The sequence below is a fragment of the Echinicola sediminis genome (assembly GCF_054777495.1).
On sequence record NZ_BAAHAP010000007.1, the window covers coordinates 1 to 57671 of the forward strand.

The following is a 57671-nucleotide window of genomic DNA, read 5'->3' on the forward strand; positions in this document are numbered from 1 at the left end:
GTTGTTTTCTGTTCTTTTCCATTGATGAAAAGAACCAAAAATCTAGGCCATGGAGCCTTCTTCAAATTGAGTGAATTGGTTTTCGATTACAAACAGTTTATCTCAATTTGATTTTGTGCCATTTGCTGTAGGCTAAAAATGAGTGGATCTCGCTCGTCCACTTCGCGAGCTAACTCATTTTCCTAACGCCTCCATCAACTGTCCCAAAACCGAATGCTCCAAAGCCCTTCAGAAGGATTTCTTTTAAGTATTTGGTTCTCCTAATGATACGTGCAAAATCCCGGATAGTCAGAAAGAATTAATTCGTGTAAACTTGGCCGTGGCGGATTCGTAGACACCATCTTTATATTTTCATTTGGTGGCATAATTGGGGGTATTTATAAAAAAGTAAAAGCAATCTCTACTGCCCCTCCAGGTGGTCGATTTTTTGGCCTTTGGTACTCAGGTAGTTGCCCATACAGTCGGCCGTCATGCAGCTATGCACTGGAAGAATGCCCAAAATATCCCCTATGTGGATTTGCCTCAATAGCTTGTCCGAAGCTTTGATGATGCCATGTTCCTGGGAAATGCTTTTGACATAGGATGTATCAGCAGGGATTTTCCAGCCTTGCGGATCAAAAAGGACTACCTCACCAAAATTCCTGGCCCCATCAGCATTGAGCAGCACATCTTTGGCCAGATGCACACCGCCTCCATGGACCAGTATTTCATGCTTTTCTTTGCGGATATCCACCACTGGGACGGCCAGCACCACGGCGATATCCTCTTTGGAACAGCTGCCTACCCGGGCTTGGGTAAGGTCATAAAAGATGAAGTTTCCCGGCCCGATTTCATCAATCCCCTCAAAATCATCCATGATAGAACAGCTTGGAGTATCTCCCGACCGCGTGACCAGGTCGGGGAATTCGGAAATGTACTTGTCCTTGAGCATGTGAAGGGCCGCCTTGGTCTGCTCATGGATGGTTTTTATTCCTTCGAGATCAGCCTGGTAAGTATGTCCCGCATGGATATAAAAGCCCTTAAAGGTGAGTTTATCGCTGGATTGGGCCTTTCGCATGATGGCTTCTATCAAACCAAAATCACTGACCTCAACCCCTGCACGTCCATAGCCCGCATCAATTTCAATAAAGTAGCCCACTTCATGTTCCAAGCTTTCTGACAAAAGGGCCGTAACTTCAGCATTGACCAATTGCACGGACACTTGTTGTCTTCCCGCAAGTTGGTTCAGCCGCTTTATGGCCAGAGGATTGAAAGGAAAAGCAATGTGGATGTTTTTCCAGGACTGAGCAGCAAAGTACTCGGCCATTTTAATGGAGGAAACCGAGATTTTATCGATTCCGTAAGACCTGCACCATTCCCCTATCGCATGTGACTGATGGGTTTTGAAGTGGGGCACAAGTTTCAGTTGCTGCCTTTCTGCTTTCTCGGCCATTCTTGAAAGGTTTTGTCGGCAAATGGCCTCATTTAAAATTAGGGTAGGAGAATCGATGGATAGATAGCTCATAAGATGGGTCAGGGGATAAGTTCTACCATTGCCTGCTCCCGAACAGGGATGCCGACGGTATTTTCCAAAAAGCGGATGCTGCTTTCCAGTACATCCTCCCATTGCCCGGAGGTGATGCTGGAACCGATTACATGGTCGCCTGCTTCCGGAAAGGCCTCTTTTACTTTGAACTTTTCCGGAGTACCGACGGATTCAAACATTTCCATCATGGCGGGAACGGAAACCACATGGTCTTGGTGTTCTTCGTCTTTATAATAGTAAGCCAAAAACAAAGGCTGATCCACTTTCTTATAGGTGCTGGAGTCCATTTTGCTGTAAATCAACTTGGCCAGGCTCCTGTAAGCATTGATATGATAGGCTTCTGACCAGTATTTGGCTTTTTCACCTTCCCTGGGGTTTTCTACGACATGTTGTTCATTGGTGCCGAACTTATCAAAAAGCCAGCCCTGCCAAGGACTGAAAAAGGCTTCCAACTGATGGCCATAGTCCCTAAAACAAGGGGAGTAGAGTAAAACCGACTTGATGTCCGGTCTTTCGGAGGCCAGCAAGGTAGTCAAGGCCCCGCCCATGGAAGTGCCCACCACAATCACACTGTCGCCCAGACTCTTGCCGATCATAAAGGCTTCCCTGGCACCGTCTGCTAGCTTTTCTTCCGTCAAATATTCAAAGGCATTGTCCCTTTTGATCCCATGCTCAGGAAGTCGGGCCAGGTAAAGGTTGGCGCCAAAGTGCGCTGCCAATTTGTAGTGCACAGGAGAACCTTCCTTCTGGCTGGCACCAAAACCATGAATATATACTATGGAATAAGGGGTTTTGGTTTTGTTCAGGCTGTCTGCCCAGATGATCCGGGCCTGGTTGTCAGGCTTTAGACCTTTCACCGTGTCTTCTTTTTGTTGTATAAACCTTTCCAGCTGGCCCAGCTCTTTGGGAACTTCAGGGTAATTTCCATCCACAGAACTGTAGGATTCTTTAGGACCGAACATATAGGCCAAGGCAAGGATGACGGCGATGGATATTAAAAACGGAAGTAGTTTTTTGAACATGAGGATGTGGTCTGATATATAAGGCTAAAACTAAACGGATTTTTAGGATTATCCTATAGGAAATTTGGAAGCGTCCGGTATGGATTGAAAAGGGATGAGGGAGTCCACGAATCCGCCACGGGCGGACAAGTTTACTCGGATTTACCTGGCGCATGACAAGTTTCTACGAACTTTTTTGATTCTAAAATTGAAGCTTCCAATAATTCTTTTTCTTCAGAAGAGGGGGTATAATCAGATTTAAAAATAACATTGGCGTAAGGTTTAGTTTGTCTAATTGATTAGTTTTGTGTGTTTGAAAATTAAAACAATTTTGATGAAAACGTTTTTTTGTTCGGTGGCTTTACTGCTGATTTTTTCTAGCAGTTATGCGCAATCTTCAAGCAATGTACCTACCCAAGCCGTTTTTGTGGAAGTGGGAGGAGCTGGCCTGGTTTATTCCTTTAATTACGATACCCGTTTTGATAAAAATAGGATTGATTCCTGGGGATTGAGGGCAGGGATTGGAGGGTATGCCCTCTCTGACGAGTCCTTTCTGTCCATTCCGGTCCAGCTGACCAGGATCTTTGGTAAGCAGCAACACTTTTTTGAGATCGGAGCTGGGGCCACCTTGGTAAATTACAAGGATACCTATTTTGATTATTATTCGGGTAGCGCCACGGAGGAAAGTGATAAATCCTATCATTTTATCCTGGATATGGGGGAAACCCCTTCGGTGATAGGAACCATGAATTTTGGTTATAGAAGGATTCCGGAGGATGAGGGCTTCACTTGGCGGGTAAACTTAACTCCTGTATTTAACAGCGATGGCTTCTGGCCGCTTTTTGCGGGGCTGGGCTTTGGTTATGCTTTTTAACACTAATCTATAGTATATATGAGCAAGTTGATTATTCTTCATGTAATAGGCCTGTTTTTGATCCTCAATACAGGCATGGCCCAGGAGCGTATGTCCCCACGTTCCGAAAACATCTATGTGGAACTGGGCGGCCCGGGTTTGTTTTCATTCAATTATGACACGCGTTTCGTAGGGAGAACAGATGGTATAGGGGGAAGGGCCGGAATAGGTTATATGGGCATTGATGGTTCAAATGTCCTTTCCATTCCCCTTGGGCTCAATTACCTGCTGGGCAAAGATGATAAGTTTTTCGAGTTGGGGATCAATGCCACCTATTTCTCTGCCAGCGTGGATCTGGACTGGGGGGATGACGGCAGTGATTCTGCTTCCAGTGTGATCGGCTCCCTGATCTTTGGTTACCGCAAACAGCCCGCTGATGGAGGATTTTTGTTCAAAGCAGGACTTTCACCTTATTTTAACTCCAATTTCTTCTATCCTTTCGTGCCCTATATTTCCTTCGGTTATGCCTTTTGATCCTCTTGGTTTTTGGGTAGGGAGAAGTGATATGGTTTTGATGGGCGTTTGAAGAGGGGCTTCCTGATAAGGTGGCACAGTCTCTCAGGCTAAGAAATTAATTTGAAATGAAATTAAAATTAGTTTTTACACTATCGGTATTTATTGTTTTGGTGAATACGGGTTTTTCCCAACGGGTAATATTGGGGAAAATACTTGATGAAAGAACAGGTGAGCCCATCAATGAAGTGACCATAGAAGCTGATAAATCCGGAGTGAAAACCAGCTCCAACTTTAGGGGCTATTTTCAAATACAAATAGATTCGTCCAGCTCCTTGCTCTTCAAAAAAGCGGGTTATTATGATGCGAATCTTGAAATACCGGAAGAAGATAAGTTTCAATTGTACTTAAAGCCATTAGTACTTGATAATGCTGGGGATTATTTCAAAGGAGGAGGAGAAGCTTACAGTCGTTTTTTAGCAGAAAACCTAAGGTACCCTGTAGAGGCTAGGAGGAGAGGATTTCAAGGTTTGTTTTTTACATCTTTTGAAATTGATTCCCTTGGAGAATTGAGCAATATTGAGATTTTAAATGCCAAGGGTGATCTTGGTGGTTTAGATTTAGAAATAGAAAGAGTTTTGGCATCCTCATCAGGATTTTGGAATCCATCTAATCCTAAGATAAATATCGTAATACCTATTCGATTTAAGCTAGAGGGAGGGGTTGAAAAAGGATATGAGATGAAATATTTAAATGGTAAAATTGTTTTGAATGAGTTAATCGTAACATCCAAGATGTTACCAAACTCATTTTCACCTTCTCAAAATAAGGGTTTGGAAGTTGCTAACAATCGAAACGAGGGGGGGACTTCTATTACTTTTATATCAAACGGTGGAGCCTCCTCAATTAGAGAAATTTATAAAGATCCCAATAAATCAAAATTGATTATAAGAAATAAAAGGTTGGATGGGTTTTCGGCTTTAAACCAACCTTTAAATCACGTTAAATATCTTGATATAGAAAACTGTAGCGCTTCAAGCTTACCCCAGCAGTTGGAATATCTGCCCATGCTGGAAGAGTTTTATGCTCCGTTTAATAGATTGAAAGCATTACCGACAGAGTTTTTAAAGCTAAAAAAACTGAAGGTAGTTGGCCTTGGGGATAATAAATTTGAACAGGTGCCTGAGGAGCTTTATCAGCTGGACAAATTGGAAATGTTGGATTTGGGGAAAAACAAAATTGCGTTTATAGATGAAGAAATCGCCAAACTCCAGCATTTAAAAGTATTGAATTTATCGCACAATAAATTAAGGTCGCTACCATCCTCCATAAAGGAATTGAAAAATCTGGAAAGGCTTTATCTAAAGGGAAACAGCATACCAAAAGAAGAAATCAAGCAGCTAAAAGAAGACATGCCCAAATTGATGATCAAGGATTAATTGGAGCCTATTAATTAAATAATCCTGTTCTACTCTTTGAACAACAGTTTGATTGTTTTCCACCGCTTAATATGCTTGTCGATGTGGATACTGACCACGAAAGCGGTATGGAATTTATCTCCATTGCAATTGAAGTCAGATCAAAAAAAATCCAGAAAAGACAATTGAGAACCTGAGGATGCTTTGGGATTTTAAATTAAATCGAGGGGCGAAAAAAAAACATAGGCTAAAGAAGGTAAATAATAAAGTTTACGTATTATTTATCTTTAAAAAATTGCTTGACTCAGCCAAATACCAATGCAATATTTAAGTGAATCGGAAATTTTAATTTACCTGGATAAGGGAAAAGAAATTGAGTAATTTCTTGGAGAGTTTTATTTGGAGGAATACAGGTGCTTTAGATATGTTTCCCTTGGAAAAATCAAGGAGGGCTATTTTGCATTGTTATTTGAAAAGTTTGATGATTCTGATGAGGGGCTGGGAAGTGTTTATGACTTCTCTAGTGTAGAGCCTGACGACTTATATGGAAAGGAAATAGGCCCTTTTGAAACACTGGAGAAACTGATACAGGCTATGAAAGAAGTGGTAATATTGGATCCTAAAAAGTACTTGTTGCCGGGACATCTTGATAGTGAAATTAAAAATGGATCTTAAAACTAAACGTAATCGACGCAGGAAAAGGCCCGTTTTCCTGAGCAAACCTATAATGAAGTATTTAAGGCATTGTCTGCATGGAGAAACACAAATTTATAGAAATTGAAGCGAAGGTAAAGAAAGCAATGTCAAAATATCAGTGGGAGCATGTGAATGCCCTCTTTGATGAACATAATTTTGGTAATTGGGTTATTGAGCTTCATAATTCAAGCTTCAAACTCAGGTTGGTCAATGACAGAGAAGATATCCGAATGGATGTTTATGATGGCACGGAATGGCATCTAGCCAGCAAATTCTTTGAAGCAGCGAACATAGAAACAGTCTCAAATTACCTAAATGAACACACTGAACAAGCAAATGAGGATATTTTTCAATTTCTATCTCAAATATTGTGGACTTGAATGCTATCAATTCGACCAATTTTGATGAGGAACTAAACAAAGGCCGAATACCACGTTTTTTTGAAAGAAAAAGAATAAATAGGGTAAGAAATACCATTTTAGCAACACTATTAATGACCCTGAATGGAATTTTGATCTATATAAATTTTTCGGAATGGCATATTGTGAAAATTCAAGGACGGGCAGCAGAATACCCGTTTGGTGGAGAAGGTCCAACGCCGTATTACTACAAGACAGCAGAACTCTATTCACACGTAAAACTAATTTGGGGATTTATTTTTTTAATAGTATTTCTTTTCTCGATTTGGGCAGTTCTCAAGCGTAAAAGGAAGCTGACCATGGTTTTATTTGGACTTACTCTGTACTTCATTCTTGTCCTGTTTATCCAAGGACGCATCGGAATAAACTGATTGAAGGAAGGGATTTTAGAAGTATCGGTGGATTATTTATTGTGAATCCTAAGTCCTATCAGGCTTTAATAATAAAAAACAGGTTTTTTGTTGGAGAGTAGGCTATAATTTGTTAATTATTAGTAGGATAGGAAAGTGGGGGACGGGGTACAAGAAAAACTGACATGGGAAATACTTTTGGATTCTTCAATTTCAGATTTGCCCTTACCAAGGTGGTTGTTTTGGTCACCTTTGTTTTCTTTTCCGATGCTTGTTCCCCAAAGGTGACCCAGATGGATCCGCCCTTAAAACCGGTGGGTGACTTTTCTGCCTCAGGCACTACGCTGATTCCCGACCACTGGTGGACCAGTTTCAACGATCCCCAGTTAAATGCCCTGATGGATACCGCATTGGCGGGAAATTTTGATTTGGCCGCTTCTTGGGAACAATACCTTGCTGCCCGCGCAGTGGCCAAGAGACAGTCCTCCTTTTTATTGCCCGACCTGGAAGCATCGGTTCAAAATGCCCTGAGGAGGCCTGAACCGGATTTTGCAGGGGGAGAAAATTTCCAGCAAGGCTTGTCTGCCTCCTATGAGGTGGATGTGTGGGGAAGAATCCGCTCCAGCGTACAGGCCGAGCAATTCAGGGCAGAGGCCAACCTGTGGGACTATCAGGCCATGGCCATGTCCCTTTCCGCAGAAATTGCCACGGTTTGGTACCGATGGATAGCAGCCAACAGGCAATTAACATTGATCCAAGAGCAGATCCAAACCAATGAAGACATCATCAAACTGATCAAAGCACGCTTTGGAAGTGGACAGATCAGGGCAGTGGATATTCTCCGCCAGACCCAATTGTTGGAAGCTACCAGAGACCAGAAAATACTGATAGAATCCAACTTGGCCACTTTGCAGAACCAATTGACCGTGTTGATAGGCCAGACTCCACAGGAACAATGGCCGTTCAGTGCCAGGAGCCTGCCGGAGCTGCCTGCACTTCCAGCCACAGGTTTGCCTCTGGAATTGGTAAGAAGGCGCCCTGATATTCAGCGGGCACATCATTTTCTTTTGGCGGCCGATCGGGAAATGGCTTCAGCGGTCAGCAGCAGATATCCCCGTTTGTCATTTTCTACGGCAGTGCAGTTCCGCTCCAATAATTTCGACGGACTGTTCCAGGATTGGGCCTATTCATTGGCGGGAAATTTGGTGGCCCCGCTTTTTTATGGAGGCCGTTTACAAGCAGAGGTGGACCGGACAGAAGCGGTAAAGCAGCAGCGGCTTTATGAATATGGCCAAACGGTCCTGGTGGCCTTTCGGGAAGTGGAGGATGCTTTGGTGCTGGAAAGAAAACAATTGGAAAGGCTGGAGATTATGAACAGGCAGGTGGATCTGGCAAAGAAAACTTACGAACAGTTGAAGGTTTCTTTTTTGAACGGGCTGAGCAATTACTTGGATGTGCTGCTGGCTTTGGATCAGGAGCAGCAGTTGCGCAGGGAACAGATAGATCTGGAATCGGAGCTCCTGGAAATCAGGATTGGCCTTTATCGGGCTTTGGCAGGAGGGCTTGAAACCCCAAAAATGATACAGCAATAACTACTTTGAAACATGGAAAGGACCCTGAGTAAGAGAAATGTACTTTTTGTTAGTTTGGGCATCCTGCTAATCGGGGCGCTGGGAACGGTGATGATTTTTATCACCGAGCCTACCGCAAAACATGAAGGGGCTTCCAAGGAAACGGCCATGTTGGTAGAAGTTATTCAAGTGGAGAGGGGTGATTTCTTCCCTACCATCAAGGCGACCGGAACAGTGCAGCCAGTGGAAGATATTTTTTTAAGTCCCCTGGTAAGCGGTCAGGTAATCAACCGGTCTGCAGCATTTACACCAGGGGGATTCGTGAAAAAAGGGCAGGTTTTGCTGCAGATAGATCCTTCTGACTATCGGAATGTCCTTGAGCTGAGAAAAAGTGAGTTAAAGCAGACGGAGGCTGATCTGAGAATGGAGATGGGAAGGCAAGAGGTGGCACAGCAGGATTATGAATTGGTAGGGGATTCCCTTCCCCCGGAGACCAAGGAGCTGGTACTGCGCCAGCCCCAGCTGGAGTCCGTAAAGGCTTCTGTGCAATCTGCCCGGGCATCGATGGACCAGGCCCAGCTGGATCTGGACCGCACCACCATCAGGGCACCTCTTGATGCCCATATTTTGAGCAGGAATGTCACGGTGGGATCGCAGGTTTCCCCCGGGGATAACCTGGGCAGACTGGTTGGAACGGAGAATTACTGGGTGGTGGTGAATGTACCGGTTTCACAGCTTCAGTGGCTGACCTTTCCTTCCAAGGAGAATGAGCAAGGTTCACGGGTGAAGATTGTCAACCGTTCTGCTTGGCAGAATGATCATTATAGAGAAGGGTTTCTATACAACAGGATTGGGTCCTTGGATGATCAAACCCGGCTGGCGCGGATCCTGGTAACCGTGCCCGATCCGCTGGCACAAGAGATTTCGACAGATACGCTGGTCAAACCCAAGTTGATGATAGGGGCATTTGTAGAGGCCCAGATCATTGGGGATAAAATAGAAAATGTCATCCGGCTTGACCGGGATTATGTGCGGAACAATCAGAGCGTGTGGGTGATGGAAAAAGGACAGCTTGTGATCAAACCGGTGGAAGTTCTCTTTAGCGATGAAAAGTATGCCTATATCAAAAAAGGCTTGAGCGATCAAGATAGGGTGGTCACCACCAATTTAAGTACCGTAGTGGATGGGGTGGGATTACGCCTCAAAGAGGACAGCCTTTCCACGTCGCCGCCAGATGAGGGTCAAAATAACCGACATTAAATGGACCATTCCAAGGAAAATAGCAATAAGCATAAAGGGGGTATTGCCTATATGGCCCATAATACCATCGCGGCCAATTTGCTGATGATCATTATTTTGGGCGGTGGGATCTGGACCATGTACCATATCCAAAAAGAAGTCTTTCCCCAGTTTCAGTTGGACTTTGTCAATGTCAGTGTGGTATATCCCGGCTCAGCTCCTGAGGAAGTGGAGCAAGGGATTCTGCAGCCGGTGGAAGAGGCGATACGAGGGGTGCAGGGGATCAAGGAAATAACTTCCACGGCGGGAGAAGGGTATGGGAGTGTGCAGATTGAACTTGTGGCCGGAACCAACCGCATGAAGGCTTTTCAGGACATCGACCAGGCCGTCAACCGGATCAGGACTTTTCCCGATGACATTGAACAGCCGGAAGTGAACCTACAGGACAGACAAATCGATGTGATGGAGCTGGGCCTTTATGGAGATGCCGATATTTGGACTTTGAGAAACCTGGCCGAGCGGCTGCGGAACCGCCTGTTGAGTGAGCCGGAAATCACCCAAGTGGAAATCGGCAATGTGCCCGATTTTGTCACGCATGTGGAAATTCCCGAGCACAACCTCCGGCAATATGGGCTTACCTTGGGCAGGGTCGCAGAAATCATCGCTGCCTCCAGTGAAGATGTTCCCGCAGGGGCATTGGAGACCCAATCGGGTGAAATCCTGCTGCGGATGCAGGAGAGGAAGCAATGGGCAGAAGAGTTCAGTAATATTACCATCCTTTCCACTCCCTCAGGGGCCAAGGTTACCTTGGGAGAGCTGGCAAAAATCACCGATGGATTTGAGGAAACCGGTTTCCATGGACAGTTTAACCAACAGCATTCCGTGGAACTGGAGATCTTTAGGATAGGAGAACAGTCCCCCATGGAAATCGAGTCCACGGTACAAGAAGTGCTGAAGGATTTTTCACTTCCCCCCGGGATCAACTTACGGATTGACAGCAATAGGGCAGAGGATTATCGGGAGCGCTTGTCCCTGTTGACCGAAAACGGTGCCCTGGCCATTGTCATTGTCTTGGTCATTTTAGCCTTGTTTTTGGAATACCGTCTGGCCTTTTGGGTGATGATGGGCATGGCCATTTCCTTTATCGGTGGGATAGCCTTACTCCCCCTCATCGGAGTGAGCATCAATATGATCTCCATGTTCGGGTTTTTGGTGGTACTGGGCATAGTGGTGGATGATGCCATTGTGGTGGGTGAAAATATTTATGAATACCGTCAAAAGGGCATGGGCTATTTGGAGGCAGCCATCGCCGGGACCAGGGACATTTCCAAGCCTGTGATTTTTAGTATACTGACCACGGTGATTGCCTTTGTGCCGCTATTGTTTATGCCTGGGGAAACCGGGAAGTTTTGGTGGCCTTTGCCTGCCGTGGTGATTGTGGTTCTGGTGGTGTCTTTGTTGGAAGCTTTATTTATCCTTCCGGCCCACTTGGGGCATAGCTCCAAAAAATCAATCATCAAACTAGGTACAAGGATAGAGGGATGGCAACAGGCTTTTGCCGCTAAATTCAATACCGCAATCGACCGGTATTATAGGCCCTTTTTGGAATTGTGTTTAAAGTATCGGTACATCACCTTGAGTTCCGCCTTGGCGCTTCTGTTGTTGGTAGGGGGATATGGCTATAGCGATCATATGGGAATGATCATGATGCCTGAAGTGGCGGCAGATGAGATAGAAGCGGGGGTAAGGTTACCTGTGGGGACCACTCCCGACCAGGCAGCGAAAGTAGCGGAGGAAGTGACCAATTCCACCCAGCGGATGTTTGACAAGCACAATCTGTACGAAGTGGCCGAAGGCATCAAGACCAATGTCCGTGGCCAGAACTTTATTGACGTGGAAATCGTCATGAAACCGCCGGACCAAAGGGACATGACGGCGGGAGAGGTGATTGCGCTATGGCGGGACGAAATCGGAGATATCGAAGGGGTGGATCAAATCACCTTTGAAGCGGAAAGGGGACCGGGAGGTTTCCAGCAGGATATCAGTGTGGACTTAAGCCACGTGGATATTGAAGTTTTGGAACGGGCAAGCAGGGCATTTTTCGAGCGGATGGATGCCTATGAAAATACCCGGGACATCAGTGATAACTACAATAAGGGAAAGACGCAGTTTGATTTTAAACTCCTGCCGGAAGGCAGGAATTTGGGGCTGACCTCCTCTGAGGTAGGAAGGCAGGTAAGGGATGCTTTTTTTGGGGCATTGGCCATGCGGCAGTTACGGGGGATGAATGAAATAGAAGTGCGGGTGAAGCTCCCCAAAGAGGAAAGAATGGATGTCCGCAACCTGGAGAATTTCCTCATCAGGACACCGGAAGGGGTGGAGGTGCCGCTGTTGGATGTGGTGGAAGTAAAGCAGCAGGAGGCCTTTACCTCCATCAACCGCCGGGACGGCCGCCGGGTGGTCAATGTCGGCATGGATGTGGAACCTTCCAATGCGGTTTCAAGGGTGCTGGCATCCGTTCAAAATGAAGAGCTTCCCCAGTTAAGGGCCGATTTCCCGGGTATCACCTGGAGCTTTCAGGGCAGCCAGGCAGATATGAGGGAGTCCACCCAATCCCTTTGGGGCGGATTTATGATGGCCATGTTGATCATTTATGCCTTGCTGGCGGTGGCGTTTGGAAGCTATTGGCAGCCCGCCATTATCATGGCAGCCATTCCCTTCGGGATCGTAGGGGCGGTCATCGGACATATCATTTTGGGCTATGACCTGTCCATCGTCAGCCTGATGGGGGTGATCGCCTTATCCGGGGTAGTGGTCAACGATTCCCTGATCATGGTGGATTATGCCAATAAAAACCGGGGGGGGCTTTCAGCCTTTGAGGCCATCCATGAGGCAGGTCTCAGGCGCTTCAGGCCTATTATGTTGACCACCTTGACTACTTTTGGAGGCTTGACCCCTATTATATTGGAGAGTTCAAGACAGGCGTATTACCTGATTCCCATGGCCATTTCCCTTGGTTTTGGGATCGTATTTGCTACTTCTATTATATTACTGATTGTTCCCTGTTTGTATTTGATTTTGGAGGATGTAAAGGGAAAGGTTCAGAGATGAGGTTTTATGATCATGCGTAATGGAGCGATTAATCAAAAACATCCAGAATGTGTCCACGAATCCGCCACGGCGGACAAGTTTACACGGATCTATCTGGCGCTAGACAGGTTATCACGAATTATTTTTGATGTTACGTACCAATTCTGAAATGTTCATAATCTTAAATGCGTTTGCACTGCCTTTTAACAGACATATATTTCTTTTATTTTTAACTCTCATTTTTGGTCTTAGGCATTCCTGTACTGATTGAGTTTCGTGAAAAAGCTCATTCCTAGAAGGACATTAATTTGTAAAATGGCTATAGAGACATTACCAAATTTCCTTCTTTCCTAATTTCCGTTATCTTAGTAGGGTCAGTGGGTTTACCGCCAGGAAATTCCACTGTATACGAAGGGGGAAATTAATAACTTAGAAGGTTTGAAAAGCAATATTAATCTGTTCGTCATCAGTCTGTTGGTATTTGCCCTTTTTGGAGGCTGCAAAAGAGATGATGAACCGGAATTTTTACTGAAAGCGAGTCATCTCGTCAATGAAAACCATACCTGGTACAAAGCTTTCGAGTATTTTGCGGAGATTATAGAAGAGCGCAGCGGGGGCAGGATAAGAGTGGAAAACTACCACTCCGAACAACTGGCCAAGGAAATAGAAGCCATTCGGCTGATACAGGCAGGAGCGATAGACATGACCACCACAGGCTCCATGCTCAGCAATTGGATAGACATCGTAGTGTTCAGTGAAATGCCTTTTTTATTTAGGGATTCTACCGATATGCAGCGCCTGATCCATGGTCCGATAGGCCAAAGAATGGAAAAGGAAATGCGCGAGAAGACGGGTATCAGACCCATGGGATATTTTCAAAGAGGGCCAAGGCACCTTACTTCCAATCGTCCCATCCGCCACCCTGATGACCTTAAAGGACTGATTATCCGGGTGCCAAATGTCCCTTCATTTGTCAGGGCATGGGAAGCCCTTGGAGCCAAGCCCACGCCGATGGCATTTTCAGAAGTGTTTACCTCTCTTCAGCAGGGTACTATCGAAGCTCAGGAGAACCCCTTTGCCATGATCAGCAGCGCGGGCTTTGCTGAAGTGCAGGATTACCTCAACCTTACCTCCCATGTGGTGAGCTGGACCTATCCAGTGATAGGTGAAAAGCAATACCAGGCATTTCCTGAGGACCTGAAAAAGGTATTTGATGATTGTGCTGCCGATATGCAGCATTACGAACATCAACTCTTCCTGGCCAACGAAAAGAACGTACAGGAGGAGTTGAAAAAGAAAGGCATGACATTTATCGAGGTGGATAAGGAGGCCTTTGGAGAAAAGTGCCGGGAGGCCATCTTCAAGAGCCTTTCGCCGGAAATGCAGGAAATTTATCGCCAGGTCCAGGAAATGAAAAAGCAAAGGAATGAAACAGTTGATTGAAAAAGTACTGAAACTGGGGACTTTGGCGAGTACCCTTGGGTTTATTGGTGCTGCTTTGATACAGATCTATGCTCGTTTTTTCCTGTCCAGTGCTCCTTCCTGGACTGAAGAAGCCTCCCGTTTCTTTTTTGTTTATGCCATGAGCTTTGCGGCCGGGCTTGCCATGAAAGACAACTACTATGTGCATTTGGATGTGCTATATGCTAAAATGAAACCCCAACATCAAAGGCGGATGGATCTGCTTATTTCCCTTTCTATTATTATTCTATTTTTGGTGATGGGAATCTTTGCCCTCCAATATGTGATCCTGGGGCTATCAGAACGATCGCCAAGCCTGGGCGTACCGATGGCGATTGCTTTTGCGAGTATCGTTGTCATGTCAGCTTCGGTCGGCCTATTTGCTTGGTATAAATTAAAATCCAACTTGAAAAATTCTTAATGGTAGCTGTTTTAATCATTGTTTTCCTGGCTTGCTTGGTTCTTAGGTTTCCGATCGCTTTTTCTTTAGGCTTATCATGCCTGGTTTATGTTCTGATAGAAGAGATACCGCTGATCATCCTTCCGGCCAAGATGTATTCCGGAATTGATGTATTTATCCTGCTGAGTATACCTGGCTTTATTTTGTCTGGAAATCTAATGAACCAGGGAGGACTTACGGAAAAGATCATTGCCTTTTGCAATCACCTGTTGGGGCACATCAGAGGGGGATTGGCGCTGGCCAATATCGGAGCCTCCATGCTTTTTGCGGGTATTTCCGGTACGGCGGTGTCCGATACGGCAAGTATAGGTGCAGTATTGATTCCCGCCATGAAAAAGGAGGGTTATGGCGCAGGCTTCTCCTGCGCAGTGACCGCCTCTTCTTCCACTGTTGGGCCTATTATACCACCAAGTGTCCCCATGATCATAGCGGCTACCCTGAGCGGACTCTCTGTTGGTAAATTATTTCTGGCCGGGGCCATTCCCGGGTTTTTACTGGGAATTGGCATGATGGCAGTGGCCTATTATATTTCCAGGAGAAACCAGTATCCTAAACACCCAAAAAGTACGCTTAAGCAGATCGCCCATGGTTTTCTGGATACTTTCTGGGCTCTTTTGATGACCTTTATTATCCTGTTTGGAATTATTGGAGGGATCTTTACGCCTACGGAAGCATCTATTATCGCGGTTTTTTATGCCTTGATCATTGGTGCTTTTGTTTATAAGAAACTAAACCTTAATAATATAAAGGAGGTGGTGTTGGATTCCATGAAAACCTCCGCATCCTTGATGGTGCTGGTAGGTTTTGCCAATCTCTTTGGATGGATACTGTTGACAGAGAGGCTGCCACAGCTAATATCTGAGGGAATACTTGATTTCTCCCATAATAAGTATGTCGTGCTGTTGCTCATCAACTTGCTGTTGATTTTTGTGGGCACGTTTATGGAAACTATTGCGGCGCTTCTTGTGCTGTTCCCGATACTTTTGAAGGTAGCCACTGTGGTAGAAGTGGATCCGGTCCACTTTGCTGTCATTGCGGTGCTCAACCTGATGATAGGGCTTACCACACCTCCAGTGGGCGTATGCCTTTTTGTTTCCTCCAGTATCGGAAAAGTGTCCATGACGGAAGTGAGTAAATCCAGTCTTCCTTTTTTGCTTGTTTCACTTCTTGTATTGGTATTGGTTACGCTCATTCCGGAAATATCACTGTATTTGCCAAGTTTGTTTATGGATTCATGATGTCCTGCTGAGATCGAAGCTTTTTTTAAAGTTTTTGATTAAAAGCTTTCTTACCTGTAAACCCATTATCAGTTGTTTTTTGAAACTACCGGACATGATTGTACGCAATTATGCCAGTAGCTTTAAAATTTATAAAGTGTTTCCCGCAGAGCTCGTAGTGCACGGCAGATTCTTTGTGATTGATTTTGCTGTATTTCAGTGTATTCCTCTAATAGTAGTCACTTGGATAAAGGCGTAAAATCAATTTAAAGTTTTTCGGAATGACTATTGGTTTGATTTTTAGTATCTTAATAGGGTAAACCCAAATCCCCTACCATCATGGACAGAAGAAAATTTATCCAATCTTCGGGCGTTTCCATGGGCTTGGCCCTGGGCTTGCCTGCCAGCTTTTCATCCTGTGCAAAAAAAGATCCTAATGAGACGGGGCCTATTCCTCTGGACATCCAAAGCTGGGAAGGGGTAAGGGCCCTTTTTCCTTTGGACCACAGCTATATCCAGATGGCCCAAATGCTTTTGGCCTCTCACCCCAAGCCCGTTGCAGATGCCATAGCCATGTACCAAAAGGCTTTTGATAAAAATCCCGCCATGTTTTGGGAGGAGCATTACCTGACGGCCGAAAAGTTGGTGTGTCAAGCAGCCGCCAACTATATGGGAGTAAAAATGGAGGAGATTGCGCTCACAGACAGTACCACCATGGGAACGGCCTTGCTTTTTAATGGAATGAAACTCCGACCGGGGGATGAGGTACTCACCACCACGCATGACCATTATGTGACAGAAAAGTCCATTGAATATGTCTGTCAAAAGTCTAGGGCAAGTTATCGAAGGATAGAGGAGTACCGGGACCCTAGGACGGTAAGCAAAACAGAAGTGAAGGAGAATATTGCCCAGGCCATTTCTGACAAAACCCGTGTATTGATGGTCACTTGGGTGCAGTCCTGTACCGGGGTAAAACTTCCCATCAGGGAGATTGCCGGGCTGGTCAGGCAGGCCAATGCCGGTAGGCCCGAGGAAAGAAGGATTTACCTGGCAGTGGACGGGGTTCACGGATTCGGGAACCAGGACGAGGACATTTCATCTATGGGCTGTGACTTTTTCTCAGCAGGTACCCACAAGTGGCTCTTCGGGCCACGGGGTACAGGGGTGCTGTATGCCCGAAAAGATGCCTGGGATTTTATCCAACCGACCATTCCCGCATTTTCCGAATATCCCTACCTGACTTATTTGGGGACTCCGCCGGAGCGGGAACCTACTTTCCACGAAATGATGACCCCTGGAGGTTTCCATTCCTTTGACTTTAGATGGGCCTTGGATACGGCCTTTGAACTGCAGATGGAAATGGGGCGGGGGCGAGTCCATCAAAGGACCACGGAACTGAGCAGCAGGTTAAAAGAAGGGATAAAAAGCATTTCAGGCGTGGACTTGATTACCCCAATAGATCCCGATCTGTCCGCTGGAATCAACTGTTTTATGATCGACGGATTTTCAGCCGTGGAGGCTGTGCAGCAGTTTTACAAAAATGGGGTCATCGCCAGTAGTTCCCCGTACCGTCAGTCCTATGCCCGTTTGACGCCCTTTGTGGGGAATACCCCTGAAGAGGTGGATAAAAGTCTGGAAGCTTTGGAAAAAATAGCCAGCGCCTAAATATTGAAGGATAAGGTCATTTTAGGGTTAGACTGATAGGAGAGGATTTTTTAGGTTATAAATGATTTGGGGTAAAGATCTCCATTGAAATTTATGGGGTTTGGCGGCAAGTTGTATGCGCTATTATTATTATTAATTCGGCCAAAATATGATCACCGTGGGGGTCTTTGTGCGGGGCTGCCACCCCTGTTTATCAAAAGTTAGCCCCGTCGGGGCGGGCCATTTTCCACTGCTTGACGTGACTACGGCGAAATCTTTTTTTGATTGGAGACGGAAATGGAAAACTAGCCTTGAGTAAAGCAGTTTAAAAGCAGAAGAATAACTATCTTTGGGCCGCAAAAAGTAGCGCACCAAAATAGAAATTAAAGTTTTTCATGAGAAGTGATGAAGTAAAAAAGGGGCATTCAAGGACCCCCCATAGATCATTGTTCAGAGCAACAGGGTTGAAGGATGATGATTTTGATAAGCCATTCATTGGAGTGGCCAACTCCTTTGTAGAGATTATTCCAGGCCACTTTTTCCTTAATAAAGTGGGCCAGATCATAAAAGATGAAATTAAGGCCAATGGTTGTGTTCCTTTTGAATTTAATACCATAGGAGTAGATGATGGAATCGCGATGGGCCACGATGGAATGCTTTTTTCCTTGCCGAGCCGGGAGCTTATCGCCAGTTCGGTGGAGACGGTGATGAATGCGCATAAGCTGGATGCCATGATCGCCATTCCAAATTGTGATAAAATCGTCCCAGGGATGATCATGGGAGCGCTTAGGGTGGATGTTCCCACCATATTTGTCAGTGGAGGTCCCATGACCAAAGGGCATACCAAAGATGGAACGCCCATTGATCTTGCTACAGCCTTTGAGGCCGTAGGGAAGCATGAGGCAGGAAAGATGACCGATGAGGAGCTGAAGGATATTGAATGTAACGCTTGTCCAAGCGGGGGAAGCTGTTCCGGAATGTTTACCGCTAATTCCATGAATACCTTGATGGAGGCCATGGGGATTGCCCTTCCTGGAAATGGAACCATATTGGCCCTGACCAAAGAGCGTGAGGAGCTTTATAGAAAAGCGGCGAGGAGAATCTGTGAAATTGCCAAAGATGAAGCGGCAAGGGAGAAATTCAAGCTTAGAAATATCCTGAATGAAAAAGCCGTCAGGAATGCTTTTGCAGTGGATATGGCCATGGGAGGAAGTACCAATACGGTGCTGCACATGTTGGCCATTGCCGAAGAAGCAGGGGTGGATTTTCAGTTGAAAGACATCAACCAAATTTCGCAGAGGGTTTCCCATATCGCCAAAATATCGCCCAGCCTTGGCACGGTACACATGGAAGATATCAACAGAGCTGGAGGTGTCAATGCGGTGATGAAGGAGATGACGAAAAGGGGAGACGATGTGCTTATTGATAATTTGACCATCAGTGGGGAGACCATTTTGGAAAAAATAGCCGATGCTTATATCAAGGATACCAAGATTATCCATACCATCGATAATCCTTACAGCAAAGTAGGCGGCCTTGCGATCCTTTACGGGAATCTGGCTGAGGAAGGTGCCGTCATCAAGACTGCGGGCATCACAGGAGAAAGGGTGTTTACCGGAAAGGCGGTATGTTTTGACGGACAGCCGGAAGCCATTGACGGTATCAGAGGAGGAAAAGTAAAAGCGGGTGATGTCGTGGTGATCCGATATGAAGGGCCAAAAGGCGGTCCGGGTATGCAGGAAATGCTAAGTCCGACCAGTTTGATCATGGGCATGGGACTTGGTAGCTCCGTTGCTTTGATCACTGATGGCAGGTTTAGCGGTGCCACCAGAGGTGCATCCATCGGGCACGTTTCTCCTGAGGCAGCAGAAGGAGGGATGATCGGCTTGCTGAAGGATGGAGATGAAATCCATATCGATGTGGACAATTATATTTTGTCCGTGAACTTGAGCGATGAAGAAATTGCGAAAAGAAGGGCAGAATTTGTTCCCATCAAGAAGCCATTGACATCAAGATGGCTAGGTCAGTACCGTGCCTTGGTTACCAATGCCAGTAATGGAGCCGTATTGAAAACCGATTTGTTTTAAAAGGGGCAAAAGCACCTTTTCTTGATAAATTACAAAGCCCGGCTCTTTTTTTAGGACCGGGCTTTATCATTCATCAGGAAGTTTTAAGGGGAAACTACTTCTCAATTTTCTCATAGGAAGCCAACACCCCTTTGACCATAGCAGCACTGAAGCCGTGGTGCTCCATTTCATTCAGCCCTACAATGGTACAGCCTTTAGGTGTGGTGACCTTATCGATGGCGGCTTCTGGGTGGATGCCTTTTTTGATGATCAGTTCGGCAGCTCCTTTGACCGTTTGGTTGACGATGGTATTGGCGGTAGTTGCGTCAAAACCAATTTGGATGCCCCCTTGGGTCATGGCACGCATAAAGCGGAGTACATAAGCTACCCCACAAGCGCCCAAAACAGTGGCTGCTTCCATTAGGTGCTCTTCTATGACAATGGATATCCCAATGCTGTTGAACAGCTCCTTGATATGGTTTTCGGTTTCGGAGGAACCATTTTTTCCACAGATACAGGTGATGGATTCCTTGATGTCGGCGGCAATGTTGGGCATGGCCCGGAACACTGCTGTTCCATCAGGCAATAGCTTGTACATCTCCTCCAAAGTTACCCCGGTGGCAAGGGAAATGATGGTCTGTTTGTCCGGTTTGAGGACAGGGGCGATTTCCTTAAGGATATGAGGAACATTATAAGGTTTTACTCCCAATATCACCAAGTCAGCCTCTTTGGCGGCCAGTTGGTTATCCACCGTTACGGTCACGCCCTTGGGCTGCAGGTAAAATAGGTTACCAGGGTGCCTCTTGGTGACAACAAGCTTGCTGGCGTCAAAACCTTCTGTATCCAACAGGCCATTGACGATGGAGAGTCCAAGGTTTCCACATCCGATAATGGCTATCTTTAAATCTTTCATGCGGTAATCAGCTACTATGATAAACGATGCTTTTGTGCCTGCAAAAATAAGCCAAAGATTGGAATGATATTCTTAGATAGGCGGAAAAAAGTTATGGAGTCTTGATTAACGAGTCTTGAGTCTCCTTCTTCGTACCCTATACTTTGTACATCGTACTTTGCCTATGTTCTTAATTCTTGACGCTATCATTTCTCTTGGTGCTGGGCAAAGTATCAAGTATCAAGTACGAGGTACGAAGTGGGAAGTAGGAAGTGTACTATATACTCAATACTCAATACTAAGTACTAATAAAAAAAGCCACCCAATGAAATGAATGGCTCTTTGTGATGATATACTGGCGTAATGGTTTTAGACCAGCTTGGCAAGGCTTTCTTCCAGGGCTTTGATTTTGGCCTCGGCATCCGACTGCTTTTTCTTTTCATTTTCCACTACCTGGGCCGGAGCATTATTGACAAAACGTTCATTGCCCAGCTTTTTCATGACTCCGTTTAGGAAGCCTTTGGTATATTCCAGTTCCTTCAGGATATTCTCCCTTTCTGCTTCCAGGTCGATTTGTTCATTCAGCGGAATGAAGAACTCATCGGATTTTACTACAAAGCTTAAGGCTCCATCAACGTTTTCAGCAAAAGATGATGTTTCCAAATTAGCCAGCTTTTTCAAAATTGCATCAAAGGTTGTATAAAGCGCTTGGTTCTGGCAATTGATGCTCAGGTCAAAGGCTTCTTTGGGAGAAATGCCCTTAGAGGCTCTGATGTTCCTGATTTGGGAAACCACTTCAAATACCTGAGCTGCATCGATAATTAGCTGCTCATCATAGTCGGCTCTCTTAGGCCAAGAAGAAACGATCAATGCGTCTTTTACATCCCTCCCTTTGATCTGGTGCCATAGTTCTTCCGTAAGGAAAGGCATAAACGGATGCAACACCTTCATGATGGACTCGAAGAAGCCAATGGTCTTCTCATAGGTTTCCAGGTCGATAGGCTTTTGGTATTCCGGCTTGATCATCTCCAGGTACCAAGAACAGAAGTCATCCCAAACCAACTTATAGGTACTCATCAGTGCATCGGAAATCCTGAATTTACTGAAGTGGTCTTCGATTTCCTCCAAGGCTTGGTTAAAGCGGTTATCAAACCACTTGATGGCCGTGTGGTTGTTGTGCTCCAAGATATTGGAATCTACTTCCCAGCCTTTGATCAAGCGGAAGGCATTCCAGATTTTATTGGCAAAGTTTCTTCCTTGTTCTACCAGTTTCTCATCAAAAGGAAGGTCATTTCCCGCAGGCGAGCTGAAGAGCATACCGGTCCGTACACCATCCGCCCCGTAATTTTTGATCAGTTCCAGGGGATCAGGGGAATTGCCCAGAGATTTGGACATTTTACGGCCCTGCTTGTCCCTCACTATACCGGTCAGGTACACATTTCTAAAGGGTTTTTCTCCCAGATATTCATAGCCGGCAATGATCATTCTGGCCACCCAGAAGAAAAGGATCTCAGGGGCCGTCACCAGATCATTGGTCGGGTAATAGTATTTCAGGTCTTCGTTTTTCTCACCGGTGGTAAATACATCGGTATCAAAAACGGAGATGGGCCAAAGCCAGGAAGAGAACCAAGTATCCAGCACATCTTCGTCTTGCCTCAAGTCCTCCAAGCTGTAATTCTCATTGTATTGCTCGTTGGCCTGCTGGAGTGCTTCCTCAGCGGTTTTGGCTACCACGTATTCGCCGTTGGGCAAATAGTAAGCGGGGATCTGGTGGCCCCACCAAAGCTGACGGGATATACACCAATCGCGCACATTGTCCATCCAGCTGCGGTACATGTTTTTGAACTTAGGGGGATAAAGCTGGATGATGTCATCCATGACAGCCTTTAGCGCCGGTTTGGTGATGTCTTCCATTTTCAGGAACCACTGCAGGGAAAGCTTAGGCTCGATTACCGCATCGGTTCTTTCTGAATGCCCTACATTGGAAGCATATTCTTCTTCCTTTTCGAGTTGCCCGGCTTCTTTCAGCAGCTTGGCGATTTTCTTTCTGGCCACAAAGCGGTCTTCACCTACCAGGATCTGGGCCTTTTCATTTAAGGTTCCATCATCGTTGATGATATCAATCACTTCCAATTTATGCCTTAAGCCGATTTCGTAGTCATTTACGTCATGGGCAGGGGTGATTTTCAGACATCCGGTACCGAATTCCATGTCCACATAGTCGTCCTCCACAATAGGAATGGACCTGTTGATCAATGGAATGAGGGCTCTTTTGCCTTTAAGGTGCTTGAAACGCTCGTCATTCGGGTTGATACATATGGCCACATCTGCCATAATGGTTTCCGGACGGGTGGTAGCGATGGTAAGGTATTCCTCCTCGTTTCCCTCGATTTTATAGTGGATATAGTACAGCTTGGACTGTACTTCTTTAAAAATCACCTCGTCATCGGAAAGGGCCGTTTTGCCCTGAGGGTCCCAGTTGACCATACGGATGCCCCGATAAATCTTGCCTTTCTTGTGGAGGTCCACAAAGACGCTGATCACTGCATCACTGAGGTCGGCATCCATCGTGAATTTGGTTCTGTCCCAATCACAGGAAGCTCCCAGTTTTTTGAGCTGATCGAGGATGATTCCCCCGTATTTTTCTTTCCATTCCCAGGCATATTTTAGGAATTCCTCCCGGGAAATGGATTTTTTGTCTATTCCTCTTTCTTTGAGCATTGCCACCACTTTGGCTTCTGTCGCTATGGAAGCATGATCGGTGCCGGGAACCCAGCAGGCATTTTTGCCCTCCATCCGGGCCTTTCGCACCAACACATCCTGCAGGGTGTTGTTCAGCATATGTCCCATATGCAATACCCCGGTTACATTGGGAGGTGGGATGACAATGGAATAAGGTTCCTTATTGTAATCTACAGTGGAGTTGAATAATTTGTTTTCCATCCAGAAGTCGTACCACTTGGATTCGGCTTCTGCAGGGTTATATTTGGTAGATAGCGACATAATTGATTTTGAATTGTGCAATAAAATTCTCTCTCAGACCGCAAAAATAACACAAATATCTTTCAAGCCATTATGATTGGAAGAATTAAGGGCGCTAGCGCCCATTAAAATGAAAGAGCAGGTACCTGCGATAGGCCAAGCAGGAATTGGGAAGGGCGGATGCCAAATTCAGAAAAGGTTTAAAGACCAATTAGGTTTTTTAATTTCCGAATAATTATAATTTTGTACAGGAAGTATTTTTATATCCATGAAAGATCAACAGACTACTTTAATGAAAAGTTGGGTGCAGGTTTCCAAAAACTCGGATTTTACGATTCACAATTTGCCCTACGGAATTTTTAAAAACAGACGCTTGTCTCCGAGAGCAGGAATAGCGATAGGGGACAAGATCGTGGATCTTTCAGTATTGTATGATCAGGGTTTCTTTTCCGACATTAATTTGCCTGAAGGGGTGTTCTTACAAGATTGTCTGAACGACTTTATTGCCTTGGGTAAATCGGTGACGAATAAGGTGAGAGAAAGGGTACAGGACTTGCTATTGGAGGAAAATACCGACCTTAAAGACCACCAGGCCAGGGGCAAGGTAATGGTCAACCGGAAGGAGGCCAGCATGCTGATGCCGGTAAAAGTGGGAGACTATACCGATTTTTACAGCAGTAAAGAGCATGCCACCAATGTAGGCAGCATGTTCCGTGATCCGGACAATGCTTTATTGCCCAACTGGAAACATTTGCCGGTGGGGTATCATGGCAGGGCATCTTCGATCATTCCTTCCGGGGTTCCTATACACCGTCCGAAGGGGCAGTTCAAGGCAGCGGATATGGATAAGCCTTCTTTTGGCCCCAGTCAGCGCTTGGATTTTGAACTGGAAATGGCCTTTATTACCGGAAAAGCGACCAAAATGGGAGAAAGCATCAGTACCGCTGATGCGGACAAATATATTTTTGGTTTTGTGCTTTTCAATGATTGGTCGGCCCGGGACATACAGGCTTGGGAGTATGTACCATTGGGACCGTTTTTAGGAAAAAGCTTTGCTTCCAGCATCTCACCTTGGGTGGTTCCTCTGGAGGCTTTGGAGCCTTTTAGGACAGGCTCTCCGGAGCCGGAAGAGGAGTTATTGCCCTATCTCCAATGTGATAAAGAGTATGGCTTTGATATCCAGCTACAGGTGTACCTCCAGCCAGAAAAAGGAAAGGACAATTTGGTGTGTGAGTCCAATTATAAATACATGTACTGGAATGTCGCCCAACAGCTGGCCCATCAGACCATCAATGGCTGCAATATCAAAGTGGGGGACATGTATGCTTCTGGAACGATTTCCGGCCCTGATGAAAAAAGCTATGGTTCCATGCTGGAACTTGCCTGGAAGGGGACCAAGCCTTTGAGGTTGGAAGATGGCAGCGAACGGGTTTTTGTCGAAGATGGTGATGTTGTCAAAATGAGGGGATTTGCTGAGAAAGAGGGGATCCGCGTGGGATTTGGGGAATTAAGTACGCAGGTTTTGCCCGCTAAATGATTGAATTGAGATTTTAGATGCTAGACCTGAGGCACTAGCTTAAGGGAACTCTGACCTAAGCTTCATTCTGAGGCCCAAACTTGGAGGGAATAAATTAATAAGGGGTGAAAAATGTCCTCTTGCATTCTTAAATGGCAAAAGCTACTACCAAAGCTGACGCAAATGCCCCCGCAAAAAGTCCATAAAAATCTCCAACTTTATTGAACAATAAAGCCAAACATTGAGTGTCATGACAACAAATCCTAAAAAAATCGTTCCCCACCTTTGGTATGATAAGGAGGCCAGGGAAGCAGCCGGGTTCTATACCTCCGTCTTTCCAAAATCCAAAGTGAACAATGTGACCACCCTTCACGATACCCCCTCAGGTGATGTGGATTGTGTTTCCTTTGAGGTATATGGACAAGCTTTTATGGCCATCAGTGCGGGTCCCTTTTTTACCTTCAACCCCTCGGTGTCCTTTATGGTAAATTTCGATCCCTCAAGAGAACCCGATGCAAGACTTAAGATGGATGAAGTTTGGGGACGTTTGACCGAAGGAGGAAAGGTGCTGATGCCTTTGGATAAATATCCCTTTAGTGAGCATTATGGTTGGGTGGAGGATAAGTACGGATTGTCCTGGCAACTTATTCTGACTGATCCAGACGGGGAGGAAAGACCAGAAATCGTTCCTACCTTACTTTTTGTGGAAGAAAATTGTGGCAAAGCAGAAGAAGCCATGGAGTTTTACCTTTCCCTGTTTAAAAACACCCGGAAAGGAAGCCTTTTCCGATACGGCCCTGATCAGCAGCCGGACAAGGAAGGGACGGTTATGTTTGAAGATTTTGCCCTGGAAAACCATTGGTTTGTGGCGATGGACAGTGCCCAAGATCATAAATTTGAATTCAATGAAGCAGTATCCTTTGTGGTGAACTGTGAGTCGCAAGAGGAAATCGATTATTACTGGGAGAGACTTTCAGCGGTTCCAGAAGCGGAACAATGTGGCTGGCTGAAAGATAAGTATGGGCTTTCCTGGCAAATCGTCCCCAAGGAAATGGAGGAAATGATGGAAAAGGGAAGTCCTGAGCAGGTGGACCGGCTGACAAAGGCTTTTCTGCCAATGAAAAAGTTTGACCTGGCAAAATTGCGTGAGGCTTTTAGGGCGACAGCATAAGGTATTGGAGAAGATAAGGTGTGGTTGTATCTGGTTGGTTAATAGTTTGTTAGGTTGGTGGGTGTCCCGCTGATCACGCAGATTAGCGCAGATCATTTTTTGATTTTTCGGGGAGATACTAGAAACTTTATTTTCGGGTTGAAAAGGCGGATGGCCAACTTGAGCTGTCTTTTGTTTTTCTTTGCAGCTTCTAATGTTTAAATTGTCAATTTTAAACAGCTGGAAAATGGAAGGAAATCAGACTACTGATAAATTGGATCTGGCGGCCCGTTTTGTGAATACCACTGGAGTTCCGATTTTTTTGACAGGTAAGGCAGGTACAGGGAAAACGACATTTCTAAGAAACCTCACCCAAAGCACTTATAAGAATGTGGTTATAGTGGCTCCCACAGGCATTGCGGCCTTGCATGCGAGGGGAGTGACGATCCATTCCCAATTCTTACTTCCCTTGGGGAGTTTTCTTCCCGTGAGAGAAGCAGAAGGTCATTATACAAACCAACCTGGCTTCTACACCCATAATACACTTGGCAGAAAACACCCGCTCAATAATGTCCGGAAGAGTGTGCTCAAATCGCTGGATCTTTTGGTCATTGACGAGGTAAGCATGTTGCGCGCTGATGTGCTGGATGCGATAGATTACCGGATGAAAAGTGCCAGGAGAAATTTCCGGGAGCCATTTGGAGGGGCTCAGGTATTGCTGATAGGCGATCTTTACCAGCTTCCCCCGATTGTCCGGGAGCAGGAATGGCCGGTTTTACATCAGTTTTACAAAAGCATGCATTTTTTTGAGGCCAGGGTATTGCAGGGCTCGGGATTGGTGTATCTGGAATTGGACAAGATCTTTCGCCAGCAGGACGAGACTTTTATCCGGCTGCTAAATCACCTTCGGGAAAACAAACTGGACGCACATGATGTGGATTTGCTTCATCAGCATTACAAGTCGGATAAAGATGCGGGAGAAATGAGTGATGTGATCACCATTACCACGCATAATTACAGGGCGGACCAAATCAACCGGAAAATGTTGGAGGAGTTGCCTGCCCCAGTGAGATCCTATCAGGCGGAAGTAAAGGGGGATTTTCCGGAATCGTTGTATCCCTTGCCGGCTAATTTGGAATTGCGAGAGGGTGCAAGGATCATGTTTTTGCGAAATAACAGTGGAGGAGAAGGACAATATTATAACGGCAAACTGGCCACTGTTATACAGGCCAACCACGCCAACATTACCGTGAAAGACGATGATGGTGTCGAGTTTTTGCTGAAAAAAGAAAGCTGGGAGAACAAGAAGTACATTATCAATTCGGATACCAAGGAGCTGGACGAAGAGGTAGTGGGTACATTTGAACATTACCCTGTCAAGCTGGCCTGGGCGGTGACTGTGCATAAAAGCCAGGGGTTGAATTTTGACCGGGCCATTATCGATGTGGGCCGGGCATTTGCTCCCGGGCAGGTATATGTTGCGCTCAGCAGGCTGAGAAGCCTGGATGGACTGGTACTGAGAACCAAGGTGAATACAGACCTGGTGCTTTCTGATGCAGAGGTGGTCGATTTCACACAGCGTTCAAATGATGAAAGGCATCTTTCTTCATTACTTGCTCAGCATCAGTTAAATTATTTAAACAGCCTTATAGACCAGACCTATGATTTTTGGCCTTTGATGAAGCTGATGGAGGAGTTTCAAAAGGAACATAGCAGTAGTCTGGTATTTGAAGACCCCGAAATGCAGCAGGCCGTTCCATCCGTCCAAAAGCTATTGAATACAGAACGCGGAAATACGGAGAAATTCCGTGGTCAACTTCATGGTCTTTTGAACAAACAGGATACGGACATCTTAAAAGAGCGGCTGGAAAAAGGAACGGCTTACTATCAAAAACTCTTTTATGGCTGTTTTGAAAAAATACTCAACCAAAAAGCCATGGTGGAGCACTTTTCCAAGACCAAATCCTATCAAAAAGGACTGGAGTTATTGGATGAAAATATGAGCAGAAAGTATCTTGATATCAGCAAGCTTCCGGTGCTGATTGTCACCATTGTGGAAGGAAAAATACCTGAAATGATGGAAGAGCATGAGCAGGCCCTATCAAGCATTCGAAAGGAACTGATGAAGGCGGCAAAGGCCAATGCAAGTGAGAAAATAAAGCAAATCAAGTCCAAAACAGGCCGTAAAAAAGAAGGAGAGGTGAAGCTGAAACGAAAAAAAGGGGACAGCTTGGAACTCACTTTGACACTTTTTGAAGCGGGAAAGAAGATTTCTGAGATCGCCAGTGAAAGGGGGCTGGCGGAATCGACCATTAAGGGGCATTTGGCTCAGGGCATTGCTGAAGAGCGTGTGGCCTTGGAAGATTGTCTGCCCCCGGAAGTAATTGATGAAATCCGTCAGGAGCTGGGGAAATTTGAAAATTTAGTAGAGCTCAGGGAGCATTTCCATGGAAAATACGATTACGGCACCCTGAAAATGGTTTTGGCGGGTAGTGAGGTGGAAAAATAAGTCGCTAACAATGCGAATTGTCAAAACAGGTCGGAATGCGAACCTACCCTCACCAGTAGTATTTCCTTTGGCTCTTCGGTCTGTTCCCATATGATGAGCAGATTGGGGAAGACGTGGCATTCCCAATACCCCACGTAGTTGCCTAAGAGCTTGTGTGGCCTCATGTTTTGGGGGATGGCCTTATGGCCGTTTTCAGCAAGAAGCCTAATTGCCTCCTGTATGGCCTGAAGTTCCTTTTTCCTTTTGAGGAATTTTTTGTAATCTTTTTTGAACCTGCTGGAAGGGACTATGCTGTAGCCCGTCATTTGGCAAGATCATCAAAAAGCTCATTGGTATCGGTGTACCGCTTTAGGGAAGGCTTTTCCTTTTGGGCTTCTTCCATTGCCTTTCTCGTCTCTTTGTTCGGTTTATGGAAATTGGTTGCCTTTGCCAGGACTGTTTCAATATAGTTGTTTACGCTCCTGTTTTCCTTTTTTGCCAATTTTTCTATGTAACTGTACAGCTCCCTGTCCAACCTTAATGAAGTCGATTTTTTGATACCTATTGCACCCATTATGATACTGTTTTGGTTTCATATGTAATACACAAATATAGCCAAAAAAGTTTACTGTTCCCTAGTGACAACAGCATATACGGATATTACAAAAGGAATAGTTTCTCATTTATCAGTACCAATCACTTTTTAATAATACCACGATCCTTATATTTCTGTATATAGTGCTGATCGAGTTCTTTGGAATCTTTGTATTTGATTCTCAGCTTCTCCAGTTTTTCTTTCAGCTCTTTCACTACATCTGCATAGGCTGGGTCATCATAGACATTTTTCATTTCCTTAGGGTCATTTTTACGGTCGTACAATTCCCATTCATCGATGTCATAGTAAAAATACGCCAGCTTAAAATCTTCGGTTACAATGCCGTAATGCCGCTTGACCATATGGAAGCCTGGATATTCATAATAATGGTAATATACACCTTCACGGGTCCATTCCTCAGGGCGCCCTTCTAATAAGGGCATCAGGCTTTCGCCCTGCATATCTCCAGGAGCGTCCACCCCTGCGGCTTCCAGAAATGTTTGGGCAAAGTCGAGATTTTGAACCATTTCACTGCTTTTGCTTCCTGCTTTGATTCTTTCAGGCCACTTTACCAGCAAAGGTGTTTTAAACGATTCATCGTAAATGAAGCGCTTATCAAACCAACCGTGTTCCCCCAAATAGAAACCTTGGTCCGAGGTGTAAACCACAATGGTGTTTTCGCTAAGGCCGCTTTCATCAAGGTAATCCAGGATTCGGCCCACATTCTCATCCACTGCAGCAATGCATCCCAGATAATCCTGCATGTAACGTTGGTATTTCCATTGCATAAAAGTGGAATCGTTCATGCTGGGGTACAGCTTTTTGAATTCCTCGTTTATGGGGCCATAAACCGCATCCCATTGTTCCTTTTGCTCTTCTGTGAATCGACTATATTTGCTTTTAAAAACATTGAAACCCCACTCCGACATTTCTTCTACCCCCAGTTCTTTGGCAAGTTCAGGATAGATCTTATTATCGGCAGAAATGGTCATGTGCTTTAACAGATTCATTTCTGCTTCACGGGCAGCGGTTCCCCTGCCTTCATAATCATCAAAAAGGGTTTCAGGCTCAGGGAAAGTCCGCTGGGTAAATTCCTTGTAATGTCGTGGGGCCGGTAGCCATTCCCTATGAGGGGCTTTGTGCAGGTAAAACATCATAAAGGGCTTTTCCTCTTCCCGACGGTTGTCAAACCAGTCAATGGCTAAATCGGTAATGATGTCCGTTACATAACCCATTATCGTGGTGTCTCCCTTATTGGTAATAAACTCCGGATTATAATAATCGCCCTGATCGGGAAGAATTTTAAATTCATCAAAGCCCTTCGGATTGTTCCCAAAATGAAGTTTGCCGAACATGGCCGTTTGGTAGCCGTTTTCATGTAAGAGTTGGGGGAAGGTCACGTTCGTCGTGTCAAAGGGAAAAACATTGTCTATTTTACCATGTATGTGGGTGTGCTTGCCCGTAAGAATGGTAGCCCGTGAAGGAGCACAGATGGAGTTGGTCACCGACGCATTGGTGAATAGCATGCCTTCTTTTGCAATGCGGTCAATGTTCGGGGTCTCAATCAAGTTGTCATCATAGGCACTGATGGCCTGATAAGCGTGATCATCACTCATGATGAAGAGAATGTTGGGCCTCTTTACCTGACTCGTTTTTTCCTGACAAGAATATGCAACGATTGAAACGGTAATCAGTAAAATTCCTCTTACTATATTTATCATATTAGCTAGTTTCATAAGCGTTTTGAGATTTTTCTACTACTCAACTTTTATCGTTCCCACCATTTCCGAGATCCCATTTTCATTAAAGGCCTCGATAGAAAAATAATAGCTGGTATCCCGATCCAAACAGCGCATAAAGTGCTCGGTAGTATCATACACCAGCCAAGACTGGTACAGCTTGTCTGGAGCAATGCCCCAGCGAATATTATAGCCTTGGGCACCTTTTACCGCTTCCCATGACAGGGAAACATCCCGGCGGTCTTCTTCGCGCGATACTTCAAAGCCCTTTACCTTGGTCGGCTTTTTGCCATTTCCAATGCCGAAAACCCTGAACTCGGATAATGCAAAATTGGCACCTGGTACTTTTACATTTTTATACCGTACATATTTTGCATCAGTCGGCTGGTTCAAAACGATGTAGGCATTGGGGGTGTCTTTATAGCTGTCACTTCTGTCCACCACTGTTTTCCAGTCCTTGCCATCCTCAGAAACTTCGATCGTAAACCGATGCCGTAATCCTTCGGTACGGGTATAAATGCCCGATTCATGGTCGTGATAATTCAACTGAAAGGCATATATCTTTCCGGGCTTGTTCATTTCAATCTTCACCCACTGCTGATCATCATTGGCCTCTGCCACCCAAAATGATTTGGGACTTTCATCGGTCAGCACTTTTGAAAGTATCTCTCCGTCATCATTTTTTTCCAATGGCATCTCTTTGATCTCAAACTCATCATCTGTGGAGGTGCTTTTTTTGATCTGCATTTTGGAAGAAGAAACGGTGGCTTTTCCCCTGTAAGAAAGCAGCATCCATCCGCAGTGCTCCCCGGCTTTGGTAGGATGATTGGGAGCATAGCGGGGGTAATCCCCGTAATGGGTATTGGAATACATCAACCCTTCCTCATCAAAATAGGTTGGGAACATACAAAGGCGGCGTTCCCAATGGGAATTTGAGGCCAAGGCCATGGTGGCAAAATGCCAGTATTGACCATTGGTTTGTTTCATGGTAATGCCATGACCGGCTCCATTCGTAAATCCTCCCGGCTTAAAGGACATGGGGTTATTTTCCATATAGGTAAAAGGCCCGAGAGGGGAATCCCCCACATAGGCACCGTCAGCATACACATTGAACTGTGTTCCCGGGGCTGCATATTGCAAATAGTATTTTCCATCGTGCTTGGTCATGGAAGCTCCTTCCATATAGCCTTCTTTTAGCGTGGGGTGAAAGTTGTTTTCTCCAAATCGCTCCCAGCCATGCTCTTCCTCCACTAGGTTGATCAATTCTTCTTTCACTCCAGTTTCAAGAAAACGGTCATTTTTGTTGAGCATTTTCACCCGGATGGGGTGTACATTGGATGAGCCCCAGTAAAGATACGTTTGCCCATCATCATCAATAAACAATTCGGAATCCTGGATATTGTTGGAGATGGAAGCGGTCGGTGTCCATTTACCGCTTTTTGGGTCATCGGTGTACAAGATGCTTCCATAACCGGCGGGGTCTCCCGCAAAATACACCAAGGAATCCTTGTAGTTAAAGGCAGTGGGAGCATTACTTCCTTCAAAAAACCATTGGGCAGGCTTGATAAACTCCCAATTGACCAAATCGGTGGAATGCCAATAACCAAAGGAGCGTGTGACGAACATATAGTATTCACCGCGGAATTCAATCACTGCCGGATCGGCACCGGAACGGTAGGATATGTTTCTGGCAGAATTATAGACCATATAGGTGTAATCTATATCCAGTGGGTTGCAGTAGGTTTGGGGTACTACCTCTTGCGCATGTGTAGCGGTGCTCAAGAGCAGTAGGAAGGATAAAATGATAAAGTTTAGCTTCTTCATAGGTTTTATTTTTTCTCCTTGCTTAAAGTCAGGGGAGCCGCCTCCTACTGGAGACGGTGGGTCCTTGTTTATTTAGCTGATAGGTCGATACTTCTTTTTTCAAAATGCATCAGGGTTGATTTTCTAAGTGATGCGTAAAGTTATTTTCTGCATCTTCTAACCACTGATCCAGCCATGGAGAATAGGTGCTGATGGCTAACTTGTTTTCCTCAAGGTTGATATCCACTATTCTTAGAAAACCATTGCAGCCGTTTCCATAGCCTTTGACCCCTCGCTGGTAGTTGGCGAGATACTGGTAGACCTGATTGCCATGGATACCCTGGCTTATCAACTGTCCGAGGCCTTCATGCAGCACATGGCCTGAAAATGTCAGGACAAAATTAGGGTGCCGGGATACCAGCTTTTTCCAAATCTGCTCCCCATCATTGGGGAGTTGGCCTTCCAAATGTTGACCGATTCCATAAGCCTGCGGGCGCCAGTCATCTCCTTCTGCTTGCCTTTTGTTACCCACATACATATAGCTATGGGTCAGTAAAATGGCCTTGTGGTTGGGATGTTCCCTTACCACTTTATTGGCCCATTCCAGCATGGCATCAGTAGGACCAAATTCCAAAGACAGCACCAACCATCGGGTGCTGTCAGTGGTATAGGTATAATAGGCATTATCGATCTTTCCTGGTTCAAAAACACCTTCTATGGGCGTATTGGTTTTTAAGGTCTCCAACGGGAAATATTTGTTGGCCAATTGGCTATCACGGTTGTCGGCATATTTTCCCGGAGCACTTCCAAAATCATGGTTGCCCAGGCACAATGCATAAGGGACCTTTCCGTTGATATGCTCAAAGTACTTGGCGGCCAAAGCCCATTCTGCTGGAGTGTTGCTTTGGGTGATGTCGCCCACATGAAGGACAAAATCGATGTCCTGGTGGTTTTCTCTCAACCATTTAAATTGGCTTTCCATTATCTCCGGACAGGCTTCCAAATAGGACTGTGTATCCGGCAAGACCACTAGCCTCAGGTTTTGCCCCATTCCCAAATGACAAAGTCCAAATGTAGCGACCAGCAGTAGAAGGCAAAATTTTGTTCTCATGGCTTGCTTTCAAAGCCCAGTTTTTCCAAGCCTTTCTGAATTTCAGGGGCTCCCATAAACAACTCCCAACCAAGGCCTGAGCGGTGATTTTCGATCATGGCTACAATCGGACCTTGGTCGATTGCCAAATACCTTTCTGGGTAGTAGTTGGCCTCTGGGCTCAATGCATCATAAAAACCGTAACGCCCGAAGACTTTTTCTCCATAATTGTAATACAGGTTTTTCATCACTTTTAGGGATTCCTCCGGTGTGTAGGGGATGGAAGATAGCGCCGCTGTGGGGGAGATTACACCCAAATCTGACTTGCCCGGTTTATGTCCAGCGTAACCGGTTACGGTATAGCTGGCGGTAAGTCCCCAAAGATCTTCTCCATAACCCTTGTAGGTATTGTTGTTTTCTATGCACCATTCCCTGTTGATCAAGGTATGGTTTCTGTTCAGATCCCAGTAGTTGGCATATTTGTCCTTTAAGCCTTTAGGGTTCAGGCCAAGGTAGGAATAATGAGCCCAAAATAAGGGACCTCCCATCTGTTCTGCTCCATTGTGTTTAAGGATCAAGTCATGTCCGTAGGCCGATGCATCGGTAGTGATGTCACCACTGCGTGCCCAGCCCTTGTGATAGGCGCTTGCCGGAATGGTGTGGGTAGGGGAGGAAGCTGCCAAGATGTAGGTGATCAGGCACTCATTATATCCCTGAAGTGGGAAGTTCATTTCCCAGTTGTGGGAGGGGGACCAGTGCCAGTACAAGGCATCTTTCCCGTCATAAGTGTACCAGTCCCATTCCATTTCTTTCCAAAGCTGGTCAATCTTATTGGCCAGGGCCTTTTCTCTTTCATTGCCGTCCTTAAAATATTCCCTTACCGCTAAAAGTCCTTGCATAAGAAATGCGGATTCCACCAGGTCCCCTCCATTGTCCTTGGCACTAAAGGCTTTGACCTTCCCTGTTTCTCCAAATAGCCAATGGGGCCACACACCATGAAAGCGGTCAGCATTTTCAAGGAAAGTGGTCATTTTTTCAAATCGTTTGAGGCCTTCTTCCCGTGTGATCCAGTCCCGGTCCATGGCGGCAAGGATCCCGAAGATCCCAAATCCGGTGCCTCCGGTAGTAACCACGGATTGGTCATTTTGGGGATAGACACCATCAATGTGCACCCTTTCCCTGGCCATTCCTGAGTACGGTTCTGCTCCTTCCCAGAAATACCGGAAAGTGTAATATTGAACCATATCGATCAGCTCCTCATCGGTAAAATCTTTGGTGGTGGCCTGAGCTTTTCCAATCTCCACGGACTCACCTTGAGCATTGAGGGCCATGATTTTGTAATGAAGGTCCAAGTTACTTCCCAGATCATTGACGAAATCCATGTATATGGTGTCTTCCAATACGGCCCGTTTGCTGAAGTCGTTGTTGCCAGTGCTTACCCATACCTCATAGCTCGTTGATTCCGCTTGTTTGGGCCAGTGCAGCTCAACATGCCGGTCATAACCTTTTGCAATTATGGGGCTTGGGGTCTCTTCTTCCTTGGGAGAGCAGGCAGCAATAAGGAGCACTCCTGCCATGAGAGAAAAGAAGCAACTAAGTATAAGCTTGTTCATAGTTCAATGGGGTTATTTGTGTTTGGAGAAAAGCCAAGGCAAAAGCGTTGGCTCTGCAAAAGTCGGATCCCAGGAATTGTGGTTGGCATCCGGATATAAGGTGAAATGTACCTCGGCATTTTCCTTCTTAAGGGCCTGATAAACTCTTTGGGAAAGCTCCGGTGGTACAATATCGTCCTTGGCACCATGACTTATCCATACCGCAACATGGGGAGCATATCTTTTGGCCAGGTCAATATTGCCCCCTCCGCAGATGCCCACTGCGGCGGCATATTTTTTCGGCCATCGGCCAAGGGTTTCGAAGGTGCCAAATCCTCCCATGGAAAGCCCCATCACATAGCGGCGCTTTTTGTTGACTTTTTCTTTTTTGCTAATGTGGTCGACCAGGGCATTTACCAGTTGCAGTTGTTCGGAAGGTTGCTCGATGGACTGGTCAAAATCAGGGTCGCCGTTTCCTCGAAGCTCTTTACGAATACTGATATCTATCCAATATTTGTCCTCAGGGCATTGAGGAAAAATGACAATTGCCGGAAAATGCTCCCTGTTTTCAGCCTTTAGAAAAAGGTCGGCACCATGGGCAAGTTGCTTTTCATTATCATTTCCCCTTTCACCGGCACCGTGAAGGAACAGCACCAAAGGGAATTTTTTGCCTTTGTCATAATCCTCCGGATAGAGAATGCGATAAAGCAAAGAGTCCCCTTCTTTGTTGATAAAGACCCGTTTTTCAAACAGCGTCTTGTCCTGCGCTGCCAGCTCAAATGAGCTGGCAAGGGCCATAATGACTGTCAAGAGGATATATAGCTTATTCTTTTTCATGCGCTATTGTTTTTTTCTGATCAAAAGTAGCGAAGCGTTGTGGAGCAGCTAATCTTTCAATTTTTTAATCTTTAAACCTTTCAATTTTATAATCTACCCACCAGCTTTGCGGCTTATTCTTTCCAATTGATTTTTTTCCTTTGGACTTCTTGGCTGTTGGTGCCGATCATTATTTCAAATTCGCCTGGCTCGAAGACATGTTCCAGGCCATGGTTATAGAATTTCAGGTCTTCCTGGCTGAGCTTAAAGCTGATTTCTTTGATTTCTCCTGCTTTCAGGTAGACTTTTTGGAAGCCTTTCAATTCCTGCACGGGCCTGGTGATGCTGCCCACCATATCCCGGGTATACAGCTGTACTACCTCAGCCCCATCGTACTTGCCTGCATTGGTGAGGGAAATACTGGCCGTCAAAGTTTGCTTTCCTTGCAGTTCAGAGCTGCTTAGCTTTAGCTCACCGTAATTGAACTTGGTATAACTCAATCCGTAACCAAATGGATACAAGGGTTCGTTGGGAACGTCCAGGTAATTGGAGCGGAACTTTTGGAACCATTGGCCTTCAGGTAAAGGCCTTCCCGTGTTTTTATGGTTGTAGTAAATGGGGATCTGTCCGGTGTTTTGAGGAAAGGTAGCCGTGAGTTTGCCCGAAGGGTTAACAGTCCCAAACAGTACATCAGCAATGGCATCTCCTGCTTCACTGCCAGCAAACCATACGTTCAGAATGGAAGGAATATTTTCAGTTTCCCATTTGATGGCCAAAGGTCTTCCTGTGAAGAGGACCATCACTACTGGCTTGCCTGTTTTTGCCAGTTCTTTTAACAGCCTTCTTTGGTTTGCAGGAAGCTCAATACTGCTTCGGCTGGAAGATTCGCCACTCATTTCTGCCGATTCTCCCATAGCAGCCACAATGATATCCGCATCTTTGGCAACCTTTAATGCTTCCTGGATCAGTTCATCTTCTGATCTTTCGTCCCGGTAGGTGGGTTTGCCAAAAACACTGACCCTGGATTCCAGCAAGGAATCGGCCACGATATTGGCTCCCCGGGCTTGAACAATTTTCGCCTTGTCCCCAACGGCATTTTTGATGCCTTGCATCAAGGAAACCGACTCTTTAAACCTGCCGGCCACACTCCAGGTTCCGGTCATGTTTTCTGCATTGTCCGTCATGGGGCCTATCAGCGCTATCGTGCCGGTTTTTTGAAGGGGAAGAATATCTTCCTCATTTTTCATGAGTACCAAAGATTGCGCAGCAATCTCGCGGGCAATTTTTCTGTTTTCGGGCGTGAAAATTTCAGTTTCGGCTCTTTCCAAATCGCAATATTTGTAGGGATCATCAAAGAGGCCTAGCTCGAATTTCTTCGCCAATATCAGTCTGCACGCTTGGTCAATTTGCTCCTGGGTAATCGTTCCATCCTCTAATGAAGACTCTAGGGTGGAGAGGAATCCCTCGCCGACCATGTCCATTTCCACTCCCGCCTTTAGGGCCAATGCAGAAACGGTTTTGAGGTCTCCAATGCCATGGTCGATCATTTCGTTGATGGCGGTATAGTCGGTGACCACAAATCCATCAAAGCCCCATTGGTTTCGGAGCACCTCGGTCATCAACCACTTATTGGCACTGGCAGGGATGCCTTCTACTTCATTGAAGGAGGTCATGACTGTTCCCACACCAGCTTCAATGGCCGCCTTATAGGGGAGAAAGTATTCGTTGTACATACGTTGACGGCTCATGTCAACGGTATTATAATCCCTGCCGGCCTCGGGTGCTCCATATAGGGCAAAATGTTTGACACAGGCCATAATGGTATTGTTTTTACTAAGGTCTTCACCTTGATAGCCCTGCACCATGGCTTTGGCTATCTGAGCACCCAAATAGGGATCTTCACCGCTGCCTTCGGACACACGGCCCCATCGCGGATCCCTTGAGATATCGGTCATAGGGGAAAACGTCCAGTTGATTCCATCGGCGCTGGCTTCTTTGGCCGCAACCTGTGCTGATTTTTTGATCAAGTCCATGTCCCAGCTACAGGAAATGCCCAGGGGAATGGGGAAAATCGTTTCATATCCGTGGATCACGTCCATGCCAAAGAGTAAGGGAATGCCCAGTCGGCTTTCCTCTACCGCCACGCGCTGGACGTCCCGGATTTTTTCTGCGGTTTTAATATTAAAGAGACCGCCTACTTTTCCTGCTTTGATTTTTTCTGCAATATTGGAGCTGGAAGCCTGGCCGGTGGTGAAGTCTCCTGCGGCCGGTAAGTTCAGCTGTCCTATTTTTTCCTCCAAGGTCATCAGGGCCATTACCGAATCAGCCTTCAGTAAGAAAGGGTTTTCCGTATTGGCTTGTCTTTTTGAAGGCATAAAGGCCATCATTAAACCTCCGATGACCAAAAGAATGAGGATGATTTTTTTCATGATAAATGGTGTTTTTGGTCTTTTAAATTCAATCAGATTTAGGTTCCAGAACACGTTTTATTAATTGTTTTGGTAGTTCTTTAAGGTAATCACAGCCCTATCAGTAGTTGAAATCCAGCTTGTCCAATCCAGATTTTATTTCCTGATCACTCATAAATAAATCCCATAGCAAGGCCGATCGGTAATTTTCAATCATCAAAATGATAGGGCCTTGGTCTATGGCCAGGTAGGAATCCGCATACCAGCTTTCTGTAAGGTTGAAGGCATCATAGAAGCCATATTCCCCCCAAAGCTTATCCCCCAAGTTGTAATAGAAAAACTCCAAAGCTTTCTGGGATTTTTCGGGAGTGTAAGGGTAGGAAGAAAGTGCTGCCGTGGGCGTAATGACTCCACGGTCATTGGTAGGAGAGTGGGCACTGTACCCACTTTCATTATCGCTGGCAGTGAAGCCCCAGTTTTCTTCGGAATAACCAATAAACCCCTTGGGGTTTTGGACGGCATGTGCTTGGTTGATCAGGCTGTGCTGGATATTTTGTTCCCAATAGTTGGCATATTGATCGCTCAGGTTTCTAGGATCCAGCCCCACAAAAGAATAATGGGCAAAGAATAACGGGCCACCGTAATCATTTCCCAGTGGCAACTGGTGTTGGTAATAGGTTTGTCCGTTTCTGATGTTGCCATTTCTGGCCCATCCAGCATCATACACCCTTTTCTCAATGGGGTGTGTAGGAGAGGCAGCTGCCAATACATAAACGATCAGGGATTCATTATATCCTCGAACAGGCAGGTTCATTTCCCAGTTGTATTGGGGCGACCAATGCCAGAAGAGAACATCCCCTCCGCCTTTTGTGTACCAGTCCCATTCTACCGTTTCCCAGAGTGCCGAGATTTTATCGATAAGATTTTTTTCTGAAGGGTCATTTTCACTCAGGTAAGCCCGGACAGTCAAGAGTCCTTGGACCATAAAAGCTGTTTCCACCAAATCCCCTCCGTTGTCTTTGGCGCTGAAACGGATGGTAGTACCTGTTGATCCGTTCATCCAATGAGGCCAAACCCCATGAAACCGGTCTGCTTGAGCGAGGAAATCAACGATTTTGGTCCATCGATCAAGGGCCTGCTTACGGGTGATAAAGCCTCTTTCCACTCCTACGATAAGAGACATCACACCGAAGCCTGAGCCGCCGATGGTGACCGTGTTTCCAGAGCTGTTTCTTTCCCGAGCCAGTCCACTAGTAGGGTGGGCAAAGTCCCAAAAGTACTTAAAGGTTTGTTCCTGCACTTTGGTGAGCAGGGCTTCTTCGGATAGGATGGGAAACTTCGGGGTATCATCGATGACGGTATAGAATTCTTTGGAAAAACCGGCGAAGTCTTCTCCCTCGGCACCGATGGTGCCTTCCTCAATTGAAAATTCATAGCGTGCAATGAATTCCAAGGGGGCGGATGAAGTGATGGTTACTTTTCGGTCATTATCGGCATAGACAAACTGTAGTGAAGAGGAAGAAGGTCCTGACAGTTTGGAAGCCCCTTCTAAAGATTCCCTATTGATGGAGCTGCTAAAGAGAAGCTCGGCCCGAAAATCAACCGGCACCTCCTGGGTTTTATTGGTCCGGGTGTTTTCGCTTTCGGGAAGATTGAATTCCACCATCTCCAACTCTCCCAATAAGGTTTTGAACTGGATTTTTTTTCCTGGAAAGCTGGCTCCGCTGGATGCAAGTAGCGTATTGGAAATTTCCAGTTGGTAAAGACTGTTGGTTTCCAGGGTACCTACGGTATTGATGGTAAGGGTTCGGTTATTGGAAATTAAGTTGGTGGTAAAATTTACACCACCATTTTCGGAGCTCAACGATATAGCGTCAGCTATACTTGCAGGATTTATGGCTTGTGAGAAACTAAGGCTGATGGATCGGTCTATCGGGGCCGTTTCCGTGATAGCTCCCTCCAGATTAAGCGCTATATCCCCAATATGTGCCTGAATCAAATCCAAAGCAGGCGAGGCTTCTTGCTCCTTATCACAGGAGGTGAACAGTGAAAAAAATACGAAAGCAAGGAGAAGTCTTTTCATTTTGGGTATAGTTGTAGTGTAAGAGGGCTCCATTTATAGTAGGAACCCTCTTTGAAAATGTTTAAAGAACTCTTAAGGCAGTTCGTTGCTGATAATGTTCTGGATTTCTTCCTGAGTAAGTGCCTTGTTGAAGATACGAAGCTCATCCATATAGCTAAGGTCAGAAAGGTGGCCCCATTGGGTAAACCTTGGAGCTCCTGAAGCAATGGAAAGGACATCACATCCTGCCCAGCCAACACCGCTGAAGCTTCCTTGCTTCACTACTTCTCCATTGATGTAGACTACGCATTCTGAACTTGAAATAGTAAAGGCAATATGAATCCAATCGGTGGTGACGGTTGGGTTGATCGAAGCAGCATCTCCACCATCAAACCAGCTGTCCGCGGACCCGTTGCCCACGTTAAGTTTAATGGTTTGTCGGGTGGCACTTCCTTCCCTAAACAGCCTGAAACCGGCCGTTCTGTTGTTCATGGCATTAGGATTGGCTTCATCAGGTGGGCCAATCACCAAAATCCCAGATCTATCCGGTGATGCATTGATTTTGTACCAGAAAGAAGCACTGAATTCCTGATTCAGCAGTCCTGTTGTAGGGAAGGTCAGGTAGGCGCCGTTTGCTCCGGCATAAGCATTGGTACCTTCCACACTTTGTCCGGCAAAGCCCGGGTTACCTACTTCCATAGCCTCTGTAATGGTCACCAGCTCCAGGTATTCTCCGTCAAATGGCAGGTAAAAGATCTCCCCATCATAGACCGGTTGATAAGGCTCGGCTTTTTCGAAGTTTACTGTGCTGGAAGTACTTTTACCGGAAAGGTCACTGGCTGTAATCGTCAAAGTATGCTCGCCATTGGTAACATTATCGAATGCATGTTCGATAATGGCCCTTCTATAGTCCGCGAAAGTAGTATAGCTTCCGATCTCCGTTCCGTTCAGCATAATGCTGATATCCTGAATCTCAATATCATCCATTACTTCAAACTGGATATCGATGGAGGTGACCTCTTCTGTGACCCGGATCAGGGTTCCTTCAGCAGGAAAGTTGATCTGGATCTGGGGGGGCGTTTCATCAGGCCCCGGTTCTACAAAATTGATGTCGTCGATATAATTGTCTGTGCAAGCAAAGCCAATGGAAAACAGCCCTGCTAACAATATATTTGATGTTAATTTCATTTCTTTTGGGTTTGAGTGTTACCGTTGATATTATTGCTGCTCAGCTGCCTCTTTTAGCTGCGGAAGGATGGACTGTTGGCCTAGAGGATAAGGTAAAAACCTGTCCTCATTATTGTATTCCCTGCCAGCATAGTCGAGCTCGCTGGTTCTGTCATAGCGCACCAAGTCATAGAAGCGAATACCCCATTCTGTGGCAAATTCAGCATACTTTTCATCCAAAACCTCGTCCAGGGTAACACCACTGATAGGGCCAAGGCCAGACCGTACCCTTACTTCATTGACAGCCTGATCTGCTGATAGGGCAGCACCATTAGCCCCGTTTACCAAAGCTTCTGCATGCATCAGCAATACTTCTGAATAGCGGATACAGGTAAAGTTTTTGTTTTCACCATAAGTGAAGCGCCCTTCCGTTAACTGCACCGAAGGCAGGTAGAACTTGCCGCTCAAGAAATTGTATCTAGGATGGTTGTTAAATCTATCTCCATCTTGGCTTACATTGCTGACCCAACTTGGAAGTGTGGCATAGTTCGGATCCGATTGGATTTCGGCCATTCCGTTAGGGGTGAACAATACAGTGGTTTCCAGCCTCTCCCTTTCTCCTCTGTCCAGCATGAACTTAACGTATTTTACAGTAGGCTCCCAGAATCCCCAGCCGCCACCTGCACCACTTACTGCAGGAGTCCAGCTTGAAGGACCAAAGAAGTTCCACAAATACCTGTTGACAGTTCCTGTGGAAGTGCCATAATCAGAATACTGGAATTCCAAAAGGTTTTCATTGTTCAATTTTCCTGGGATTTTAAACAATTGGTAATAATCCTCTTCCAGGTCAAACTGTCCACTGCTGATGATTTCACTGGTGGCATCGGCTACGGCCTGAAAATTCTTTAATTCCAGGTTGGCCATGGCTTTCACCGCCAAAGCTGTATAACGCGTAGCCCCTCCGGGAAGATCAGTCCGTTGGTTAGGGTGCACACTGGGGAGGTTAGGGATGGCCTCATCCATTTGGTCAGAGATGTGTTGCATCACTTCCTCAAAAGACGCCAGCTCGATATCAAAAAGGTCGCTGGGCTGGGAGCTTTGCGGTATCAATATCCTTCCCCAAAGTCTGGCCAGCTGAAGCAGTTCAAAAGACCGCAACACTTTTATCTCTGCTATATACTGGCTGGCATTGGCAGCACTGGCCCCTGCTTCCTGGTACTTTTGAATTTCTTCCATTGCTCCATGCCAGTACAAGATATCTGTATAGAGATTTAACCAGGTGGAGTTGTACATCCAGAAGTTGGGATCATACTGGAACAGATCCGTTCTGATCAGGGGTTCTTGGTCACCTGCAGCGTTGACATCATCTCCTCTGACACCGATTATTGGGAAAGTTTCCCACTGGATGGCGTTGAAGTCCGCATAAGCTCCATAAAGAAGCAGGATCATGTTTTCAGACTGGGTATAATCTGTCTTTTCAGCGATCAATTCGTTTTCCAATGGCTCGTCCAAAAGCCCGGAACAGGACATGATAGAGCTCAGCCCCATCAACATCGCCAAAGCATATATTTTATATTTTGTAATTCTCATGGTTATTTTCAGGTTTTCAATTAAAATTTAACATTCAATCCAACCGTGTAGATAGCTGGGATAGGGTAAACCTGACGGTCTATACCGTCCGGAACCTCAGGGTTGAACCCATTATAATTGAAGATGGTCAGCGGACGTTCCGCAGTCAATGTCAGACGTGTAGCAGGCATGGCCAGTCCAAACAGGTCTTTGTTTAATAAGGAATAAGCAAGTTGCACGTTTTGGACCCTGAAATAGGAACCATCTTCCACGAAGTAGTTGCTGAAGTTTTGGTTCCAACCTTTTCTAAGTCCTGCAGCTGAAGGATACCTGTTTGAGGTGCCCTCGCCCCTCCATAGATTGGTGGCCAATTCGGCATCGATATTCGTGTCATTGGTGAAGATGACCTCACCCCGTTTCCTGTTTAGGATTTTGTGACCGGATTGTCCTTGAATCAAAGCGGAGAACTCCAGGTCTTTGTACTTAAATCCTATATTACCACCATAGGTTAACTTTGGAAGGAAGGAGCCTAAAATGACCCTGTCCTCGCTGTTAATTACTTGGTCTCCATTTTGGTCTTTGAAGATAAGGTCTCCAGGAACCAAATTGTTTTCAGCAATGAATTCGTCCGTATATCCACTGTTGTCTATCTGTCCCTCATTTTGGAACACTCCTATAACTTCATAACCAAAAAATGCCTGATAAGGGTCACCGATTCTGGAGGTTTGTCTAAATTCAGCAGATCCGGCGCCCAAAGCATCTGCTCCACCAAGACTCCGCACGGAATTTTTAAGTGTGGCAAAATTACCGCCAATGTAATAGCTGAAGTCTTCGCTTATGGAGTTGGACCAGTTGATCGCCACTTCAAGGCCTTGGTTTCTGATCTCTCCGACACTTCTTCTTTCATTGGACCTTAATACCGGAGGGATGATGCCCACCGCTAGATTTTTGGTGTCCCGGATAAAGTAGTCCGCTTCCAAGGTCAGACGGTCTCTTAGGAAATTGGCGTTGATACCAAAGTTCATCTCTTCAGTGGTTTCCCATTGATCGATCAGGTCGAAAGTAGGGTTCAAATGCCGGCCGATAAACCGAACGTCATTGATGGCTGTATTGGTTTCTTCCAGCGTAGGAACCCCTACGGATGGAGTAATGCCATCATTCCCTAACTGTCCCCAGGAGGCTCTCAACTTCAGGAAACTGATGCCACTGACATCGAAGAAATCCTCTTCGGAGATCACCCATCCAGCACCGATGGTAGAGAAGTTACCCCAGGTCTTTTGAAATTTGTTATTGCCATCCCTTCGGAAAGTACCGTATAATAAATAGCGCTCATCAAAGTTGTAAGAAACCCGTCCAAAAAACGAGAGGTAATACAGTCTTGAATTGATCGTGCTTCCGTTGGTGTCGCCAATATTATCCAGATTAAAGTTCTGTGCATTGGATAGGTACCAGTACTGTTCATTTCCCCTCAATGGATCTGGATTCAGACCTTCTCCACTGGCAAAAAGCACTTCACTATATTCACTTCTGTAGGATTGGCCTGCAGTGGCTGTAAGAAAATGTTTTCCCCAGTTGTTGCTGTAAGTGAAGTAATTGTCCACGATCTGATCAAATCCTGCTCCGCTTTGTCTCCTTAGGGAGGACTGGAATTCGGTTACTCCGTCATTATAGGCAAAGTTTACGTTGCGCTGACCGATGTAATCAAATTTGTAATTATAAGCCGTTCTGAAGGACAGCTTGTTAGGGATCAAATCAATGTTGGCATGAAAATTACCGGTTATTTTGGCAATATTATTCCTGTTGTCATTATAATAAAGCGGGTAGAAGGGGTTTTGGCTTCCCCGATAACCGATTTGCTGGGCATTGGAAAGCTGGTTGGGAGTGGCTGCGGTGTTTTGTTCATCAAATACCGGGATGATTGGTACGGCAAAATAAGACCTGAACCAGGCTCCGTTTTCTCCCACATATTGTCTGGCCACACTGAAATTAAAATTACCACCTACTGTAATCCACTCTTTGATGTCGGTATCTAGTTTGGCTCTGATATTTACCCTTTTGTAATCATTTCTGGTATCGTTTAGCAAACCGTCCTGGGCAAAGTAGCTTCCACCAATGGAGTATTTTGTTTTGGTACTGCCACCGTTGAAGGTAAGGCTATGGTTCTGAATGGAAGAAGGGCTCATGATCTCTCCGTACCAGTCTGTGCTGACATTGGGGATATTGGGGTCGACCCGGCTTCTTCCGTAACGCTGCATGGCATTATTGACAAAAGCAATGTCTGCTGTAGAACCCGTTTCATTAATGTACTGAACAAACTGCTGGCTATTGGCCATTTTGATGACATTTTGAGGGTTTTGAATCCCATAGTAGCCATTGTAGACGATTTCAGGAGCTTGCTCGTAATCACCTGATTTGGTTTCGATCAGCACCACACCGTTAGAGGCCCTTACCCCGTAGATTGCCGATGCAGAAGCATCTTTCAAAACCGAAATACTCGCAATATCATTGGAGTTGAGGAAATCGATATTGTCAAAAAACATTCCGTCCACAACGTATAGAGGTGCTGCATTTCCTTCAAAGGATCCAACGCCCCTCACCCGAACTGTTGGAGAGGCTCCCGGTGCACCACTACTTACGATCTGCACACCAGCCACTCTACCCTGTAGGGACTGCATGGCATTTGGGGAGGGCGTTTTGACAATATCTTCGGTTTTTAAGGTAGTAATAGCCGAGGTCAGGTCTTTCTGTCTTTGGGTACCATAACCGATTACCACAACCTCATCCAAAGCGCTGACATCCTCATTTAAGGTGATGTTGAGCATTGTTCTTCCGGTCAAGGGGACTTCCTGTGTTTCAAATCCGATAAAGGAAAAAATAAGCGTAGCATTGGGGGAATTGACGGTCAATTGGAAATTTCCATCCAAATCAGTTACCGTACCGTTATTGGTGTTCTGTTCCAGAATATTGACGCCTGGAATAGGCTCTCCTCCGGAATCAAGGACCTGTCCGGAGACATTGGTTTCCTGCGCAGTGGCGATGTTGATGATGCTTAAAAAAAGAAACATCACCGCTAAGGAAAGTTTTCCAAAATATTGGATTTTGGGTTTCCATGATTCCTTACTTGGGCGTAAAGGGTTAATCATACGTATTTGGTTTTGGGTTTGAGATTGATAAAATTCAAACGTTTGCAATTTGCCCCGTTTGACTCTGGAAATGTAGATGAAAGAAAAAAATCAAACGAAAAAAATCTTATAATCTTAGCTTTTTAGTAGGTTTTTTAGAGTGAAAATAGGGGTGGGAATTAACGGTTCAATATCATGAAAATGTTTCTTTAAAGGCTTTAAAGAGGGTTTTTTCGCTTTAGTATCACACCAAAATACTATTGTGGAGGAATCTTGTTGATTCCTGTGCTTAGGAGAGGGGCAAAGGGTTTTATTTGGATTTTTCTTTTTCCTCTTCCATCATCAGGATGTCGTACCAATGTGGGTTTTCCAAGTCATGGGCTTCTATATTTTGCTTGGTCTTCTTTCGAAAGTTCCACACGGTATTTTTGCGAAGGTCCAGCAATTCGGAGAGCTGATCCAATGTTTGCTTTTCTGTATTGGCAATAAGGTCATAGGCGATGTAAAATGCCTTTTCCAAGGGGAACTTGACGCCATGAAAGATGGTGCCCGCAGTAACGGAATCGATATGTCCACAGCGGGTACACCTACGGGTAAAAAGTTTAGGGCCTTTGGAGCTTTTCGTATTCCCACATTGCCTACAGGTAAACCCCTTGCCCCATTTAAACTCTTCCAAATGCCGTAGACATGCGGATTGATCAGGGAAAATGCGTTGAAACTCCTCATAAGACAATAACTGGTTGGTAAGCCGGGCCTGAAAAGAGGCCTTGATGCTGCTTTTCAGTTTCCAGTTATCTTTGTCCAATAGGGAATTGATGCGCTTGATTTCCTCATCTTTTTCCATTAGCTGCTGGTTATAATCTTCCAACAGACTGTTCTTTTGTGCCAGCTCCTGGGTCCTTTCCTGCACTTTCATTTCGAGTTCACGGTTGACCTTTTCTTTTAAGGCATAGTTGATTTCTATCTGCTTGATGGTTCTTTTCATTGCCCTGTCCCGGTTGTTTTTCAGGATTCTGATCCTGTCCCCCAAGGCAAAAGTCAACAACAGCATTTCCAGCAGGAATGCGATGTGCAGGCTGTAATAGATCAGGGTCATATGGGGGATGACGGCGGCATTGACCAGCACTTTTACTACCACTCCGACAAATAGTACTCCATAGGCAAATACAAAGAAACGGGCCACTTTATAGCCCCTTGACCAAATGTAAATACTCGCAAAGAAGATGAAGAAGAAAGGAATAATGTCATAATACCTGATTTCGAAAAATTTGTGGTCGTACAATAAGCCGATAAGGAACAGGACTGACTTGATGCATAAAATGCCTATCAGTGTATAATGGATGCCTGGAGAACGGTATTTGGTGTTCAGAAACTTGATTGAAAACAGAATGGCCCAAACCACAATCATGTAACTGAAAATACCATTAGCAATCTGGTTCCAGTCCGGATAATTCGGCCATAGGTACTGGAAGGCGATACCGTCCACACACATGGCATAAATGCCCACACTTATCAGGTAAAAAGTATAATAGAGGTATTTGGTCTCCCTTACCGCGGCATAAACCAATAGGTTGTAAAGGCCTATGATGGCAATCATTCCATAAAAGATGCCATAAACAAAGTACTCATTCAGGGCATAATAAATGAAGCGGTTCACCGAGCGGATGGCGATTCGGATGTCCGCTTTTTGTCTCGATTGGATTTTTACATAATAGTTGTCGATCCCCTCTTCAAGATTTTTAATAATCAGTTCAAAATTCTTATGCTTGAACTTTCTGGAACCAAATGGGATGGCATCACCCAGAAGGGTTTTTCTGTATTTGCCGTTTTCTTCCGGAGCGTAAACTTCCACCACATCCATGGTTTGGTCATAAAATTCCATCAGCCATTTTTTGGTGCTTTCGGGCGTTTTGTCAATGGATAGTTTTACCCAATAGGTGTGGTCGATGTCAAATTTATTTTTATTGAAGGCTGGCCTGATTTTAAAATTCTCCTGGAATTTTGGCTTGATAATGTCCTGGAATGTAAGTTGGTTGGTGCTGTCTTCAAAAAATTCCAATTGACCAATAGAGAAAATACGCTCGTCTAGGTTATCGTCGATTTTTAAGGTAAAGCTCCCAGAGATACGTTGGCCAAGAGACAGGGAACTGATGCCAAAAAACAGTAGGATAAATAGTGTTAGCTTTAAATTCTTAGCCATTACTTTAACTAGGGATAGGTTATTTTATAGGGTAACTATACTTAAATTAATCAATTATAGTTGTAAATTCTCTCGATAAAGTTATCAATTTATTCAATTTCTTGCTTGAAGCAGCGGATAAGATGAAAGTGAACTAAAATTTATCCTTATGATAAAAACGATAAATCCCCGAGATATTACTGTGGCAGAGTTTCATGCGTATATGCTAGGCGCGATAGCTCCACGGCCGATTGCTTTTGTGAGTAGCATAGATGGCTCGGGAAACGTTAATCTAAGTCCATTCAGTTTCTTCAATGCTTTTGGCTCCAACCCCCCGGTTTTGATTTTTTCACCTGCCAGACGAGTGCGGGACAATACCACCAAGCACAGTTTGGAAAACGTGAGGGAAGTGCCGGAGGTGGTGGTAAACATCGTGAATTATGCCATGGTTCAACAGATGTCTTTGGCGAGTACAGAATATGACAAGGGGGTGAATGAGTTTGTGAAATCGGGTCTGACCGAGGTGCCCTCCAAGTTGGTTGCTCCTCCGAGGGTGAAGGACGCCCCGGTGGCATTTGAATGCAAGGTAAGGGAGGTAATTTCAGTAGGAGAGGAAGGCGGAGCGGCTAATTTGGTGTTATGTGAAATACTGTTGGCGCATATTGAAGAAGGTGTCTTGGACAGCCTCGGAAGGATCGATCCCCGTAAATTGGATGCCGTGGCCAGGATGGGGGGAAGCTGGTATTGTAGGGCTAATGGAGAAGCGTTATTTCAGATCGATAAGCCGGTTCAGAACAAGGGGATAGGAGTGGATCAAATCCCCGAAAGGATAAGAAACAGTGTGGTTTTGACTGGAAATGATTTGGGAAGATTGGGGAATGTGGAAGCATTCCCATCCGAAGCATCGGTAAACCTTTATGGGGAAACTGCTGAAATGGAGGAGATCAGGGTGAGGTTTCAAAATGACCCCGAAAGCCATGTTTTTCATCTTCACCAATATGCCCATGAACTTTTGAAGGAAGGGAAAGTAGAAGAAGCTTGGCTAGCTTTGCTGCAATATTATTAGAGCGTTAAAGTTGGGAATTTAACTTGCGTTTGTGCTATGTTTAGCTAAGTACAGACATTTGCCATGGACATGTTAAAGGCCGGCAAAATTTAGTTTTTATCCGAATACATCCGATGTTTTGGAATCCAATAGCCTTCCCGTTTCGCATTTAAGGATTCTATAGGGATATTTTTTCAGCAATTCATGGTTATGGGTGGCCATTAAAACAGCAGTTCCCTGCTTATTGATATCCTGAAAGAGCTTAAAGATTCCATCTGCCACTTCCGGGTCCAGGTTTCCAGTAGGCTCATCCGCGAGTAGGATGGAAGGTTCATTGAGCAATGCACGGGCAATAACCACCCTTTGTTGCTCACCTCCGGAAAGCTGATGGGGCATTTTGGTGGCGGCACCGCCAAGGCCTACCCTCATCAGGACTTCCACCATGCGGCTTTTCATCTTTGACCTGTCTTTCCAGCCGGTTGCCCTCATGACAAAGTAGAGGTTCTCGGCCACCGTGCGGTCTGTAAAAAGCTGGAAATCCTGAAATACTATGCCCAACTTCCGGCGGAGATAAGGGATTTCTTTGGTTTTTAGTTTGGTCAGGTTATATCCTACTATACTGCCCTCTCCCATTTTTAAAGGAAGGTCCGCATAAAGTGTTTTCAACAGGGAGCTTTTTCCACTTCCTGTACGGCCAATTAAAAAGACAAACTCGTCTTTTTCGATATCAAAAGAAACATCTTGAAGGATGGCGGTAATGCCCTGGAAGATACAGGCATTATGAAGGCGGACTACGGGGTCGTTAGAAAATACCATAGATTTTACAGTTCAAGCTTTTGTAATTTACCAAAGGGCAGCTCCTTGATCAAGCTTTCCATTTCTTTTTCTTTGCCTTCCAAACCAAACTTTTCGAGGTTTTTCAAGGGCCTATCTGCCCTGAAATAGGCAACAAGAACAAAGTGTTCGTCTCTGATCTGGATATAATCCGGGATTTTAGCTTTGCCTTTGACCTTTATGATATACATAAGCTTAATGGATGTGTGAAAGAAGGCGAAAGTTATAGTATAACGCCATGAGATAAAAATATTCTGTTGATTAAAGAAAGAATTAAATGGGGGAGGAGATGGTTCATTGGGGTTCGGGATGGCAAATCCCGGCAGCATCGATATGGATTGGTAGTTCGGGATTGCAAATCCCGAACAGCGTAGCCGATCAGCATTACAAATCCAGAAGAGCAATAAATAGATTGGTAGTGCGGGATTGCAAATCCCGAACAGCGTAAAAGCTTAAAGAGGGAAGAGAGCTGGAACGGATGGTTAGTAGGGTTCGGGATTACAAATCCCGAACAGCAGTCCACAATAGCAGTCCCGAACAGTATCGATCCCGAAGAGCATTGGTTGAATGATGACCTACCTCCAAGCTTTGCCATGAATCTCCGCAAACAAAAAACCACCAACCCTCACCCTGTTAAGAACAACCTGGCGCGTGGTTGGTGGAAAAATAAAAGATTTTTAAACTTATTATTTAGCGGCTGCTTTGGCGTGGTCCGCAAGGAACTGGGCAAGTCCAGAGTCGGTAAGCGGATGTTTCAACAGACCGGTAATCACTTTCAATGGGCAGGTTACCACGTCAGCACCTATTTCAGCACATTTCACCAAGTGCATGGTGTGTCTAACAGAGGCTGCCAATACCTGGGTATCGTAACCGTAGTTTTGATAGATGTGTACAATCTGCTCGATCAGATCCAATCCGTCAAAAGAGATGTCATCTAATCTTCCAATGAAAGGAGAAAGGTAGGTAGCACCGGCTTTGGCAGCAAGGATCGCCTGGCCAGCAGAGAATACCAATGTGCAGTTGGTTCTGATCCCTTCGTTGCTGAAATATTTGATCGCTTTTACGCCATCTTTGATCATAGGGACTTTCACTACGATCTTGTCATCTATTTTGGCAAGTTCCTTACCTTCTTTGATCATGCTTTCAAAGTCGGTGGAAATTACTTCGGCACTTACTTTATCATCTACGATATCACAGATGGCTTTATAGTGGGCCCTTACATTATCGTCTCCTGTGATGCCTTCTTTAGCCATTAGGGAAGGGTTGGTCGTCACACCATCCAATACGCCCAGGTCATAGGCTTCTTTGATCTCATCCAGATTGGCTGTGTCAATAAAGAATTTCATTTGTAAAACGGTTTTTGGTTTTGTATGAATATGGGCTGTAAAGTTAGGTGTTTATTTTGAAACTTAGCCAAAAATAATAAATGTATTTTTTACAATTAAAAGTAAAGACAAAAAAGAAGCGGCATCGCACCGCTACAACCGCCTACCCTTGCTTCCTTCCGGACCTGGGGGATTTGGCAGGAGCTGGTCGTGCCGCTTGAGTACAAAGGTACATCAAAAACTTCCCTTTGCAAAACCTACCCTGAAAATATCTTTGGGCTTTTATTAAGGCCTTCTGTATCAAATAGAAAAAAATGGCAGCATTATTGAGTTTTCAATGAATAGAACCAGAGTTAATGAAAAATGAAAAGACTACTCATGATTGTTTGCTTAAGCTTGGCCCTAGGCGGCTGTGCAATTCTTAATAACCGGCCAGACTATGAGGTGGGAATGGAAGAATCCGATTTCCTGAAAATACACAAGGATGCCGTCATCAGTAAACTGGATGAAGGGCAAAGGACCTATCGCGTGGTAAGGGATGAGCGTTTTTATATCCTTGCCACTTTTGAAAACGGGAAGATGGTCAAGCTGGAAGAAAAAGAGCTCCCTGCTTACTGGCACCACAATGGCCAGAAGAAGGAACAATAAGCCTTCCTTGGCTATCGGACACCTTTTAGATAGAGGTTAAACTCCAAAGGGCTACAAGGTTCGAATTCATCGACTTCAAGATCATCATAGATTTCCTCATCGAATTCCATGATGGTCTTTTCTATTTTTCCGGAGGGATGGATGATCAGCTCTATTCCTGAATAATCATCGGGATTGACCTGTACGAGTACTTGGTAATCATCAAAGGTCCTTTTGAAATATTTTGCAATGATTTTGGCCATGTTCCATTATTGAATGATGGGTCAAAGATAAAGCATTACATACTAAATTTTATTTTTATTTAGCTTTAATTGAGGGCCTGGAATAAGGGCGGAAAGAGGAGAGCTGTAAGCGGGGATCATTGGTTTTCAAGAGTAGGTTTGCCATAGTTTAACGTTGAGTTTTATTCTTTACTTGTTTCCTGGAGTATATGGAGATAGCCCTTGTAATAGGATTGCTTGTGATAGCAGTGGTGCTTTTCGCCACTGAAAAGCTTTCCATAGATATTGTTACTTTGTTGGTGCTGATCATTTTGGTCCTTTTTGGAGTGCTCAATCCAAGAGAGGCTTTTTCGGCATTTAGTAGCGATTTTATCATTATGCTCGCCTCTATTTTTGTCATTACCGCCGCCATAGAAATTTCCGGTATCATGGATTTTTTGACCGAATATGTCAGCAAAACAAAGACGGCGGAGGTAGTCGGAATCATACTTTGGATGACCCCACTCACGGCCCTGGTTTCGGGGCTGATGAATAATACGACGCTTACGGCTTTAATGGTGCCACCCCTGCTGGGGATTGCCCGTAGGTTTAATATTTCTCCTTCCAAGTTGTTGATGCCTATGGCCTTTGCCAGTATTGTGGGAGGCTGCTGGACCATTATCGGTACTTCCACAAACATCGCCGTCAGGGGCTATCTCTTTAAGGAAGGATTCGGGCAACTCGGCATATTTTCGATAGCCCCCATTGGACTGACCATGGTCGGGGTTTTCGTCATTTATATGTTTACCGTGGGACGGTTCCTCATTCCTGACAGGAAAGTAAGTAAGCTTTTGGAGGAATATAAGGTGCGCGATTATATGAGCGAGGTGAAAATTTTGAAGGGGTCAAATCTTATCGGTCAAAAAGTTTTTGAATCAGGACTTTCCAATTCTGGCTTTCGCATACTGAGTATTATTCGGGATAAGGTCAAGTTTTATCCTGACGATACTTCCGAGTTCCGGGAAAATGACCTTCTCCTGGTCTACGGAAATGTGAAGGACCTGCTTGCTGTTAAAGAAAAAGCAGGCATTTCGATTATGGCCGATACCCTGAACTCCTATTATAAAAATGAGCAAAATGATGAAATGCATTTGATGGAGGTGTTGATTCCGGCGATTTCCAATTTGGTGGGAAAGACCGTAAAGAAGGCCGAGTTTGCCAAACGGTATGGCCTGATGGTAGTGGCGGCACACAGGGCTGGGAATCTTTTGTTTCAAACCATTGGTTCACTACGGCTTCAGGCGGGTGATCTGCTTTTGGTGCAGGGAACGGCCAAGGGGTTTGCCAATATTTCTGATCAACACAACCTGGTTTTGTTGGAGGCTCACAAGATCAACCATAACCGGATAAGGAAGGGGATCATTACCATCGCCTTGTTTGCTTCGGCGATTTTGTTGACCACACTTGAAGTCATTCCCTCTGATATCGCATTTTTGAGCGCTGCGGTGACTGCGGCACTTTTCCGGACGATCAACCCCGAGGATGTTTATCGAGCGATCGACTGGAAACTATTGGTGCTGATAGGAGGGATGACGGCCTTTGGGACTGCGATGGAAAACTCAGGAGCGGATGTGTTTATCTCCGAGCAGATCATATCGGTGTTTAAACCATTTGGAGAAAAAGGTATCATGCTAGGTTTTATGGTCATCACCGTCTTGCTTACCCAGCCGATGAGCAACGCAGCAGCAGCTTTGGTGGTGCTTCCTGTGGCCCTTCAGAGTGCCTTAATGCTGGAAGTAAACCCCTTGACATTTGGCATAGCCATTATGCTCTCCGCATCAGTATCCATCGTGACGCCTTTTGAACCCAGTTGCCTGCTCATTTTCAATGCCGGAAAGTATAAGTTTTCTGATTTCATAAAAGTAGGCGGTCCACTTACCTTATTGCTGTTGGCGGTGATCTTTTTTATGGTTCCTCTTTTCTGGCCATTAAAAGGATAATGGGTGGGGATTGTCGTTTTTATGGTCACTCCATAGCAACACCGTTTGTACAGAAAGCAAATGAAACTTTAGGGAAACTGTGTTGGGGATTTATCAGATGGTCCCTACTGTTTGAAAGGATGCTCGTGTAGTGAGCTGATAATGAGAAGTGTTTTGTTTTGCTGTAATGGAATGTCAAGAAATAAGAGTATAAAAAGTATAATTTTTTGCAATTAATTTTTTTGTAAAATAAAATGGCTTTATAACTTTGCGCTAAATCAAATTATGAAAAAAGTAAATACTCAATATTGGTGGTGGCAAACTCAACTTCTTAATTGGGAAGGACAGCTAGCTATTGCCTAAATCTGAGTAATATAACCATACATAATAAGGCTTGCTGGATTCCCGGTAAGCCTTTTTTATTTTATTTTCTGTAATAACCATGGACACAAAACAACATTTTAAGATCAAGACACGGTATAAGAAGCTACTGGCCGATACCATCACCCCGGTGAGTATCTATCTTCAGGTCAGGGATAAGTTCAAAAACCCCATCCTTTTGGAAAGTTCTGATTATCATGGACAGGAAAACAGCTATTCCTACATCTGTTTTAATCCTATGGCTACTTTTTCATTCAATGGCGATGAGGTCATTGAAACCCTGCCATCAGACCAAAAATTGAGTTACAAGTTGAAGGCCGGCGAAAAGTTGGTAGATAAACTTAGAGGCTTTTCCAGCAAGTTTGAAGACGGAGAATCCAACTTTAAGTTCATTTCCAATGGGCTTTTTGGCTACATGCAATATGATACGGTAGGAAGCTTTGAAGATATCAAGCTCCACAACACGGAAGCGTCCGATATTCCGCAGTCCTATTATGCGGTATACAAGAATGTCATAGTAGTGGACCATTTTAAAAATGAACTGCACATTTTTGATCACCATATCAATGGAGAGGGAGAAGGAAGCATCGCTAAAATAGAAACCCTGCTGAACAACAAAAACATACCTTCCTACTCGTTCAAACTGGATGGAGAAGAGACTTCCAACTACACAGATAATGAGTTTTTGGACATTCTCCGTAGAGGAAGGGAACATTGCTTCAAAGGGGATGTTTTTCAAATCGTACTTTCAAGATCCTTTACTACCGGCTTCAAAGGGGATGAATTTAATGTGTACAGGGCTTTGCGCTCGGTCAACCCTTCCCCTTACCTGTTTTATTTTGATTACGGTTCCTATAAGGTGTTCGGAAGTTCGCCGGAAGCGCAAATTGTGGTCAAAGGAAGAAAGGCCACGATCTATCCGATCGCCGGAACCTTCAAGCGTACAGGAAATGATCAGGCAGATGCTGAACTGGCTACAAAACTGTACGATGATCCAAAGGAAAATTCCGAGCACGTTATGCTGGTAGATTTGGCACGGAACGATTTGAGCAGGTCTTCTGAAAAGGTTGATGTAGAGGTTTTTAAGGAGATTCAGTATTATTCCCATGTCATCCACTTGGTGTCTAAAGTCACCGGAATACTGCCCGAAGATGCCAATCCCCTTCAGTTGGTGGCGGATACTTTTCCTGCAGGAACCCTGTCCGGGGCGCCAAAATACAGGGCGATGGAGCTGATCGATGAACTGGAGCAGACCAGCCGGAAGTTTTACGGGGGAGCCATCGGCTTCCTGGGCTTTAATGGGGATTTCAACCATGCCATCTTGATCCGGTCTTTTGTTTCAGAAAACAACCAGTTGAGGTTCCAGGCCGGGGCAGGGGTGGTCGCCAAATCATCCATAGAAAGCGAGCTCCAGGAAGTAGCCAATAAACTCGAAGCCCTCCGGGTAGCCCTTAAAACCGCCGAAGAGGTTTAAAGGAAAGAAGAAAATAAAGTTGAAATGTTGTAATGTTGGAAGGTTTATGGCAAAAGTCGAACGGTTTGAGGATTTGAAGATTTGGCAGGAGTCCATTCAGTTAGGGGTTAGAATATATGCCTTAGCTGATAAAGCTCCGTTGGCCAAAGATTATAGATCAAGGGACCAGTTGATTGCTGCAGCCATTTCAATATCCAATAACATAGCTGAAGGATTTGAATACAATAGTAACAGGACTTTTAGGAAATTCCTTTACTACGCCAAAGGATCAGCAGGCGAAGTTCGAAGCCAATTGGCCCTGTTAGAGAAAGCAGAAAGAATTTCAACAGAAGAGTATGAAAGCCTTAAAAACGAGTTGATTATACTGTCCAGTAGAATAAAGGCTTTTATAAACTACTTGGATAATTACGAAAAAAAATGAAGTTAAACAGAAGAGTTATGTTGGAAAGAAACCTTTAAACTTTCTAACATTTAACCTTCAAATATCCTTGTGATAAAGATGAAAATACTAGTACTCGATAATTACGATTCTTTTACTTATAACCTGGTGTATATCATCAGGGAGCTGGGGTATGGGAAGCAGATGGACATTTTCAGGAATGATAAAATTTCTGTGGAAGATGTGGCTGCGTATGATAAAATACTGCTTTCCCCGGGACCAGGCGTTCCGGCCGATGCGGGGATAATGCCAGAGTTGATCAAAAGATACGCCGCAGAGAAGGATATTCTAGGGGTTTGTCTGGGCCATCAGGCCATTGGAGAAGCCTTTGGCAGTGGTTTGAACAACCTGACCGAGGTGGTGCATGGAGTAGCCTCAGAGGTAAAAGTGCAAAAGGAAGACCTGCTTTTTGAAGGTGTTCCCGAGAGGTTCAAGATCGGAAGGTACCACAGTTGGGTAATTGATGAAACCACGCTGTCGGATGAACTGGAAATCACCGCCAAAACCCCGGATGGACAGATCATGGCGGTGAGGCACAAACAGCATCAAGTTCGTGGGGTACAGTTTCACCCGGAGAGCATCCTTACCGAACATGGTAAGCAGATTGTTCTCAATTGGATTAAGGGATGATCTTTTAGCCAGTAATCACTAAC

44 protein-coding genes and 1 other RNA gene are annotated in these 57671 nt (G+C 45.2%); 23 read left to right on the forward strand and 22 right to left on the reverse strand.

What is annotated here, in order from left to right; all coding sequences use genetic code 11:
* Positions 1–400 precede the first annotated feature (400 nt).
* Both ACYVAA_RS02835 and ACYVAA_RS02840 read right to left on the reverse strand, forming a co-directional pair.
* Positions 401–1504, reverse strand: a complete 1104-nt coding sequence (locus ACYVAA_RS02835; RefSeq protein WP_460538531.1) for an alanine racemase — start codon at positions 1502–1504, stop codon at positions 401–403.
* An 8-nt stretch (positions 1505–1512) separates the two neighbouring features.
* Complete coding sequence (locus ACYVAA_RS02840) at positions 1513–2547, reverse strand: alpha/beta hydrolase (protein WP_460538532.1); 1035 nt, start codon at positions 2545–2547, stop codon at positions 1513–1515.
* 313 nt (positions 2548–2860) lie between these two features.
* Between ACYVAA_RS02840 and ACYVAA_RS02845 the strand changes: the two genes are divergently transcribed.
* The 14 genes from ACYVAA_RS02845 to ilvD all read left to right on the forward strand — a co-directional run bounded on the left by ACYVAA_RS02845 (position 2861) and on the right by ilvD (position 19544).
* Positions 2861–3400 (forward strand): hypothetical protein, encoded by a 540-nt coding sequence (locus ACYVAA_RS02845; RefSeq protein WP_460538533.1) that lies wholly within the window; start codon positions 2861–2863, stop codon positions 3398–3400.
* A gap of 18 nt (positions 3401–3418) precedes the next feature.
* Positions 3419–3913 carry a hypothetical protein gene (locus tag ACYVAA_RS02850; protein WP_460538534.1) on the forward strand — a complete coding sequence of 165 codons (495 nt, stop codon included), beginning with the start codon at positions 3419–3421 and terminating at the stop codon, positions 3911–3913.
* Positions 3914–4020: 107 nt separating this feature from the next.
* Positions 4021–5331: a leucine-rich repeat domain-containing protein gene (locus tag ACYVAA_RS02855; RefSeq protein WP_460538535.1), complete on the forward strand. Its 1311-nt coding sequence runs from the start codon at positions 4021–4023 to the stop codon at positions 5329–5331.
* A gap of 378 nt (positions 5332–5709) precedes the next feature.
* Positions 5710–5985, forward strand: a complete 276-nt coding sequence (locus ACYVAA_RS02860; protein WP_460538536.1) for a hypothetical protein — start codon at positions 5710–5712, stop codon at positions 5983–5985.
* A gap of 77 nt (positions 5986–6062) precedes the next feature.
* Positions 6063–6386 carry a hypothetical protein gene (locus ACYVAA_RS02865; protein ID WP_460538537.1) on the forward strand — a complete coding sequence of 108 codons (324 nt, stop codon included), beginning with the start codon at positions 6063–6065 and terminating at the stop codon, positions 6384–6386.
* Positions 6383–6796 (forward strand): hypothetical protein, encoded by a 414-nt coding sequence (locus ACYVAA_RS02870; protein WP_460538538.1) that lies wholly within the window; start codon positions 6383–6385, stop codon positions 6794–6796. The genes ACYVAA_RS02865 and ACYVAA_RS02870 overlap by 4 nt, the downstream gene beginning before the upstream one ends.
* Before the next feature lie 164 nt (positions 6797–6960).
* Positions 6961–8367 carry an outer membrane factor lipoprotein domain-containing protein gene (locus ACYVAA_RS02875; protein ID WP_460538539.1) on the forward strand — a complete coding sequence of 469 codons (1407 nt, stop codon included), beginning with the start codon at positions 6961–6963 and terminating at the stop codon, positions 8365–8367.
* 12 nt (positions 8368–8379) lie between these two features.
* Positions 8380–9606, forward strand: coding sequence for an efflux RND transporter periplasmic adaptor subunit (locus tag ACYVAA_RS02880; RefSeq protein ID WP_460538540.1), 1227 nt, complete (start codon positions 8380–8382; stop codon positions 9604–9606).
* Complete coding sequence (locus ACYVAA_RS02885; protein WP_460538541.1) at positions 9607–12696, forward strand: efflux RND transporter permease subunit; 3090 nt, start codon at positions 9607–9609, stop codon at positions 12694–12696.
* Positions 12697–13113: 417 nt separating this feature from the next.
* Complete coding sequence (locus ACYVAA_RS02890; RefSeq protein ID WP_460538543.1) at positions 13114–14118, forward strand: TRAP transporter substrate-binding protein; 1005 nt, start codon at positions 13114–13116, stop codon at positions 14116–14118.
* Positions 14102–14557 (forward strand): TRAP transporter small permease, encoded by a 456-nt coding sequence (locus ACYVAA_RS02895; protein ID WP_460538544.1) that lies wholly within the window; start codon positions 14102–14104, stop codon positions 14555–14557. Before ACYVAA_RS02890 ends, ACYVAA_RS02895 begins: the two co-directional genes overlap by 17 nt.
* Positions 14557–15834 carry a TRAP transporter large permease gene (locus ACYVAA_RS02900; protein ID WP_460538546.1) on the forward strand — a complete coding sequence of 426 codons (1278 nt, stop codon included), beginning with the start codon at positions 14557–14559 and terminating at the stop codon, positions 15832–15834. Before ACYVAA_RS02895 ends, ACYVAA_RS02900 begins: the two co-directional genes overlap by 1 nt.
* Before the next feature lie 318 nt (positions 15835–16152).
* A complete protein-coding gene (locus ACYVAA_RS02905) occupies positions 16153–17478 on the forward strand; it encodes an aminotransferase class V-fold PLP-dependent enzyme (protein WP_460538547.1) in 1326 nt (441 codons plus the stop codon).
* A gap of 374 nt (positions 17479–17852) precedes the next feature.
* Positions 17853–19544, forward strand: a complete 1692-nt coding sequence (gene ilvD / locus ACYVAA_RS02910; RefSeq protein WP_460538548.1) for a dihydroxy-acid dehydratase — start codon at positions 17853–17855, stop codon at positions 19542–19544.
* 94 nt (positions 19545–19638) lie between these two features.
* On the opposite strand, the gene proC is transcribed toward ilvD, so the two are convergent.
* Both proC and ACYVAA_RS02920 read right to left on the reverse strand, forming a co-directional pair.
* Positions 19639–20436, reverse strand: a complete 798-nt coding sequence (proC, locus tag ACYVAA_RS02915; protein WP_460538549.1) for a pyrroline-5-carboxylate reductase family protein — start codon at positions 20434–20436, stop codon at positions 19639–19641.
* A 348-nt stretch (positions 20437–20784) separates the two neighbouring features.
* The gene (locus tag ACYVAA_RS02920) at positions 20785–23418 is read right to left on the reverse strand and encodes a valine--tRNA ligase (RefSeq protein WP_460538550.1); all 2634 of its coding nucleotides are present in this window, start codon (positions 23416–23418) and stop codon (positions 20785–20787) included.
* Between the two features lie 271 nt (positions 23419–23689).
* Between ACYVAA_RS02920 and fahA the strand changes: the two genes are divergently transcribed.
* The 3 genes from fahA to ACYVAA_RS02935 all read left to right on the forward strand — a co-directional run bounded on the left by fahA (position 23690) and on the right by ACYVAA_RS02935 (position 28572).
* On the forward strand, positions 23690–24934 hold the full coding sequence (gene fahA, locus ACYVAA_RS02925; RefSeq protein WP_460538613.1) for a fumarylacetoacetase: 1245 nt from the start codon (positions 23690–23692) through the stop codon (positions 24932–24934).
* A 229-nt stretch (positions 24935–25163) separates the two neighbouring features.
* Entirely contained in the window at positions 25164–26084 is a 921-nt protein-coding gene (locus tag ACYVAA_RS02930; RefSeq protein WP_460538551.1) for a VOC family protein, read from the forward strand.
* Positions 26085–26310: 226 nt separating this feature from the next.
* Positions 26311–28572 carry a helix-turn-helix domain-containing protein gene (locus ACYVAA_RS02935; RefSeq protein ID WP_460538552.1) on the forward strand — a complete coding sequence of 754 codons (2262 nt, stop codon included), beginning with the start codon at positions 26311–26313 and terminating at the stop codon, positions 28570–28572.
* A gap of 20 nt (positions 28573–28592) precedes the next feature.
* Here ACYVAA_RS02935 and ACYVAA_RS02940 read toward each other — a convergent pair whose 3' ends face one another.
* The 13 genes from ACYVAA_RS02940 to ACYVAA_RS03000 form a co-directional block, all read right to left on the reverse strand.
* Complete coding sequence (locus ACYVAA_RS02940; protein ID WP_460538554.1) at positions 28593–28877, reverse strand: type II toxin-antitoxin system RelE/ParE family toxin; 285 nt, start codon at positions 28875–28877, stop codon at positions 28593–28595.
* On the reverse strand, positions 28874–29125 hold the full coding sequence (locus ACYVAA_RS02945) for a hypothetical protein (RefSeq protein WP_460538555.1): 252 nt from the start codon (positions 29123–29125) through the stop codon (positions 28874–28876). Before ACYVAA_RS02945 ends, ACYVAA_RS02940 begins: the two co-directional genes overlap by 4 nt.
* A 122-nt stretch (positions 29126–29247) precedes the next feature.
* Entirely contained in the window at positions 29248–30867 is a 1620-nt protein-coding gene (locus tag ACYVAA_RS02950) for a sulfatase family protein (RefSeq protein WP_460538556.1), read from the reverse strand.
* Between the two features lie 36 nt (positions 30868–30903).
* Positions 30904–32709 (reverse strand): family 43 glycosylhydrolase, encoded by a 1806-nt coding sequence (locus ACYVAA_RS02955; RefSeq protein ID WP_460538557.1) that lies wholly within the window; start codon positions 32707–32709, stop codon positions 30904–30906.
* Positions 32710–32818: 109 nt separating this feature from the next.
* Positions 32819–33799, reverse strand: coding sequence for a metallophosphoesterase family protein (locus ACYVAA_RS02960; RefSeq protein ID WP_460538559.1), 981 nt, complete (start codon positions 33797–33799; stop codon positions 32819–32821).
* On the reverse strand, positions 33796–35391 hold the full coding sequence (locus tag ACYVAA_RS02965) for a glucoamylase family protein (protein ID WP_460538560.1): 1596 nt from the start codon (positions 35389–35391) through the stop codon (positions 33796–33798). Before ACYVAA_RS02965 ends, ACYVAA_RS02960 begins: the two co-directional genes overlap by 4 nt.
* 12 nt (positions 35392–35403) lie before the next feature.
* Complete coding sequence (locus ACYVAA_RS02970) at positions 35404–36207, reverse strand: carboxylesterase family protein (RefSeq protein WP_460538561.1); 804 nt, start codon at positions 36205–36207, stop codon at positions 35404–35406.
* Between the two features lie 113 nt (positions 36208–36320).
* Positions 36321–38615, reverse strand: a complete 2295-nt coding sequence (bglX, locus tag ACYVAA_RS02975) for a glycoside hydrolase family 3 protein (protein ID WP_460538562.1) — start codon at positions 38613–38615, stop codon at positions 36321–36323.
* Positions 38616–38715: 100 nt separating this feature from the next.
* Entirely contained in the window at positions 38716–40677 is a 1962-nt protein-coding gene (locus tag ACYVAA_RS02980) for a glucoamylase family protein (RefSeq protein WP_460538563.1), read from the reverse strand.
* A 72-nt stretch (positions 40678–40749) separates the two neighbouring features.
* Positions 40750–41844, reverse strand: coding sequence for a LamG-like jellyroll fold domain-containing protein (locus ACYVAA_RS02985; protein WP_460538564.1), 1095 nt, complete (start codon positions 41842–41844; stop codon positions 40750–40752).
* Between the two features lie 30 nt (positions 41845–41874).
* The gene (locus ACYVAA_RS02990; RefSeq protein WP_460538565.1) at positions 41875–43413 is read right to left on the reverse strand and encodes a RagB/SusD family nutrient uptake outer membrane protein; all 1539 of its coding nucleotides are present in this window, start codon (positions 43411–43413) and stop codon (positions 41875–41877) included.
* 20 nt (positions 43414–43433) lie between these two features.
* The gene (locus ACYVAA_RS02995; RefSeq protein ID WP_460538566.1) at positions 43434–46535 is read right to left on the reverse strand and encodes a SusC/RagA family TonB-linked outer membrane protein; all 3102 of its coding nucleotides are present in this window, start codon (positions 46533–46535) and stop codon (positions 43434–43436) included.
* A 289-nt stretch (positions 46536–46824) separates the two neighbouring features.
* A complete protein-coding gene (locus ACYVAA_RS03000; protein WP_460538567.1) occupies positions 46825–48714 on the reverse strand; it encodes a 7TM diverse intracellular signaling domain-containing protein in 1890 nt (629 codons plus the stop codon).
* Positions 48715–48862: 148 nt separating this feature from the next.
* On the opposite strand from ACYVAA_RS03000, the gene ACYVAA_RS03005 reads away from it, so the two are divergent.
* On the forward strand, positions 48863–49759 hold the full coding sequence (locus ACYVAA_RS03005) for a flavin reductase family protein (protein WP_460538568.1): 897 nt from the start codon (positions 48863–48865) through the stop codon (positions 49757–49759).
* Between the two features lie 96 nt (positions 49760–49855).
* Here ACYVAA_RS03005 and ACYVAA_RS03010 read toward each other — a convergent pair whose 3' ends face one another.
* From ACYVAA_RS03010 to ffs, 4 genes are all read right to left on the reverse strand, one after another.
* Complete coding sequence (locus ACYVAA_RS03010) at positions 49856–50554, reverse strand: cell division ATP-binding protein FtsE (RefSeq protein ID WP_460538569.1); 699 nt, start codon at positions 50552–50554, stop codon at positions 49856–49858.
* Between the two features lie 5 nt (positions 50555–50559).
* Positions 50560–50763: a fructose-6-phosphate aldolase gene (locus ACYVAA_RS03015; protein ID WP_460538570.1), complete on the reverse strand. Its 204-nt coding sequence runs from the start codon at positions 50761–50763 to the stop codon at positions 50560–50562.
* Between the two features lie 495 nt (positions 50764–51258).
* Positions 51259–51918: a transaldolase family protein gene (gene fsa / locus ACYVAA_RS03020; RefSeq protein ID WP_460538571.1), complete on the reverse strand. Its 660-nt coding sequence runs from the start codon at positions 51916–51918 to the stop codon at positions 51259–51261.
* A gap of 110 nt (positions 51919–52028) precedes the next feature.
* Positions 52029–52119: signal recognition particle sRNA small type (ffs, locus tag ACYVAA_RS03025), an RNA gene on the reverse strand.
* Positions 52120–52260: 141 nt separating this feature from the next.
* Between ffs and ACYVAA_RS03030 the strand changes: the two genes are divergently transcribed.
* On the forward strand, positions 52261–52545 hold the full coding sequence (locus tag ACYVAA_RS03030) for a hypothetical protein (RefSeq protein WP_460538572.1): 285 nt from the start codon (positions 52261–52263) through the stop codon (positions 52543–52545).
* An 11-nt stretch (positions 52546–52556) separates the two neighbouring features.
* On the opposite strand, the gene ACYVAA_RS03035 is transcribed toward ACYVAA_RS03030, so the two are convergent.
* Complete coding sequence (locus tag ACYVAA_RS03035; RefSeq protein ID WP_460538573.1) at positions 52557–52787, reverse strand: hypothetical protein; 231 nt, start codon at positions 52785–52787, stop codon at positions 52557–52559.
* Between the two features lie 188 nt (positions 52788–52975).
* Between ACYVAA_RS03035 and ACYVAA_RS03040 the strand changes: the two genes are divergently transcribed.
* From ACYVAA_RS03040 to ACYVAA_RS03055, 4 genes are all read left to right on the forward strand, one after another.
* Positions 52976–54745: an SLC13 family permease gene (locus tag ACYVAA_RS03040; RefSeq protein WP_460538574.1), complete on the forward strand. Its 1770-nt coding sequence runs from the start codon at positions 52976–52978 to the stop codon at positions 54743–54745.
* A 421-nt stretch (positions 54746–55166) separates the two neighbouring features.
* Positions 55167–56579 carry an anthranilate synthase component I family protein gene (locus tag ACYVAA_RS03045; RefSeq protein WP_460538575.1) on the forward strand — a complete coding sequence of 471 codons (1413 nt, stop codon included), beginning with the start codon at positions 55167–55169 and terminating at the stop codon, positions 56577–56579.
* 46 nt (positions 56580–56625) lie between these two features.
* On the forward strand, positions 56626–57000 hold the full coding sequence (locus ACYVAA_RS03050; RefSeq protein WP_460538576.1) for a four helix bundle protein: 375 nt from the start codon (positions 56626–56628) through the stop codon (positions 56998–57000).
* Positions 57001–57078: 78 nt separating this feature from the next.
* Positions 57079–57648, forward strand: coding sequence for an anthranilate synthase component II (locus tag ACYVAA_RS03055; RefSeq protein ID WP_460538577.1), 570 nt, complete (start codon positions 57079–57081; stop codon positions 57646–57648).
* The last annotated feature ends 23 nt before the right edge of the window (positions 57649–57671 follow it).

Coding starts and splice junctions, on each gene's coding strand:
- ACYVAA_RS02835 (WP_460538531.1), bottom strand. CDS start 1,504: ATGAGCTATCTATCCATCGATTCTCCTACCCTAATTTTAAATGAGGCC.
- ACYVAA_RS02840 (WP_460538532.1), bottom strand. CDS start 2,547: ATGTTCAAAAAACTACTTCCGTTTTTAATATCCATCGCCGTCATCCTT.
- ACYVAA_RS02845 (WP_460538533.1), top strand. CDS start 2,861: ATGAAAACGTTTTTTTGTTCGGTGGCTTTACTGCTGATTTTTTCTAGC.
- ACYVAA_RS02850 (WP_460538534.1), top strand. CDS start 3,419: ATGAGCAAGTTGATTATTCTTCATGTAATAGGCCTGTTTTTGATCCTC.
- ACYVAA_RS02855 (WP_460538535.1), top strand. CDS start 4,021: ATGAAATTAAAATTAGTTTTTACACTATCGGTATTTATTGTTTTGGTG.
- ACYVAA_RS02865 (WP_460538537.1), top strand. CDS start 6,063: ATGGAGAAACACAAATTTATAGAAATTGAAGCGAAGGTAAAGAAAGCA.
- ACYVAA_RS02875 (WP_460538539.1), top strand. CDS start 6,961: ATGGGAAATACTTTTGGATTCTTCAATTTCAGATTTGCCCTTACCAAG.
- ACYVAA_RS02880 (WP_460538540.1), top strand. CDS start 8,380: ATGGAAAGGACCCTGAGTAAGAGAAATGTACTTTTTGTTAGTTTGGGC.
- ACYVAA_RS02885 (WP_460538541.1), top strand. CDS start 9,607: ATGGACCATTCCAAGGAAAATAGCAATAAGCATAAAGGGGGTATTGCC.
- ACYVAA_RS02895 (WP_460538544.1), top strand. CDS start 14,102: ATGAAACAGTTGATTGAAAAAGTACTGAAACTGGGGACTTTGGCGAGT.
- ACYVAA_RS02900 (WP_460538546.1), top strand. CDS start 14,557: ATGGTAGCTGTTTTAATCATTGTTTTCCTGGCTTGCTTGGTTCTTAGG.
- ACYVAA_RS02905 (WP_460538547.1), top strand. CDS start 16,153: ATGGACAGAAGAAAATTTATCCAATCTTCGGGCGTTTCCATGGGCTTG.
- ilvD (WP_460538548.1), top strand. CDS start 17,853: ATGAGAAGTGATGAAGTAAAAAAGGGGCATTCAAGGACCCCCCATAGA.
- proC (WP_460538549.1), bottom strand. CDS start 20,436: ATGAAAGATTTAAAGATAGCCATTATCGGATGTGGAAACCTTGGACTC.
- ACYVAA_RS02920 (WP_460538550.1), bottom strand. CDS start 23,418: ATGTCGCTATCTACCAAATATAACCCTGCAGAAGCCGAATCCAAGTGG.
- fahA (WP_460538613.1), top strand. CDS start 23,690: ATGAAAAGTTGGGTGCAGGTTTCCAAAAACTCGGATTTTACGATTCAC.
- ACYVAA_RS02930 (WP_460538551.1), top strand. CDS start 25,164: ATGACAACAAATCCTAAAAAAATCGTTCCCCACCTTTGGTATGATAAG.
- ACYVAA_RS02935 (WP_460538552.1), top strand. CDS start 26,311: ATGGAAGGAAATCAGACTACTGATAAATTGGATCTGGCGGCCCGTTTT.
- ACYVAA_RS02940 (WP_460538554.1), bottom strand. CDS start 28,877: ATGACGGGCTACAGCATAGTCCCTTCCAGCAGGTTCAAAAAAGATTAC.
- ACYVAA_RS02945 (WP_460538555.1), bottom strand. CDS start 29,125: ATGGGTGCAATAGGTATCAAAAAATCGACTTCATTAAGGTTGGACAGG.
- ACYVAA_RS02950 (WP_460538556.1), bottom strand. CDS start 30,867: ATGATAAATATAGTAAGAGGAATTTTACTGATTACCGTTTCAATCGTT.
- ACYVAA_RS02955 (WP_460538557.1), bottom strand. CDS start 32,709: ATGAAGAAGCTAAACTTTATCATTTTATCCTTCCTACTGCTCTTGAGC.
- ACYVAA_RS02960 (WP_460538559.1), bottom strand. CDS start 33,799: ATGAGAACAAAATTTTGCCTTCTACTGCTGGTCGCTACATTTGGACTT.
- ACYVAA_RS02965 (WP_460538560.1), bottom strand. CDS start 35,391: ATGAACAAGCTTATACTTAGTTGCTTCTTTTCTCTCATGGCAGGAGTG.
- ACYVAA_RS02970 (WP_460538561.1), bottom strand. CDS start 36,207: ATGAAAAAGAATAAGCTATATATCCTCTTGACAGTCATTATGGCCCTT.
- bglX (WP_460538562.1), bottom strand. CDS start 38,615: ATGAAAAAAATCATCCTCATTCTTTTGGTCATCGGAGGTTTAATGATG.
- ACYVAA_RS02980 (WP_460538563.1), bottom strand. CDS start 40,677: ATGAAAAGACTTCTCCTTGCTTTCGTATTTTTTTCACTGTTCACCTCC.
- ACYVAA_RS02985 (WP_460538564.1), bottom strand. CDS start 41,844: ATGAAATTAACATCAAATATATTGTTAGCAGGGCTGTTTTCCATTGGC.
- ACYVAA_RS02990 (WP_460538565.1), bottom strand. CDS start 43,413: ATGAGAATTACAAAATATAAAATATATGCTTTGGCGATGTTGATGGGG.
- ACYVAA_RS02995 (WP_460538566.1), bottom strand. CDS start 46,535: ATGATTAACCCTTTACGCCCAAGTAAGGAATCATGGAAACCCAAAATC.
- ACYVAA_RS03000 (WP_460538567.1), bottom strand. CDS start 48,714: ATGGCTAAGAATTTAAAGCTAACACTATTTATCCTACTGTTTTTTGGC.
- ACYVAA_RS03005 (WP_460538568.1), top strand. CDS start 48,863: ATGATAAAAACGATAAATCCCCGAGATATTACTGTGGCAGAGTTTCAT.
- ACYVAA_RS03010 (WP_460538569.1), bottom strand. CDS start 50,554: ATGGTATTTTCTAACGACCCCGTAGTCCGCCTTCATAATGCCTGTATC.
- ACYVAA_RS03015 (WP_460538570.1), bottom strand. CDS start 50,763: ATGTATATCATAAAGGTCAAAGGCAAAGCTAAAATCCCGGATTATATC.
- fsa (WP_460538571.1), bottom strand. CDS start 51,918: ATGAAATTCTTTATTGACACAGCCAATCTGGATGAGATCAAAGAAGCC.
- ACYVAA_RS03030 (WP_460538572.1), top strand. CDS start 52,261: ATGAAAAGACTACTCATGATTGTTTGCTTAAGCTTGGCCCTAGGCGGC.
- ACYVAA_RS03035 (WP_460538573.1), bottom strand. CDS start 52,787: ATGGCCAAAATCATTGCAAAATATTTCAAAAGGACCTTTGATGATTAC.
- ACYVAA_RS03040 (WP_460538574.1), top strand. CDS start 52,976: ATGGAGATAGCCCTTGTAATAGGATTGCTTGTGATAGCAGTGGTGCTT.
- ACYVAA_RS03045 (WP_460538575.1), top strand. CDS start 55,167: ATGGACACAAAACAACATTTTAAGATCAAGACACGGTATAAGAAGCTA.
- ACYVAA_RS03050 (WP_460538576.1), top strand. CDS start 56,626: ATGGCAAAAGTCGAACGGTTTGAGGATTTGAAGATTTGGCAGGAGTCC.
- ACYVAA_RS03055 (WP_460538577.1), top strand. CDS start 57,079: ATGAAAATACTAGTACTCGATAATTACGATTCTTTTACTTATAACCTG.